The sequence below is a fragment of the Ruegeria sp. BA2 genome, from assembly GCF_056539605.1.
Genome location: NZ_JBQFVE010000003.1, coordinates 114,623 through 171,185, shown reverse-complemented (window position 1 = coordinate 171,185; position 56,563 = coordinate 114,623). Strand labels below are relative to the sequence as shown.

General features: G+C 57.9%; 57 protein-coding genes (2 of these 57 cut by a window edge). 17 read left to right on the top strand and 40 right to left on the bottom strand.

Annotation, left to right across the window (positions count from 1 at the left end; translation table 11 throughout):
• From ACR0NN_RS08350 to pdeM, 8 genes are all read left to right on the top strand, one after another.
• Positions 1-397: the end of a type II secretion system F family protein gene (locus tag ACR0NN_RS08350; RefSeq protein ID WP_170685983.1), read on the top strand. Its footprint begins 572 nt before the window's first position; only the last 397 of its 969 coding nucleotides appear in the window; its start codon lies off the left edge, out of view; its stop codon occupies positions 395-397.
• 11 nt (positions 398-408) lie between these two features.
• Positions 409-1,383, top strand: coding sequence for a type II secretion system F family protein (locus ACR0NN_RS08345; protein ID WP_170721162.1), 975 nt, complete (start codon positions 409-411; stop codon positions 1,381-1,383).
• Positions 1,384-1,456: 73 nt separating this feature from the next.
• On the top strand, positions 1,457-1,981 hold the full coding sequence (locus tag ACR0NN_RS08340) for a tetratricopeptide repeat protein (RefSeq protein WP_170721165.1): 525 nt from the start codon (positions 1,457-1,459) through the stop codon (positions 1,979-1,981).
• A 30-nt stretch (positions 1,982-2,011) separates the two neighbouring features.
• A complete protein-coding gene (locus tag ACR0NN_RS08335; protein ID WP_170721171.1) occupies positions 2,012-2,863 on the top strand; it encodes a tetratricopeptide repeat protein in 852 nt (283 codons plus the stop codon).
• Positions 2,864-2,866: 3 nt separating this feature from the next.
• Positions 2,867-3,412 carry a prepilin peptidase gene (locus ACR0NN_RS08330; RefSeq protein WP_170721173.1) on the top strand — a complete coding sequence of 182 codons (546 nt, stop codon included), beginning with the start codon at positions 2,867-2,869 and terminating at the stop codon, positions 3,410-3,412.
• 117 nt (positions 3,413-3,529) lie between these two features.
• Positions 3,530-4,837 carry an ATPase gene (locus ACR0NN_RS08325; protein ID WP_170721175.1) on the top strand — a complete coding sequence of 436 codons (1,308 nt, stop codon included), beginning with the start codon at positions 3,530-3,532 and terminating at the stop codon, positions 4,835-4,837.
• 49 nt (positions 4,838-4,886) lie between these two features.
• Positions 4,887-7,298 carry a ligase-associated DNA damage response DEXH box helicase gene (locus tag ACR0NN_RS08320; protein ID WP_170721179.1) on the top strand — a complete coding sequence of 804 codons (2,412 nt, stop codon included), beginning with the start codon at positions 4,887-4,889 and terminating at the stop codon, positions 7,296-7,298.
• Positions 7,299-7,338: 40 nt separating this feature from the next.
• Positions 7,339-8,001 (top strand): ligase-associated DNA damage response endonuclease PdeM, encoded by a 663-nt coding sequence (gene pdeM / locus ACR0NN_RS08315; protein ID WP_170721184.1) that lies wholly within the window; start codon positions 7,339-7,341, stop codon positions 7,999-8,001.
• Positions 8,002-8,004: 3 nt separating this feature from the next.
• Here pdeM and ACR0NN_RS08310 read toward each other — a convergent pair whose 3' ends face one another.
• From ACR0NN_RS08310 to ruvC, 18 genes are all read right to left on the bottom strand, one after another.
• Positions 8,005-8,742 carry a LytTR family DNA-binding domain-containing protein gene (locus ACR0NN_RS08310; protein WP_170721188.1) on the bottom strand — a complete coding sequence of 246 codons (738 nt, stop codon included), beginning with the start codon at positions 8,740-8,742 and terminating at the stop codon, positions 8,005-8,007.
• A gap of 232 nt (positions 8,743-8,974) precedes the next feature.
• The gene (gene folD / locus ACR0NN_RS08305; protein ID WP_170685992.1) at positions 8,975-9,865 is read right to left on the bottom strand and encodes a bifunctional methylenetetrahydrofolate dehydrogenase/methenyltetrahydrofolate cyclohydrolase FolD; all 891 of its coding nucleotides are present in this window, start codon (positions 9,863-9,865) and stop codon (positions 8,975-8,977) included.
• 49 nt (positions 9,866-9,914) lie between these two features.
• Positions 9,915-10,220: a chorismate mutase gene (locus ACR0NN_RS08300; protein WP_170721190.1), complete on the bottom strand. Its 306-nt coding sequence runs from the start codon at positions 10,218-10,220 to the stop codon at positions 9,915-9,917.
• Positions 10,221-10,277: 57 nt separating this feature from the next.
• Positions 10,278-11,954, bottom strand: coding sequence for a formate--tetrahydrofolate ligase (locus tag ACR0NN_RS08295; protein ID WP_170424307.1), 1,677 nt, complete (start codon positions 11,952-11,954; stop codon positions 10,278-10,280).
• 166 nt (positions 11,955-12,120) lie between these two features.
• Positions 12,121-12,696 (bottom strand): MOSC domain-containing protein, encoded by a 576-nt coding sequence (locus tag ACR0NN_RS08290; protein ID WP_170721197.1) that lies wholly within the window; start codon positions 12,694-12,696, stop codon positions 12,121-12,123.
• Positions 12,697-12,790: 94 nt separating this feature from the next.
• Positions 12,791-14,707: an ATP-dependent zinc metalloprotease FtsH gene (gene ftsH / locus ACR0NN_RS08285; protein ID WP_170685995.1), complete on the bottom strand. Its 1,917-nt coding sequence runs from the start codon at positions 14,705-14,707 to the stop codon at positions 12,791-12,793.
• A 77-nt stretch (positions 14,708-14,784) separates the two neighbouring features.
• Positions 14,785-16,038 (bottom strand): tRNA lysidine(34) synthetase TilS, encoded by a 1,254-nt coding sequence (gene tilS, locus ACR0NN_RS08280; RefSeq protein WP_170721201.1) that lies wholly within the window; start codon positions 16,036-16,038, stop codon positions 14,785-14,787.
• Complete coding sequence (ybgF, locus tag ACR0NN_RS08275) at positions 16,035-16,865, bottom strand: tol-pal system protein YbgF (protein ID WP_170721834.1); 831 nt, start codon at positions 16,863-16,865, stop codon at positions 16,035-16,037. Before ybgF ends, tilS begins: the two co-directional genes overlap by 4 nt.
• Positions 16,866-16,869: 4 nt before the next feature.
• Positions 16,870-17,373, bottom strand: coding sequence for a peptidoglycan-associated lipoprotein Pal (gene pal / locus ACR0NN_RS08270; protein WP_170721204.1), 504 nt, complete (start codon positions 17,371-17,373; stop codon positions 16,870-16,872).
• A gap of 86 nt (positions 17,374-17,459) precedes the next feature.
• Positions 17,460-18,779, bottom strand: coding sequence for a Tol-Pal system beta propeller repeat protein TolB (tolB, locus tag ACR0NN_RS08265; protein ID WP_170721208.1), 1,320 nt, complete (start codon positions 18,777-18,779; stop codon positions 17,460-17,462).
• A complete protein-coding gene (locus tag ACR0NN_RS08260) occupies positions 18,776-19,879 on the bottom strand; it encodes an energy transducer TonB (protein WP_170721211.1) in 1,104 nt (367 codons plus the stop codon). Before ACR0NN_RS08260 ends, tolB begins: the two co-directional genes overlap by 4 nt.
• Before the next feature lie 15 nt (positions 19,880-19,894).
• The gene (gene tolR / locus ACR0NN_RS08255; protein ID WP_170721213.1) at positions 19,895-20,365 is read right to left on the bottom strand and encodes a protein TolR; all 471 of its coding nucleotides are present in this window, start codon (positions 20,363-20,365) and stop codon (positions 19,895-19,897) included.
• A gap of 2 nt (positions 20,366-20,367) precedes the next feature.
• The gene (gene tolQ, locus ACR0NN_RS08250) at positions 20,368-21,063 is read right to left on the bottom strand and encodes a protein TolQ (RefSeq protein ID WP_170721215.1); all 696 of its coding nucleotides are present in this window, start codon (positions 21,061-21,063) and stop codon (positions 20,368-20,370) included.
• A 105-nt stretch (positions 21,064-21,168) separates the two neighbouring features.
• On the bottom strand, positions 21,169-21,552 hold the full coding sequence (ybgC, locus tag ACR0NN_RS08245; RefSeq protein ID WP_170721218.1) for a tol-pal system-associated acyl-CoA thioesterase: 384 nt from the start codon (positions 21,550-21,552) through the stop codon (positions 21,169-21,171).
• Complete coding sequence (locus ACR0NN_RS08240; RefSeq protein WP_170721225.1) at positions 21,549-22,172, bottom strand: hypothetical protein; 624 nt, start codon at positions 22,170-22,172, stop codon at positions 21,549-21,551. The genes ybgC and ACR0NN_RS08240 overlap by 4 nt, the downstream gene beginning before the upstream one ends.
• Before the next feature lie 63 nt (positions 22,173-22,235).
• Positions 22,236-23,255 carry a Holliday junction branch migration DNA helicase RuvB gene (ruvB, locus tag ACR0NN_RS08235; protein ID WP_170686004.1) on the bottom strand — a complete coding sequence of 340 codons (1,020 nt, stop codon included), beginning with the start codon at positions 23,253-23,255 and terminating at the stop codon, positions 22,236-22,238.
• 4 nt (positions 23,256-23,259) lie between these two features.
• Complete coding sequence (gene ruvA, locus ACR0NN_RS08230; RefSeq protein WP_170721229.1) at positions 23,260-23,937, bottom strand: Holliday junction branch migration protein RuvA; 678 nt, start codon at positions 23,935-23,937, stop codon at positions 23,260-23,262.
• Positions 23,934-24,431 carry a crossover junction endodeoxyribonuclease RuvC gene (ruvC, locus tag ACR0NN_RS08225; protein WP_170686006.1) on the bottom strand — a complete coding sequence of 166 codons (498 nt, stop codon included), beginning with the start codon at positions 24,429-24,431 and terminating at the stop codon, positions 23,934-23,936. Before ruvC ends, ruvA begins: the two co-directional genes overlap by 4 nt.
• A gap of 333 nt (positions 24,432-24,764) precedes the next feature.
• Between ruvC and ACR0NN_RS08220 the strand changes: the two genes are divergently transcribed.
• Positions 24,765-24,977, top strand: a complete 213-nt coding sequence (locus ACR0NN_RS08220) for a DUF1127 domain-containing protein (RefSeq protein ID WP_170686007.1) — start codon at positions 24,765-24,767, stop codon at positions 24,975-24,977.
• A 110-nt stretch (positions 24,978-25,087) separates the two neighbouring features.
• Here the strand turns inward: ACR0NN_RS08220 and ACR0NN_RS08215 are convergent, their stop codons facing one another.
• From ACR0NN_RS08215 to ACR0NN_RS08200, 4 genes are all read right to left on the bottom strand, one after another.
• Positions 25,088-25,432, bottom strand: coding sequence for a hypothetical protein (locus tag ACR0NN_RS08215; protein WP_170686008.1), 345 nt, complete (start codon positions 25,430-25,432; stop codon positions 25,088-25,090).
• A gap of 104 nt (positions 25,433-25,536) precedes the next feature.
• Complete coding sequence (locus ACR0NN_RS08210; protein WP_170721233.1) at positions 25,537-26,409, bottom strand: 50S ribosomal protein L11 methyltransferase; 873 nt, start codon at positions 26,407-26,409, stop codon at positions 25,537-25,539.
• A 67-nt stretch (positions 26,410-26,476) separates the two neighbouring features.
• On the bottom strand, positions 26,477-27,709 hold the full coding sequence (locus ACR0NN_RS08205; protein ID WP_170721236.1) for an MFS transporter: 1,233 nt from the start codon (positions 27,707-27,709) through the stop codon (positions 26,477-26,479).
• A gap of 78 nt (positions 27,710-27,787) precedes the next feature.
• The gene (locus ACR0NN_RS08200; protein WP_170721240.1) at positions 27,788-29,983 is read right to left on the bottom strand and encodes a primosomal protein N'; all 2,196 of its coding nucleotides are present in this window, start codon (positions 29,981-29,983) and stop codon (positions 27,788-27,790) included.
• Positions 29,984-30,071: 88 nt separating this feature from the next.
• On the opposite strand from ACR0NN_RS08200, the gene fsa reads away from it, so the two are divergent.
• The 4 genes from fsa (at position 30,072) to ACR0NN_RS08180 (ending at position 33,313) form a co-directional block, all read left to right on the top strand.
• Positions 30,072-30,725 (top strand): fructose-6-phosphate aldolase, encoded by a 654-nt coding sequence (fsa, locus tag ACR0NN_RS08195; RefSeq protein WP_170686012.1) that lies wholly within the window; start codon positions 30,072-30,074, stop codon positions 30,723-30,725.
• 195 nt (positions 30,726-30,920) lie between these two features.
• A complete protein-coding gene (locus tag ACR0NN_RS08190) occupies positions 30,921-31,628 on the top strand; it encodes a DUF484 family protein (protein WP_170686013.1) in 708 nt (235 codons plus the stop codon).
• Positions 31,625-32,545 (top strand): tyrosine recombinase XerC, encoded by a 921-nt coding sequence (locus tag ACR0NN_RS08185; RefSeq protein ID WP_170721243.1) that lies wholly within the window; start codon positions 31,625-31,627, stop codon positions 32,543-32,545. Before ACR0NN_RS08190 ends, ACR0NN_RS08185 begins: the two co-directional genes overlap by 4 nt.
• Before the next feature lie 54 nt (positions 32,546-32,599).
• Positions 32,600-33,313, top strand: a complete 714-nt coding sequence (locus tag ACR0NN_RS08180) for a CDP-alcohol phosphatidyltransferase family protein (protein WP_170686015.1) — start codon at positions 32,600-32,602, stop codon at positions 33,311-33,313.
• Here ACR0NN_RS08180 and ACR0NN_RS08175 read toward each other — a convergent pair.
• The 10 genes from ACR0NN_RS08175 to ACR0NN_RS08130 all read right to left on the bottom strand — a co-directional run bounded on the left by ACR0NN_RS08175 (position 33,298) and on the right by ACR0NN_RS08130 (position 45,807).
• Complete coding sequence (locus ACR0NN_RS08175) at positions 33,298-33,765, bottom strand: hypothetical protein (RefSeq protein WP_170721246.1); 468 nt, start codon at positions 33,763-33,765, stop codon at positions 33,298-33,300. The two genes, ACR0NN_RS08180 and ACR0NN_RS08175, sit on opposite strands and share 16 nt — an antisense overlap.
• 76 nt (positions 33,766-33,841) lie before the next feature.
• Positions 33,842-34,300, bottom strand: coding sequence for a methylated-DNA--[protein]-cysteine S-methyltransferase (locus tag ACR0NN_RS08170; RefSeq protein WP_170721251.1), 459 nt, complete (start codon positions 34,298-34,300; stop codon positions 33,842-33,844).
• 129 nt (positions 34,301-34,429) lie between these two features.
• On the bottom strand, positions 34,430-37,339 hold the full coding sequence (gene ileS, locus ACR0NN_RS08165; RefSeq protein WP_170721254.1) for an isoleucine--tRNA ligase: 2,910 nt from the start codon (positions 37,337-37,339) through the stop codon (positions 34,430-34,432).
• Between the two features lie 164 nt (positions 37,340-37,503).
• The gene (locus tag ACR0NN_RS08160; RefSeq protein WP_170721257.1) at positions 37,504-40,212 is read right to left on the bottom strand and encodes a DUF2339 domain-containing protein; all 2,709 of its coding nucleotides are present in this window, start codon (positions 40,210-40,212) and stop codon (positions 37,504-37,506) included.
• Between the two features lie 74 nt (positions 40,213-40,286).
• A complete protein-coding gene (locus tag ACR0NN_RS08155) occupies positions 40,287-40,793 on the bottom strand; it encodes a DUF2269 domain-containing protein (RefSeq protein ID WP_170721261.1) in 507 nt (168 codons plus the stop codon).
• Entirely contained in the window at positions 40,793-42,133 is a 1,341-nt protein-coding gene (locus ACR0NN_RS08150; RefSeq protein WP_480684387.1) for an SDR family oxidoreductase, read from the bottom strand. Before ACR0NN_RS08150 ends, ACR0NN_RS08155 begins: the two co-directional genes overlap by 1 nt.
• 59 nt (positions 42,134-42,192) lie before the next feature.
• Positions 42,193-42,903, bottom strand: a complete 711-nt coding sequence (locus ACR0NN_RS08145; protein WP_170721269.1) for a VIT1/CCC1 transporter family protein — start codon at positions 42,901-42,903, stop codon at positions 42,193-42,195.
• A 54-nt stretch (positions 42,904-42,957) separates the two neighbouring features.
• Positions 42,958-43,947: a YcjF family protein gene (locus ACR0NN_RS08140; protein WP_170721273.1), complete on the bottom strand. Its 990-nt coding sequence runs from the start codon at positions 43,945-43,947 to the stop codon at positions 42,958-42,960.
• Positions 43,940-44,389 carry an N-acetyltransferase family protein gene (locus tag ACR0NN_RS08135; RefSeq protein ID WP_480684548.1) on the bottom strand — a complete coding sequence of 150 codons (450 nt, stop codon included), beginning with the start codon at positions 44,387-44,389 and terminating at the stop codon, positions 43,940-43,942. Before ACR0NN_RS08135 ends, ACR0NN_RS08140 begins: the two co-directional genes overlap by 8 nt.
• A gap of 2 nt (positions 44,390-44,391) precedes the next feature.
• A complete protein-coding gene (locus tag ACR0NN_RS08130) occupies positions 44,392-45,807 on the bottom strand; it encodes a YcjX family GTP-binding protein (protein ID WP_170721285.1) in 1,416 nt (471 codons plus the stop codon).
• Between the two features lie 108 nt (positions 45,808-45,915).
• Here ACR0NN_RS08130 and truA point away from each other — a divergent pair, with 108 nt between their 5' ends.
• Positions 45,916-46,683 (top strand): tRNA pseudouridine(38-40) synthase TruA, encoded by a 768-nt coding sequence (gene truA / locus ACR0NN_RS08125; RefSeq protein ID WP_170721287.1) that lies wholly within the window; start codon positions 45,916-45,918, stop codon positions 46,681-46,683.
• Positions 46,684-46,685: 2 nt separating this feature from the next.
• Here truA and ACR0NN_RS08120 read toward each other — a convergent pair whose 3' ends face one another.
• From ACR0NN_RS08120 to ACR0NN_RS08100, 5 genes are all read right to left on the bottom strand, one after another.
• Positions 46,686-47,630: a HoxN/HupN/NixA family nickel/cobalt transporter gene (locus tag ACR0NN_RS08120; RefSeq protein WP_170721292.1), complete on the bottom strand. Its 945-nt coding sequence runs from the start codon at positions 47,628-47,630 to the stop codon at positions 46,686-46,688.
• Positions 47,615-48,262: a DUF1007 family protein gene (locus ACR0NN_RS08115; RefSeq protein ID WP_170721295.1), complete on the bottom strand. Its 648-nt coding sequence runs from the start codon at positions 48,260-48,262 to the stop codon at positions 47,615-47,617. The genes ACR0NN_RS08120 and ACR0NN_RS08115 overlap by 16 nt, the downstream gene beginning before the upstream one ends.
• 70 nt (positions 48,263-48,332) lie before the next feature.
• A complete protein-coding gene (locus tag ACR0NN_RS08110; RefSeq protein ID WP_170721299.1) occupies positions 48,333-49,133 on the bottom strand; it encodes a thioesterase family protein in 801 nt (266 codons plus the stop codon).
• A gap of 3 nt (positions 49,134-49,136) precedes the next feature.
• Positions 49,137-50,372, bottom strand: a complete 1,236-nt coding sequence (locus tag ACR0NN_RS08105) for an acyl-CoA dehydrogenase family protein (RefSeq protein ID WP_170721302.1) — start codon at positions 50,370-50,372, stop codon at positions 49,137-49,139.
• Positions 50,373-50,572: 200 nt separating this feature from the next.
• On the bottom strand, positions 50,573-50,929 hold the full coding sequence (locus tag ACR0NN_RS08100; protein ID WP_170721304.1) for a hypothetical protein: 357 nt from the start codon (positions 50,927-50,929) through the stop codon (positions 50,573-50,575).
• Positions 50,930-51,105: 176 nt separating this feature from the next.
• Here ACR0NN_RS08100 and ACR0NN_RS08095 point away from each other — a divergent pair, with 176 nt between their 5' ends.
• The 3 genes from ACR0NN_RS08095 to ACR0NN_RS08085 all read left to right on the top strand — a co-directional run bounded on the left by ACR0NN_RS08095 (position 51,106) and on the right by ACR0NN_RS08085 (position 53,409).
• The gene (locus ACR0NN_RS08095; RefSeq protein ID WP_170721307.1) at positions 51,106-51,939 is read left to right on the top strand and encodes a bifunctional allantoicase/(S)-ureidoglycine aminohydrolase; all 834 of its coding nucleotides are present in this window, start codon (positions 51,106-51,108) and stop codon (positions 51,937-51,939) included.
• A 102-nt stretch (positions 51,940-52,041) separates the two neighbouring features.
• Positions 52,042-52,365, top strand: coding sequence for a hypothetical protein (locus ACR0NN_RS08090; protein ID WP_170721312.1), 324 nt, complete (start codon positions 52,042-52,044; stop codon positions 52,363-52,365).
• Between the two features lie 54 nt (positions 52,366-52,419).
• Positions 52,420-53,409 carry a glyceraldehyde 3-phosphate dehydrogenase NAD-binding domain-containing protein gene (locus tag ACR0NN_RS08085; RefSeq protein ID WP_170721315.1) on the top strand — a complete coding sequence of 330 codons (990 nt, stop codon included), beginning with the start codon at positions 52,420-52,422 and terminating at the stop codon, positions 53,407-53,409.
• Between the two features lie 38 nt (positions 53,410-53,447).
• On the opposite strand, the gene ACR0NN_RS08080 is transcribed toward ACR0NN_RS08085, so the two are convergent.
• From ACR0NN_RS08080 to puuE, 3 genes are all read right to left on the bottom strand, one after another.
• A complete protein-coding gene (locus ACR0NN_RS08080) occupies positions 53,448-54,875 on the bottom strand; it encodes a nucleobase:cation symporter-2 family protein (RefSeq protein ID WP_170721318.1) in 1,428 nt (475 codons plus the stop codon).
• Between the two features lie 67 nt (positions 54,876-54,942).
• Entirely contained in the window at positions 54,943-55,428 is a 486-nt protein-coding gene (locus ACR0NN_RS08075) for an ureidoglycolate lyase (RefSeq protein WP_170721324.1), read from the bottom strand.
• Positions 55,425-56,563 carry the 3' portion of an allantoinase PuuE gene (gene puuE, locus ACR0NN_RS08070; protein WP_170721327.1) on the bottom strand. 280 nt of this gene lie beyond the right edge of the window, so only the last 1,139 of its 1,419 coding nucleotides appear in the window; its start codon lies off the right edge, out of view; it ends in the stop codon at positions 55,425-55,427. The genes ACR0NN_RS08075 and puuE overlap by 4 nt, the downstream gene beginning before the upstream one ends.

Sequence of the window (56,563 nt, the reverse complement as noted above, 5' to 3'; positions counted from 1 at the left end):
GGATGAGTCTGCCTATGGTCGCGATGTAGGCGAAGCGCTCAAGGATATGGCCGAGCGTTTGGATATGCAGGATTTGCGGTTCCTCGCTGTCGCAGTTTCGATTCAGCAGCAATCAGGTGGTAATCTGGCCGATATTCTGGCCGGTCTTGCAAAGGTGATCCGCGCTCGGTTCCGCCTGTTCCGCCGCGTGAATGCAATTACCGCCGAAGCTAAATGGTCAGGGAAGTTTCTGTCGGGCTTTCCGGTCGCGTGTCTATTGTTCATCTTGGTCAAAGATCCGAACTACTATGACGCCGTGATCGACGACCCGCTTTTCATCCCAGCATGTTTCTTTGTCGGCATCACGCTGACGCTGAACCTGATCGTCATGCGTATCCTGACTGATATTAAGGTTTAAGAGGCCCAACGATGGAATTATTGAACCAGATCAACGAGCTGCTGAAGCAGAACCTTGGCGAGTTCGGTCCGCTGATCGTCGTCGGCGTCTTGGGATTGTTCATGATCTTGGTAACAGTGCCTTTAATGCTGAACCAGCCGGAAGATCCGCTTAAGAAACTGCAACGGTCTAATTCTGCGCCGAAGACTAGCAAGAAAGAAAAGAAAGAACGCCTCAGAACTGCCAGCCGAAACGAGCAACTTGAGAAGTTTGCCAACTTCCTGGAGCCAAAGGACGAAGAAGAATACTCAGCCGTTCAGCTTAAACTTCGGCAAGCCGGCTATCAGTCGAAGGATGCTGTTCGCTTCTTCCACTTTGCACAGTTCGCGCTAGGGATAGTCGGGATCTTGGTTGGAGTCTCGCTGGTTACCGTCTTCGCAGGGGATCAGGAGTTTGATACGACCCAATTGCTTATCCGAGTTCTTGGACCGGGTGTCCTTGGATATTTTATACCCAAGTACTGGATCACTAAACGCGTCGAAGAGCGCAAGGAGGCAATTGTTAACGGCTTTCCTGACACGCTCGATCTGATGCTGGTCTGCGTTGAGGCTGGTCAGTCATTGGATCAGGCCATCGTTCGGGTCGCATCCGAAATGAAGGCATCTTATCCGGACATCGCGCTTGAGTTCGAAGTTGTCGCTTACGAAATGAAGGCCGGTAAGGAAAAGGATACAGTTCTGCGCGACTTCGCGACGCGATGCGGTGTACAGGATGTAAGTGCATTCGTAACAGTGATGATCCAATCGGCAACTTTCGGGACATCTATCGCTGAAGCCTTGCGGGTTTACGCTGATGAAATGCGGGACAAACGCGTGATGCGCGCAGAAGAGGCCGCGAATAAGTTGCCAACGAAAATGACGCTTGCAACAATGATGCTGACCGTCCCTCCTCTGCTGGTCATTCTCGTTGGACCTTCGGCAAAGGCTATCATGGAGTTTGGTGGATGAAGAAAAGAACCCTCTTCTGCGCAGGAGTGCCAAACTGACTTTCTGGCCTTTTCGCAGGTTTTTTCAGGCCGCCATGGTTATCGCCACGGTGGCTTCTTGCACTGAAACTGCCGCGACGGACGATCCGTTTGCGCCGGGCGTCGACCCAGATGGGCCAGCTGTAGACGAAGTTGCTGTCGGAAACCGGTTGATGGCAGCAGGTGAATATGAGCTCGCGCTTGAATCCTTTACGCGTGCGGCGTTGCAACAAGGCATGACACCGGAAGTTCTGACATCGCTTGGAACGGCCAATCTGGGTCTAAGCCGGATTGGCCAGGCCGAACCCCTACTTCGCCGTGCGGTCGAGGATGACCCCGACTGGCCCGTCGCCTGGAATAATCTGGGCGTGTTCCTTGTCGAAACAGGTGAATATGCCGAAGCAGCCCAAGTGTTCCGCAGAGCCTACGCATTGGACAATGGCGAAAGTGACGCAATCCGTGACAATCTGCGGTTAGCACTCGCAAAAATAGAAAATCCTGTTAATAATACTCCACAAGAACAAGAATTTGAGCTGGAGCAGCGCGGCGACGGAGAATTCGTTCTGCGCAAAACCCGGTAATAGAGGCAGAGCAGTAAAAGGACGCAAAAAATGCGCCAACCCTTCTTGATTCCGACGATGGTTGCGTGCGGGCTGGTTTTGGTGGCCTGCGCAAAAGAAACCGAAGAGGAAAAGGTCGAACGCACATTTCAGGAAGTGAACGTCATCGACGAGACCAACCTGAATGATGTGATGCTGAACGCGGCCGATCCCAATGAAGCCGTGACCTATTTCCAGGGCGCAGCCGCCAAGAACCCAGATCGTATTGATTTGCAACGGGGTCTGGCAATCACTCTGACCCGCGCCAAGCGCAGCACCGAAGCTGCCGCTGCGTGGAAACGCGTGCTCAGCATGAAGGGCGCCAATAACGCCGATCGTGTCGAATATGCGGATGCTCAGATACGTGGTGGAAACTGGGACGGTGCAAAGGAGACGCTGGATCGGATCCCACCGACCTACGAGACCTTTAAGCGTTATCGGCTTGAGGCGCTGGTGGCGGATTCTCGGAAGGACTGGAAACGCTCTGACCACTACTACGAAACCGCTGTTGGCCTAACGACGCGCCCGGCGGGTGTTATGAACAACTGGGGTTATTCCAAGCTGACCCGCGGTCAGTATGCAGAAGCCGAGCGTTTGTTTACCGAAGCGATCCAGCAGGACAACTCGCTGTTTACTGCCAAGAACAATCTGGTTTTGGCGCGCAGCGCGCAAGGTAACTATAGCGTCCCGGTTGTGCCAATGACACAGACCGAACGAGCGCGGCTGCTGAATACGATGGCCATTTCGGCGGTGAAACAAGGTGATATCAACCTGGCCAAGAATCTCTATCGTGAAGCGATTGCCACGCATCCCCAGCATTATGACGAGGCGGTCCGATCACTTCGGGCGCTTGAGGACGCCTGATCCATGACCATACCAGCGGCCGCAGCAGCCTGGTTTCTGCCCTTTGTTCTGCCGATCTGTTTCTACGTTGCCTATACGGATATGCGTGAGATGCGGATCAAGAACCATGCGGTCGTGGCGCTGGCCGTGGTTTTCATAGTCGTCGGCCTCATCGCCCTGCCACCATGGTATGGCCCGTGGGTTCCAGGCAATTTGGGCCCGTTAAGCCTGTCTATACCGGTCTACGGGTGGCAATTATTTCACATGGTCGTCGTTCTGATCATCGGTATCGTACTGAATGCTGCCGGCGTGATGGGGGCCGGTGACGCCAAATTCTGCGCCGCCGCCGCCGCATTTGTATGGGTCGGAGACCTGATGCTGGTCTTAGTGATACTGACCGCAACTCTACTGGGGGCGTTTTCTGCTCATCGGCTCGCGAAATATACCCGGTTGCGCCAGATCGCCCCGCATTGGGAAAGCTGGGATCGCGGAAAACAATTCCCGATGGGTCTGACGTTGGCGGGCAGCCTCGCTGTCTATTTGATTCTGGGCATAATCCACGGGTCGTAAACAATCATCAGCGCGCCTCGCCTGCGCCTTTGTCCTGCCACAAATCCGCGCCAAATTCTGAAAAATGCGGTCCTTTACGGGCCTTTGGCGTGATTTTTGTATGGACGAGCCCCGCTCATGAATATGCAGACCTCCTCTGTGATTGCCCCCCCTGCCCCTAAGGGATTGGGCGAAATGCAACTTCCGCTGGTGATGATGCGGGACATTCTGCTGAAAACGATTTTTCGCAAAAACGTGGACACCGTCAGCGAAATCGCCGAGGCCGTCTGCCTGCCAGGTTCCGTCACGCAAGAGATTGTGGACATCGCCCGCGAACAGAAACTGCTGGAAGCAACCGGAACGTTGAACGCCAATTCTGGCAATGAAATGGGCTATCAGTTAACAGATGCCGGCAAAGCCCGCGCGCTGGACGCGCTAAGCCAGTCTGAGTACTTTGGCGCAATGCCGGTGCCGCTGGATGTGTATCGCGAGCAGGTCAAGCGACAGTCGATCCGGAACATTCAGGTTACCCGCGATCAGCTGACAGGCGCGATGGGGCATCTGGTTTTGCCCGACAGTCTTCTGGACCATCTGGGCCCTGCGGTCAGTGCGGGCCGGTCGATCCTGATGTATGGCCCTCCGGGCAACGGTAAATCCTCGATCTCGAACGGGATACGCGATGCGCTAGGCGATAATGTCTATGTTCCGCGTGCCATAGAATATGCCGGTCAGGTGATCACAGTTTACGACCCGATCGTACATACGGCGATCGAGCAGGAGGCTGATGACCCCAACAGCCTGCGCCGCCGCAAGCGGTTCGACACGCGCTATGTGCAATGCGAGCGCCCCACCGTGGTAACCGGCGGTGAACTGTCGCTCAGCATGCTCGATCTTGTGTACAACCCAACGGCGCGGACCTATCAGGCCCCGCTGCAGTTGAAATCAACCGGTGGCATCTTCATCGTGGACGACCTTGGGCGTCAGGCCGAACCCCCTCAGGCCCTGATTAACCGCTGGATTGTTCCTCTAGAAGAGAGCAAGGATATCCTTGGTCTGCAATCGGGTGAAAAGTTCGAAGTGCCCTTCGATACCCTGGTCATTTTCTCGACCAACTTCCACCCGAATGAGATCTTTGACCAAGCGGCCCTGCGCCGGATCTTCTTCAAGATCAAGATTGACGGGCCGAACCAGGAGAACTTCCTGAAGATCTTTGCCATGGTGGCACGCAAACGTGGCATGCCGCTGGACGAGGCCGCGCTGGTACATCTGTTGAAGGTCAAATACCCGACGATCAACAATATCTATGCGAACTATCAGCCGATCTTCCTGATCGACCAGATGATATCGATCTGCGAGTTTGAGGGCATCCCCTATCAGATGAGCCCCGATCTTATCGATCGCGCATGGGCCAACATGTTCGTTAAGGAAGAAAAGATCATTCACTGATCTAAGGGCCATGGTTTCCATGGCCTTGGGGCTGCGCTAGATTTGCTGGATGGCGCAGATTCCCCATGCAATTCAGAACTGGTTTTCAGACAAAGGCTGGTCGATCCACCCGCATCAGCACGAGATGTTTGAGCGGGCTGCCGATCCGGCGACGTTGCTGATTGCGCCTACCGGTGGTGGTAAAACCATGGCCGGGTTTCTGCCTTCGCTAGCCGAATTGGCAGAAGGTCAGCATGAAGGCTTGCACACGCTCTATGTATCGCCGCTCAAGGCATTGGCGGCGGATATCAGACGTAATTTGCGGGTTCCGGTGGAAGAGATCGGCTTGCCCATTCGGATTGAAGACCGCACCGGCGATACATCGGCCACGCAAAAGAAACGCCAGCGTGCCGACCCGCCCCATATTCTGCTGACAACACCTGAAAGCCTTGCGCTTCTGACCTCGTACGAGGATGCGCCCCGTATGTTTGAAGACGTTCAGCGTATCATCGTTGATGAAATCCACGCGTTGGCAGAAAGCAAACGAGGGGATCAGTTGATGCTGGCGCTGGCACGGTTACAAACCCTCTGCCCCAATCTACGCCGGGTTGGCCTTTCGGCCACCGTCGAAGACCCCGAAGGCATCGCGCGCTTTCTGGCCCGCCACCCTGATCCTTGCCAGATTATTCAGGCCGATCCCGGCCCAGACCCCGATATCTCAATGCTGCAAACGCAAGAGATGCCGCCGTGGTCGGGTGGTGGCGCGGCATATGCAATCTCTGCAGTCATGGAACAGATCAGGCGGCACAAGACAACACTGATTTTTCACAACACCCGAGCGCAGGCCGAGATTTTCTTTCACAACCTCTGGCTCGCCAATGATGACGCCCTGCCCATTGGCATCCACCACGGTAGTCTGGATCGGCAGCAACGCGAGCGGGTCGAGGCGGCGATGGTTCGGGGGGACCTGCGCGCGATTGTCTGCACGGGCAGCCTCGATCTGGGAATCGATTGGGGCGATGTGGACCTCGTGATCCAGATCGGCGCCCCGAAAAACGTCAAACGGTTGGTGCAGCGGATCGGACGCGCCAATCACCGCTACAACGCCCCCTCAAAGGCCATTCTCGTGCCTGCCAATCGGTTCGAAGTGGTTGAATGCGTGGCCGCGCTTGAGGCCGTGCAAGAGCATGATCTGGATGGCGATCCGCGCGGGTCCGGTCCTCGGGACGTTTTGTGCCAGCACATTCTGATCGCCGCCGCTGCCGGGTCATTTGAGGCCGATGCGCTATACGCGGAGCTTGCGGCAGCCGGACCCTACGCGAAACTTACGCGCCCTGACTTCGACGCCTGTTTGGAGTTCTGCGCCACCGGTGGATACGCCCTACGTGCCTATGACCGGTGGCAGAGGTTGCAGCAGCGACCTGATGGGAAGTGGCAATTGCGTGATCCGAGGGCGGCACAGCGCATCCGTATGAATTTGGGTACGATTCAGGACACCGACACGCTTAAGGTTCGGCTCAAACGCAGTCGCGGCGGCAAGCCCTTGGGCGAAGTAGAAGAGGCGTTTGCGGCCTCACTGACCCCCGGTGATACGTTTCTAATCGGCGGTCAGATCGTCCGCTATGAAGGCCTGCGAGAGATGGTGGTTGAGGTAAGCCGCCGAGCTGACCGCAAACCCAAGATCGCTACTTTTTCGGGCACCAAATTCGCAACTTCGACGCAGCTAAGTGACCGGATATTACGGATGTTCGCGCAGCCGGATTGGCCTCAGCTGCCCCGTCACACAGCCGAATGGCTTTGCCTGCAGCGCGAGATGTCGTGCTTGCCGCAAAGCGACCGGTTGCTGATCGAAAGCTTTCCTGACAGAGGGCGCGAGCATCTCTGCGTCTACGGGTTCGCCGGGCGTAATGCGCAACAGACGCTTGGGCTTTTGCTCACCAAACGTATGGAAGAGACCGGTCTTGCCCCGTTGGGTTTTGTGGCCACCGACTACGCAACCCTGATCTGGGGATTGGATGCAGTTACCGATCCGCGCCCGCTGTTTCAACTGGACGCTCTTCGCGAGGGATTAGAGACTTGGCTTGCAGGCAATGCCGTGATGAAACGCACCTTTCGCGCTTCGGCCACAATTGCCGGCCTGATCGAGCGCAATACAGGCGGGCAGCGCAAGAACGGTCGGCAGGCCACATTTTCCTCTGACATCCTTTATGACACGTTGCTGAAATACGATCCCGACCATCTTCTGATGCAAATTACCCGCGAAGAGGCCATGCGCGGATTGGTCGATTTCAGACGGATCGAAGCCATGATTGCCCGAATCGGTGATCGGATTGATCTTCTGCGATTGGACCGTGTTTCACCCTTGGCGGCCCCACTATTCCTGGAAGTTGGCAAAGTTCCTGTCAAAGGCGAGGCCGAAGAACGCCTACTGGCCGAGGAAAGCGTCAGGTTGCTACAGGCGGCGGGATTGCAACCGGCATAAACCTCTTGCACGACACGCGAAATCGTTCAAAGAACGGATCATGAACAAGATCACCTTTTCATTTTATGGCCAGCAACTGACCGCATTGGGCACGGGCGCGTTATGGTGGCCGGATCAGGGCTTGCTTTGTGTTTCAGATCTGCATCTGGGTAAATCCGAACGGATTGCCAGAAGGGGTGGGCCAACTCTGCCACCCTATGATAGCCACGAAACGCTCACCCGCTTGGCAAGTGATCTGGCCCATACAGGCGCCGCGACGGTGATATGTTTAGGGGACAGCTTTGATGATATCGATGCGTCAAATGCGTTGTCGGCTGAGGACAAACTGCAGATCACGATGCTGCAAGCCGGTCGCCGTTGGATCTGGATTGAAGGAAACCATGACCCCGGCCCCGTTGAGATGGGCGGGACACATCTGTCCGAATGGGGCTGCCATGGCCTGAGCTTTCGTCATATTGCGCAGGCAGATGGGGCAGGAGAGGTTTCGGGTCACTATCACCCCAAAGTAAGGCTCGTCGCCCGGGGAAGATCAATCTCACGCGCTGCGTTCCTGTTTGATCAGGCCAGGCTGATCCTTCCGGCGTACGGAGCCTATACCGGAGGATTGCGCAGTTCAGACCAAACCCTGACCGATATCATGGCACCGGACGCGCGCGCGATTTTGACCGGAGCGCAGCCGCAACTCATTCCTATGCCACGTTAAGGTCTAGAAAAGCCCGTCATCTACAAGCTGCTGCTTGTATTTTCTGCTGACCGGAATCCGATCTCCGTTCTTGAGGTTAAGAAAAGACTTCCCCTCTTCTTTGCCGGCCCCAACGATCGCCGAGTCCACGACCCAGTGCGATCGGTGTGTGCAATGACCGGGCACAGGCTCCATCTCATCAATTGCATCGGTAAAGCGCGAACGGATGGTGAATGTGCCCTCTGAGGTGACCACATCAACACTGTGATCGCGAACAGCCAGTCGGTAAATCGTTCCTTGGAAATTGGCTGGTAAACGGTTGTAGATACGCGGCCTTTGCGCTTCTTCGGAATCAGCGGGCTCGTTTCGTTGATGCACCAGCAACAACCCGGTAGCAAACAGAACGCCGTACGGTGCTACTTTGAGCAAGCCAGGCGCGGACAAGCCATTCAGAGTGAATACGATCCAGGTCAAAAACCACAAAGACGGTGCAAACAGCGTCAGGATCAGGATGGTAAAGGCAACATCCCGCACCAGCACACCGGAAACGCAAAACCGTTCACGAACCAATTTCCCAGCCGACCACGTCGCCGCGAGCGCGAGCAGCAAGACACCTGTCCAAAATAGCAATCTTTGAGAGAATGGCAGCGTCATGTCCCGAAACGGGGCAAAGGAATATGCCAGAAGTGGAATGAAAACGACACCCGCCACCACCCTTTGTAGGCTAAGAAACGAGATGATCGGACTCAGATTGGATATCATACCGGCTAACGTACCTCCCCAAACGTAAAACCAACAATCCCCAGATCGGAAGGTATTCTAAACCCAAAATTATCTAGAACTGAAGGCTTACCATTGGTTGACGCCGGGTCAAGAATAGATAGCGCTGTATAAATTTCTCTTTCTTTTGAAGCAAGTACGCCGGAGAGCCTTTTGCACTCTCCGGCTGCCACAATAGTCTGTGCTTATACCCAATAATGTCTGCGTGAAGTGGTTATGCAGTCAGCCCTTCGGGCTCTGGCAGACCATTTGCGCGGCACGCCGCAGTGAGCGTATTTGCAAGAAGGCAGGCAATCGTCATTGGACCGACGCCGCCAGGAACCGGGGTGATCGCACCGGCGCGTTCAGAGGCAGAAGCATAATCAACATCGCCGACCAGTTTGTTCTTACCGTCGCGTTCAATCCGGTTGATGCCCACGTCAATCACGGTCGCGCCTTCTTTGATCCAGTCGCCCGGAACCATCTCGGGGCGGCCAACGGCGGCTACAACGATATCGGCACGGCGGACCACATCGGGCAGATCCTTGGTGCGACTATGCGCGATGGTGACGGTGCAGCTGTCACCCAGCAGCAACTGCGCCATCGGCTTACCCACGATGTTCGACCGACCAATCACAACCGCATCCATGCCGGACAGCGAACCATGGTGATCGCGCAGCATCATCAGGCAGCCCAGCGGAGTGCAGGGCACCATCGATTTTTGGCCAGTCCCCAACAAACCCACGTTCGAAATGTGGAAGCCGTCTACGTCCTTGGCGGGATCAATCGAATTGATCACAAGATCTTCGTTCAGGTGCTTGGGCAGAGGGAGTTGAACCAGAATGCCGTGCACCGCAGGATCATTGTTCAGCTTATCGATCAGCGCCAACAGATCCTCTTCGGACGTATCCGCATCCAGCTTGTGTTCATACGAGTTCATGCCGACTTCGACGGTCATTTTGCCTTTCGAGCGGACATAGACCTGGCTTGCCGGATCTTCACCGACCAGTACCACAGCCAAACCCGGAGTGATCCCGTTCTCTTCTTTCAGCTTTGCAACCTGGTCGGCCACCTGCGCCCGCACTTTGGCGGCAAAGGCCTTCCCGTCGATAACCTGCGCTACCATTCTATGATCCCTTCTTTCAAAGCCAAAAGGGCGCAAATGCGCCCGATTATCAGTCGTGGCCGAGCACACGTTCCTCACGTGCAATCGACCAGTCAATCAGAATACGCCACAACCGCTCGGCCAATTCCGGGTCCATCCCTGCCTCAGTCGATCCGGCGCGTACTTTTTGCACCACCTCTTCGACCCGATCCGGGATGCGGGCAGGCAGGCCCTCGCTTGGTTTCAACTCGGACGCGCGGTCGATATAACCTGCGCGCGTCACCAGCATCTCGATCAGTTGGCGATCCAACTTGTCGATCTGAACCCGCAATTCCTGCATCGATTGGCAGTCTTGTGGAGGTGTCAGAGTGGGCATGTTCTTCTCCTCATGGCCCGGGGGTTCCCCGGACCACGAGATGTCTTATTCGGCGGCCTAGAACAAGCCCTCGATCTCACCTGCGTCGTTAAGGCAGATAGTTTCAGCCGCAGGTTTGCGCGGCAGGCCTGGCATCGTCATGATCTCACCGCAGACAACCACGATGAAACCCGCACCAGCGGACAGGCGAACCTCGCGCACAGGGACCGAGTGGCCAGTGGGGGCGCCGCGCAGGGTCGGGTCAGTCGAGAACGAGTACTGCGTTTTCGCCATGCAGACCGGCAGATTTCCATAGCCCGCTTCTTCCCACTCGCGCAGTTGGTTGCGGATCTTATTGTCGGCCAGCACCTCATCGGCGCGGTAGATGCGCTTGGCGATGGTTTCGATCTTCTCGAACAGCGGCATTTCATCCGGATAGATCGGCGAGAAGTTCGCAGCGCCATTTTCGACAATTTCGACCACTTTTTCGGCCAGAGGCGCAGAGCCATCCGAACCCAGTTCCCAGTGACGTGACAGGATCGCTTCGACACCGTGTTCGGCACAGTAGCTCTTGACTGCGTCTACTTCGTCATCAGTGTCGGTGACGAAGTGGTTGATCGCTACGACAACTGGGACGCCGAACGATTTGACGTTCTCGATGTGACGACCCAGGTTGGCACAACCAGACTTTACAGCGTCGACGTTTTCGGCACCTAGATCTGCCTTGGCGACACCGCCGTTCATTTTCATCGCGCGCACAGTGGCAACCAGTACCACCGCCGATGGCGCGATGCCTGCCTTGCGGCATTTGATGTTCATGAACTTCTCGGCACCCAGATCGGCACCAAAGCCCGCCTCGGTAACGACATAGTCAGCCACTTTCAGCGCGGTCTTTGTCGCGATGACCGAGTTACAGCCATGTGCGATGTTCGCGAAGGGTCCGCCATGGACAAAGGCCGGGTTGTTTTCCAGCGTCTGCACCAGGTTCGGCTGCATCGCGTCTTTCAGCAGAACGGTCATCGCACCTTCAGCTTTGATGTCACGGCAGTAGACCGGGGTCTTGTCGCGGCGGTAGGCCACGATGATGTCGCCCAGACGCTTTTCAAGGTCTTTCAGGTCGTTTGCCAGACACAGAATCGCCATCACTTCCGAGGCCACGGTGATGTCAAAACCAGCTTCACGCGGGAAGCCGTTCGAAACGCCGCCCAGCGACGCAGTGATCTGACGCAGGGCACGGTCGTTCATGTCGACCACACGGCGCCATGCAACGCGGCGGGTATCGATTTCCTGCTCGTTGCCCCAATAGATGTGGTTGTCGATCATCGCCGACAGCAGCGAGTGGGCCGAGGTGATCGCGTGAAAGTCACCGGTGAAGTGCAGGTTCATCTCTTCCATCGGCACAACCTGAGCGTAACCACCGCCCGCAGCGCCGCCCTTCATGCCGAAGTTCGGGCCAAGCGAGGCTTCGCGGATGCAGATCATCGCGTTCTTGCCGATGCGGTTCAGACCGTCGCCCAGACCCACGGTTGTGGTGGTCTTGCCTTCACCCGCAGGGGTCGGGTTGATCGCGGTCACAAGGATCAGCTTGCCGTCTTCGCGATCCTGAACCGAGTTGATGAAGTCCTGGCTGACCTTCGCCTTGTCATGGCCGTAAGGCAGCAAATCATCGCTGGAGATGCCCAGCTTGGCACCAATTTCCTGGATCGGCTTCTTGTTTGCCTCGCGGGCAATCTCAATGTCGGATTTGTAGCTCATTGGGCAGGGTCCCTGATTGAATTCCGTGCAAAACCGACGCTCAGGCGTCGGCGCTGCGCAACATATACTGAGGTACACAAATCAGAAGGCTAAGGATTCCGACATTTTCTTGCCGCGAAACGGCGTTGCGGGAAATCGTAGGGAGCAAATCGGAAATGGATTGAACCTATGGTTGCCAAAGTGGCTGATCCGGCACAAACAATTGCATCTTGTCGCCGCGCTTCAGCGCCCCTGGTCGTTCAACCCACGCCGTAACTCCGCGCCGCCCTTTGGCCGCCGGTTTGAATGCTGCTCCGTATCCCGTGTGATCCGCCTCAATCTCGCGACCGGGAAGAACGCAGGGGGCGTTTTCCATATCCACAGTGATCGTCATGCCATTCTCGGCCTGCAACCGTGACGACGGAGGGATATGAGAGAAATCGGGGATGCCTTTCAAAACGATCGATGCCCCAAGATAAGACGGATCAAGCTCGGCCAGGTTCATCTCGGCTGCGATATCACCCAACTCCGCTGCCGACAGTACCGACAGCTGACGAACATTACGGATTTCGGTGCCCTTGGGATAGAGATTCGCCACCCGAACACAGGACGCCCTATTGAGCCCGTGATGCCGTTCACCCTGCGTACCATCAAAGTTCAGGTCCAGAGCGTCGACAGGCTTGGCCCGCAAAGATTGGCCTGCTGGGACATATCCCAACCACACCACTTCGGCTGAAAATTCAGTTTCACGTAGAAACGGCATGAGGCGCCCCCTTCAATGACAGGTTTGCTGGCATAATGCCCAGCAACGACCTGATGAAAAGAGAAAACCCGGAGGCTGGCTCCGGGTTTTGCTGTTATGCGGTAGGCTCAGGTTCCATCCCACCATCTGGCGGAGATTTCTTGGCCTTGGTCTTTGGAATGGCCGTGACGCTGGGTGCGCTGCCCTCATCCGGGCTGTCGCCTTCGTCATCGCCATCTGTCGGAGACTCGCCGTTCATGACGCGCTTGATCTCGTCACCGGTCAGGGTTTCGTATTCCAGCAAACCTTGCGCGAGGCGCTCCCATTCTTCGTTCTTCTCAGTCAGAATCTGATGCGCGCGTTCATATCCTTGCTGGATCAGGCGCTTCACTTCTTCCTCGATCAGCTCTTTCGTATGGGCCGAGACCGAGAATCCGGCGGTATTGCCCTGATACCCTTCATGGGCCTCGGCATAGTCGATGTTGCCGACCTTATCCGACATTCCCCAGCGCATCACCATAGCCCGCGCCAACTGGCTGGCTTGCATGATATCACCGGCCGGGCCGTTGGACACGTGGTCTTCACCGTATTTGATGACCTCAGCAGCCTTACCCGCCATGGTCATCGCCAGCTTTTGTTCACATTCATCTCGGTGATAATTCAGACGGTCCATCTCGGGTAGCGAGACAACCATACCCAGCGCACCACCGCGCGGAATTATAGTGGCCTTGTAGACCGGATCACACAGCGGCAGTTCCAGACCAACAACGGCATGACCGGCTTCGTGATAGGCGGTCTTTTCCTTCTGGTCCTGGGTCAGCACCATCGAGCGACGCTCAGCCCCCATCATCACTTTGTCCTTGGCATTTTCAAAGTCTTCCATCGTGACAAAACGGCGGCCCACGCGGGCAGCCATCAAAGCGGCCTCGTTCACGAGGTTCGCAAGATCGGCACCAGAGAAGCCCGGAGTACCACGTGCGATAATGCGCAGATCAACATCGGGGCCCAGTGGCGTCTTGCGCGCGTGCACGCCCAGGATCTTCTCGCGCCCTTTGATGTCGGGGTTGCCAACGGTCACGTTCCGGTCAAAGCGGCCCGGACGCAGCAATGCCGGGTCCAGCACGTCTTTACGGTTGGTTGCCGCAAGAATGATCACACCTTCATTGGCCTCGAACCCGTCCATCTCGACCAACAGCTGGTTGAGCGTCTGTTCGCGTTCATCATTACCACCGCCATAACCTGCGCCACGATGGCGACCCACTGCGTCGATCTCGTCGATGAAAACGATACAAGGTGCGTTCTTCTTGGCCTGCTCGAACATGTCGCGGACACGGGACGCACCGACACCCACGAACATTTCAACAAAGTCGGAACCCGAAATTGTAAAGAAAGGCACACCCGCCTCACCCGCAATGGCACGAGCCAGAAGGGTCTTACCCGTACCCGGAGGGCCAACCAACAGCGCACCTTTCGGAATCTTGCCGCCGAGGCGGCTGAATTTCTGAGGGTTGCGCAGGAATTCGACGATCTCTTCCAGCTCTTCCTTTGCTTCGTCGATGCCAGCTACGTCGTCAAACGTCACGCGGCCATGCTTTTCGGTCAGCATCTTGGCCTTGGACTTGCCAAAGCCCATCGCGCCACCTTTGCCGCCACCTTGCATCCGGTTCATGAAATAGACCCAGACACCGATCAAAAGCAGGAAGGGCAACAGCGTGATCAGGAAAGACTGGAAGCCGGACTGCTGTTGTTTCACAGCCTCAACGGGGATGTTCTTGTCGATTAACAGCTTCGTAACCTCGGCGTCGCCGGGTTTGATCGTCGTATAGCTGGCGCCGTTTTGAGTTGTGTAGCGAATCTGCTCACCGTCCAGCGTAACTTTGTTGACCTCACCACTCTCAACGGCGGTCACAAAATCAGAATAGGTTTTTTCATTACCCTGAAGCGACCCGCTGGGTCCGCTAAACAGGTTGAAAAGTGCCAGGATCAGCAGAAACAGAACGACCCAGAAGGCGATGTTGCGAGCGTTGCCCAAGGAAAATCTCCTGAAAGGTTTCGGCAGGTGGGGACCCGCCGGGGTTACCCCTTAAAATAGAGAGGATTGTGGCAGGTTCAATGCGATAAAATTACTGAGGCGAAGTCGGACCTATCCGGCAGCAGTTCGGCACGCCATTCATTCGCAAAACCGGCCAGAGGTGCCGCCACTAGTGTGTCACCGATCCAGACAGCGGGCGTCGACAACAAAGCAGCGCGGGGTTTTCCCAGCAAGCGCCAATCCTCAAGCTGGCGAACCCCGTCTTCGCCCAGCGCTCGGATTTCCGCATCCACAGTATTCGGACCGGTCAATATCCAGCGCCGATCCCATGGTTCAGAAGGGCGTGCCCGCTGTTCGTTCACAGCGTTTAGCTCTCTGCAAATCCAAGTTTTTTTACCTTCCGAGGCCAAAACGCACCCCTTCAGCGTGGTTGTATGACCAGCGGCGATTGCGTCCAGTCCCTGATCCGTTGCCTTGTGACGCGGCGGATAGTCTCCGCCTGCTATCCAAGCAACAGACGCGACCAACAAACGTCGTTGAATCTCCTCGGGCAGAGAATTGAACCCTCCGCGATCGATACACAAATCTCCGTCCAAAACCCGAACACAGCGGTCAGCAGCGTCCCGCGTGTAATGCGCCAGAGCCTCACGCGCTTGTGCCATATTATCAGCAACCCGCGCCAACGACTCGGCGGTGATTCCGATCTGATCCAAGCCGGAAAGGACCTGACGCGCCTTGATACGGTCGAAACGCTGGTCCTGATTCGATGGATCGTCGATCCAAGAGATATTTTGCGACGTCAGGTATTCCCGAAGGCGCGTCCTGGTTGTTGCAAGTAAAGGGCGGAGCAATGCGATACCATTCTCAGAGCGAATTTCTGGCATCGCAGACAGCCCTGAAACGCCCGAGGCACGGGCCAGTCGCATCAAAACCGTTTCAGCCTGATCATCTGCCGTGTGCCCCAGCGCAATTGCCTGCAGCCCCTTCGCCTTGGCCCATTCAACCAGCAGCCGGTATCGCGCCCGCCGCGCCTGATCCTGCAGATTGCCCGCTCCATCCCAATCCCGCCAATTCAACGTTTTATGCGGAATACCCCAGCTTTGCGCCAGCTCAGCGACAGTGGCAGCCTCCGAGGCTGCCTCAGGCCGCAGCCCATGATCAACAGTTGCCGCGAATAGGTTCAGCCGCTCTTCTTGCGCGATGTCCGCCAACAATCGCAACAGCGCGGTCGAATCACTGCCCCCGGAAACCGCCACGCCCAACAGACGCGGCAGTGGGGCGGGCAAACGCGCCCTCAATTCAGCCCGAAGCGTGTCGGCGTCAGCGGTCAAGAACAACCCAGTGTTGCCATTTCCTGCGTCGCCGAAGCCGCCGGGGCCGATGTCGGAAAACGCACCCCGACCTCGCCAAGTGTGATGCAGGCCTGATCAGTCTGCCCCAATTGCCCAAGCGCCGCACCCAATTCAAACAGCGCCTCAGGGGCCAGAGGGCCTTCGGAATCGCCGGTGAAACTCGCCAAGAAAGCGCGCGCCGCTTCGCGGGTATCACCCACCCCTTTCAGCGCCTGCCCCCGCCGCAGATTGGCTTGGCTCGCCAGCGGACTGCCTGGATAAGACTGGTCGAATTGCGCAAACAGGTCGGCAGCGGTCTGGAAATCTCCATCCGCCAAAGCCTGCGAAGCGGCATCAAAATCTGCCTGCTCGCCCACCGCAAGCTCACCCTGATCGGTGACTGTGGGTTGGGTGGGGGTCGGCGTGGGTGCCACAGCGACATCGGTCGATGTCTCACCACCGAGTGTTGTGGTTTCACCCAGCGTGCTCAGATCACCGCCTTCAAGCTCAACCAGGCGAAATTCCAGATCGCCGATGCGGTTGGTGCCATCGGTCACGACATTTTGCACCCGTTGGTTCAACTGCTCGGTCTGGCGCGTCAGGCGTTGTAGCTCGGCCTCAATCGCGTCGACGCGTTCCAGCACGGAACTGCCGGATAGGTTGGGCGCGGGCGAGCCAGTGGTCGAAAACTCGCGCTTGAGACGCTGGATTTCCACATGCAGCACTGTCAGTTCCTGACGGATATCCGCCAACGTCTGCTGATCCTGCGCCTGTGCCACACCAGCGACGGCCACAACCACCGCCAGAACCAAACCTGCAAATCGCATCATCTTACCCCAAGGTTGAACCGGTCAGCACCGTCACCGCGCGGCGGTTTTTGGAATAGCAATCCTCGGTGCTGCAGATTTCGATCGGGCGTTCCTTGCCATAGCTAACAGTGGTCAATCGATTGCCTGCAACACCGCGCGAAATCAGATATTCCCGTGCTGCGTTTGCACGGCGAGCGCCAAGGGCAAGGTTGTATTCACGTGTGCCCTGCTCATCCGCGTGGCCTTCGATATTGGCCATAAAATCCGGGTTGGCCAGCAACCAATCCGCCTGCCCCTGCAGGATCGTTTGCGCCTGCGGGCTAAGGGTGGACTGATCGACCGCGAACAGAACCCGATCGCCAACAGACTGCTGGAAATAGGCCGGTGAGCGCGGATCACTGGGTGAACCCGGAACCAGCGCGCCGCTGCCACCAGCGCCACCGCCTAAAGCCGACGGATCATTATTGGAACAGGCCGCAATCAGGGTCAGCGCCCCGATCGCCGCGACTTTGCTCAACAGTTTCATTTCAAGTGCCTCGTGTTTCGTTGTTTATTGGCGCGTTTCTACCACATTGCGGGATTGTTGTGAACTTTACCCAACGTCCGTTCCGATCAATTCTGCAGCGGCCCCCATGAGGGATCGCTCCCACCATCCGGCGTCCGAACCGGGCGCAGGTTGCGGCCCGAGATATCCACCGAATACAGCGTTGAACGCCCACTCGCCCCCTGCGTTTCGCGGGTGAACATGATGACCCGCCCGTTAGGTGACCATGTGGGGCCTTCATCGAGGAAGGATGCCGTAAGAAGGCGTTCCTCGCTGCCATCTGTTCGCATGACACCGATATGGAAACGGCCTTTGTTTTGCTTGGTAAACGCAATCAGGTCACCACGCGGCGACCAGACCGGAGTACCATAGCGCCCTTGACCAAAGCTGATCCGCGTCGCCTCGCCGCCATTTGCGGGCATGATATACAGCTGCGGGGTGCCGGAACGATCGCTTTCAAACACGATCCGGCTACCATCCGGTGCATAGCTGGGCGCGGTTTCAATTGCTGGCGTATTGGTCAGTCGCACGCTCTGGCCCGATGCCAGGTCCATTTTCCACAGATCGGTGTTACCGCCTTGGGTCAGTGAATAAACGATCGATCGGCCATCGGGTGAAAAGCGCGGCGAAAAGCTCATCGTGCCTTCCTGCGTCGGCAGTTCCTGCCGCTGCACACGACCGACATCCAACAGATAGATCCGCGGCTGGCCGGTTTCATAGCTGGTATAGAGCAGCCGGTCCCCCGAAGGCGAGAACCGAGGGGCCAACACGATGGCGGCACTGTCGGTCAGGTACTGCACATTTGCACCATCATAGTCCATGATCGCCAACCGTTTGCGCCGCTGATCCTTTGGGCCGCTTTCCGACACATAAGCCACGCGGCTGTCAAAATAAGCACCCTCGCCCGTGATCCGGGTATAGACCTGATCGGCCACCTTATGCGCCATCCGACGCCAACCGTCGGTGGTACCTGCAAACTGAAGGCCATTGCCCAGTTCCTGACCCGAGAACACATCCCAAACCCGGAACCGAACTGTTAGCCGCTTGCCCGATACATTGACCGCCCCGGTCACCAATGCCTGCGCATTGATCGCTTTCCAATCGGCGAACTGTACCGGCGCATCAAAACTGCTGACCCGGCTGATGAAGGCATCTGACGAGATTTCGCGGAACAGGCCCGTTCCCGTCAGATCCGACACGACCACCCGCGAGATATCTTGCGCATATTGTGCCGCTGAGGGCCCGTCGGGAACAAAGCTTGGCACTGCGAACGGCATCGGCTCGATGATCCCTTCATCGATTTCCAGGCGCAGTGGGCCACTTTGAGCATAGGCTGATGTCGACAGAAGGGTCAGGCCAACTAAGAGGCTGGTCAGAAGTTTCATCATTTGATCCGCATCCTCTCGGGATTGAATGTAATCTCAATATCCTGCCATTGATCGTATTTGTCAGCAGGCAGGTCGTATCCTCGGGCACCACAGCGCAATATTGCGCGCCGGGCGGCCTCGTAGGCTTGTTTTGCAGAAGCGGCCGAGCCACCAGAACTGTCGAGTAGCTGCAAACTGCCGCCGACAACTTTGCCGTCTCGGGTCAATGAAAATCCGACCACAACAACAGTTTCCAACGCATCCGTTGATAGGGAACCGACGTTCCAACAGCGCGAAACCGCAACGCGCATCGCGTCTTTTTCCCCGCTGGTCAGCGGCGGGCCAGAAGGTTCGGTGCCATTGCCCAACACTTCGGCAAGCGCATCATTGATCGCTTGCTCATTTTGCGCTGGCTCAGTTGGCGCGGGATCTGGCGTTTCAGCCACTTCGGGCACGGGTTGCGGTGCCGGACGGTTCGGGCGCACGCGCGGGCGGGGCGAGGTTCGGGGGGCCGGATCATCAACCTCTTCCGCCTCGGTCACGATCTCTGGTGACGTTTCGACGGGCGCAGTCTGATCCTGCTGTTCCTGCTGAATTTCAGCCCCTTCATCCAAAGAAACAGCAGGTGTCTCGATATCATCCGGCTCGGCCTCGGGCGGCGGTGGAGGAGTTTGTTCGGGCGCGATCTTGTCCGCCGGGCTTGGCTCTGCTTCGGGGCCTGGAGGGACTGGGAGCGCGGCCACTTCAGGCTCAGGCTCTGTTAACGTCGGGGTTTGCTCGATCAGTTCAGGCTCGGGCTGAATTTCGACGGTCTCGGGCTCAAGTTCGGGCTCGGGCTCTGGTTCTGGCTGTGTAACAGCCTCAGGCTCGGGCTGATCTTCCAGTGTGGGCTCCGGCGTCTCAATCTCATCCGGTGCAGATGGTTGCGGCAATTCTGCCGGGTCCGTCGGCAGTTCAGGTGCTTCACGTTGTGCGGTCATCGCCGCAAATTGCTCAGCCGAGATCACCGAGACATCCTGTACAGCCATCGGCAAAGGCTCGGACCGAAAGGTCCCGCCGAACAACGCCCAGCCAATCAGGCTGACATGCGCAATTGCCGAAATCTTGGTGCCGGTATCCACCGCGCAACCTCACTCTCACCCTTCGTCCAGCGTTGGCCCGCCGGTATCGGTCACAAGGCCAACGTTGGAAAACCCGCCCGCATTCAGCGCGCCCATGACCTGCATCACCTGCGCATAGGGAATAGCGCCATCAGCACGCAAGAACACGCGGTCGCTGCTGCGTTCTGCCGCAATCGCTCGTAGTCGGCCAATCAACTCTTCGCGCTGAATATCCGTGGTCTGTATCTGTATCCGGCCATCAGCAGTCAGAGTCACGGTCAGCGGTTCTTCGTTGTCGCCCGGTAAGGCGCTGGCAGCTGTCTTGGGCAGATCGACAGGTACGCCGACAGTCAACAAAGGGGCTGCCACCATGAAGATGATCAGCAAAACCAGCATGACATCCACAAAAGGTGTTACGTTGATCTCGGCCATTGGCTGCGCGCGTCCGCGCCGCCGCCCGCGCCTGCGCCCATTCCCGCCCGAGCTTTGCTGAACCGCAGCCCCCATAGTCAGCTATCCAACTGGCGCGAGAGAATGGTGGCGAACTCATCGGCAAAGGCCTCATACCCGCCCACGATCCGGTCACTATCCGCGCTGAGTTTATTATAGAAAATCACGGCAGGGATCGCCGCCAACAGGCCCAATCCCGTAGCCAGCAAAGCCTCGGCAATACCGGGGGCCACAACAGCAAGATTGGTGTTTTGCTGCTCGGCAATTTCGATAAAGGCATTCATGATGCCCCACACCGTGCCGAACAAGCCAATGAACGGAGCTGTTGAGCCTACCGTGGCCAATATGGGCAAGCCTTTCTGTAGCCCTTCGGCTTCTTTCGCGATCGCAACATCCATCGACCGATCAATCCGCGCCGTCGCCCCCGCGATCAACCCGCCATCGGTGCGATGCGAGCGCCGCCATTCGATCATGCCCGCGGCAAAAATCTTTTCGGAACTGCCATCGGGCTGGGTTCCGATCTGCTCGAACAATTCATCCAACGGGTTCCCAGACCAGAAGTTTTCATCAAACACCTGTGCCTCGCGCCGCGCGGCCCGGTAGTTGATCAGCTTCTGGATGATGATGCCCCAAGACCAGATGGATGCAGCGATCAGCATCAACATCACAAGTTTGACGACAAAAGTCGCGCGGGCATACAGCCCCCACATGGAGAAATCGATCTCCTGCGCCAGCGCCAGCGTTTCAGCTTCCATGAACCTGCTCTTTGTTTTGCCTGTTGGCCATTTGGCCTTGTTTTGCCAAACGCTAACGCAGATGGAGATGAAAAGCCAACAGAACCACCCCGAGGGGCTAATTTGTTACATTAATGCGCGAATCTCTGCCGGAAGGCGCACAGGCTTGCCCTGTTTGTTCATGCAAACGGCAGTCACAACTGCACGGAATATTTCGGTTTCACCCCGTTTGACCAGCTGCGACATGGTCAATCGCGCGCCGGACAATGAAACGACATCCGTTTCTATCGTCAGCTCGTCTTCAAACTTCGCCGCGGACAGATAATCAGCCTCGATCCGCCGCACGACCCAAACAATGCCCGCATCACGCATCGCATTTTGATCGTTACCCAGATTGCGCACCCAGTCAGATCGCGCCCGTTCGATGAACTTCAAATAGTTTGCGTGATACACCACCCCGCCCATGTCGGTATCTTCGTAATACACTCGAACCGGGTAGATATGTTTCATTGCGGTGCTTCCAATCTGGCAAACAGGCGCAACGCATGAGAGGTATCTTGCGCTGCACGCGGCAAGACCGGATCGTAGGCAGCCCGGATCAAAGCGGCAATATCTGGTCGCAGGATCGTTGCGTCACCTGTGATGGCCAGGGGAGACGCATCGCGAAATGCCCCGTCGGACCACAGCAATATCGTCTGCACCACTTGACCCAGCGCCAGAGTGTCCGCCGGTACCTTGGAAAGCTCTTTGTCCATACGAAGAAACACAAAGGCAGCGCGGATCGCGCCGTCTTCCTCGAACCGAAAAATGCGATACTGATTGGCGTCAGCCGTCTCCAACCGCTCGACCAGTGGGGCCAAATCCGGAATCAGGCGGTCCAGATCAGGGACCTCCAGCAGTTCTCGCCAATCTCGAAAGAAGAAGACCATGCAGTTAGCACCCAGTTCCGGGTCTGTTTCAGCCATCTTGTGATTTGCCAGTGTAACAATCGCCTCAAACGCGCCTTTGACGGTCGCTAGCGTTTCATCCTCGACACCGAAGACGATTGGCACGATGGGGCGGCCCCAGCGCGCAAACAAAAACTCTCCGCTATCGCGGGTAAACAGCGCCTCGATCTGATCCGGAGTCACGCCCAGCCCTTCATCTTTTCAAAAATACTCCCGCCGGAGGCATAAAATCTAATGCGTACGTCTTCAACCAAACAGATCGCTCTGGCGCTTTGGCGCAGCCATCCCCAGATGCGTCCACGCCTTCTGCGCCAGCATACGCCCACGCGGTGTTCGTTGGATCAGGCCCTGCTGCAGCAGGTAGGGCTCAATCACCTCTTCCAACGAATCCCGGCTTTCCGACAGTGCTGCCGAAAGCGTTTCGATCCCAACCGGCCCACCCGCATAGTTCTCGGCAATCAGTTTCAAATAGCGCCGATCCGCCCCGTCCAGACCCAGATTATCAACGCCCAGCCGGGTCAACGCCCCATCTGCCAGATCGCGCGTGATCCGCCCGTCCCCTTCGACAATGGCAAAGTCCACGACGCGCCGCAGCAGACGGCCCGCAATCCGCGGGGTGCCGCGTGACCGGCGCGCGATCTCTCGTGCCCCTTCATCATCGGCGGGCGCACCCAACTTGCGCGCGTTTCGCGTGACAATCTCGTGCAGCTCATCGACCGTATAAAATTGCAAACGGGTCGGAATACCAAAACGATCCCGCAGTGGTGTGGTCAGCAGACCCATTCTCGTGGTCGCTCCGACCAGTGTAAACGGCTGCAACTCGATCCGTACTGTCCGCGCGGCTGGGCCTTCCCCGATCACCAGATCCAGCTCGAAATCTTCCATCGCCGGGTACAGCACTTCTTCGACCGCTGGATTCAGACGGTGAATTTCATCGATGAACAGCACATCCCGTGATTCCAGATTAGTCAGGATCGCCGCTAAATCCCCCGCCTTAGCCAGAACCGGCCCCGAGGTCATACGGAAATTCACCCCCAATTCGCGCGCCATGATTTGGGCCAGAGTGGTCTTCCCCAATCCCGGAGGGCCATGGAATAACGTATGGTCCATGGCTTCACCGCGCTGACGGGCAGATTGGATGAAGATGCGCAGATTGGCGCGCGCCTCTGCCTGACCAATGAACTCGTCCAGGCCCTGAGGGCGCAGCGCGCGGTCATTGTCCTCGGCCATTGGCTCGGGCCTCAGAGCGGGATCAGAATCGACCATTCAACTACCCTTTCGGAGCCAGAAGCTTTAACGCCGCGCGGATCAGATCAGCCTCACCCGCGTCAGGCAAATTGGCGGCGGCCTCAGCCACAGCCGAGGCAGCTTCGGACGGGCCATAGCCAAGATTGCCCAACGCTGACAGCGCACCTGCCGAAGCAGCCGCAGCACCCGAGGCTGGCTTTGCCACCCGCTTCGGTGCCGGTGCAGGCTCAGCCGTTTCGACGACTTCCAGCGCGGGGCCATCCATTGCTTCGGTCACGGTGCCGCCCATGGCCATCACGCCCGGGGCTTTGTCCTTGAGGTCCAACACGATCCGCTGTGCCGTCTTCGGCCCAACGCCCTTGGCTGCTTTGACCGCACCCCAGTCGCCTAATGCAATCGCCCGGCTGACTCCATCTGGCCCCAACGCGCTGAGAATTGCCAATGAAACTTTCGCACCCACACCCTGCACCGAGCACAAGAGACGATGCCATTCTTTCTCGACCAAGGACAGAAAACCATACAACTGCATCAGATCTTCGCGCACGACCATATCGGTATAGATCGAAACCCCTTCGCCCACGCCGGGCAGCGCGGCCATGGTCCGGTCCGAGCAATATACCAGATAGCCTACTCCGCGCACATCGATCAGAACGTGATCTGCCGCGCGGTAATCCAACCGTCCGGTAAGTTTGCCGATCATGCGCGCACCTCTTTCATCCGTGATTGTGGGGCAGAACCGTAATAGGAATGACAAATCGCGATTGCCAATGCGTCAGCGGCGTCTGCCCCTTTGGGTGAACATCCGGGCAATTGCAACTTGACCATGTGGAGAACCTGCTCCTTTTCGGCGTGACCAACACCTACCACGGTTTTCTTGACGCGGTTCGGAGCGTACTCCCCAACCGGCAAGCCAGCCTGCGCCAATGTCAACAAGGCCACCCCGCGTGCCTGTCCCAGTTTCAGCGTGCCGGCACCGTCCTTGTTAACAAAGGTTTGTTCAATAGCCGCCTGATCAGGCCGATGTTCGGCAATGACCTCGACGATCTGGTTGTGAAGTGACAGCAATCTCTCGCCCAAATCATCCCCGTCTGATTTGCACAATCCATTGGCGACGTGGCTCAAGCGGCTGCCATGCGATTCGATGACGCCCCATCCCAGAGTTCTAAGCCCCGGATCAATGCCCAGAATTCGCATGCTTTGTCTCGACCTGCTCGGGTTCGTGTGATCTTTTTTCATCGACTAGCACGAAGCATGAACATTTTCCAAGGAATTCGGCCCGCAGTCTAAAACCGACATTCATGTCGCACCCGCTTTGCCAAAGTCTGATTACGACAGAGATCCGCTTGTTTTCGACACATTTATGAGGCGAGATTAACCAACAATTTAAGGGGTTTTAAGCATTTTTGAGCATTGCAAAAATTGCATAGGACAGTTGCAAAATCTGCGCTTGTCGAGCGGAGTTTGCATCTCTAGATGCCGCTCAGATCGCAAGATCAGAGTTTAACACAAACCAGAAGGAAACAGGATATGGCTGCACTGGATACCACCCGCACCACCACTGGCTCATTCGGCCTCGTCGGCCGTATCGGCGCGACATTTGCAGCGGTTGTAAACACCGTTGAGGAATGGAACGACGCCCGCGCTACACGCAACGCGCTGAGCGGTCTGACCGACCGTGAACTGGACGATATCGGCCTGTGCCGTGGCGACATCGACGTAGTCGCCGAAGGCCGTCGCTGAACCTAGCCACCGCTTATATGCCCCTTCCTCCTCCCTTTGGGGCAAACAGAAACACCGCTTGCCAAAAGGCCAGCGGTGTTTTTGTCGTGAGGAGGGTGCAAGATGCCCGGTTAGTACCAAACCTTGTTCAGATGGCTCGATAAAAACGCGGTCACCGGGTCGGCCTGCATGATCCAGGCACCAGCTTGTTCAACAGGCGTTCCCTGGTTCAGGCTTTCAACACGCGTTTCATATGCAGTCGGACCGAGATGGGACAGCAGGAACGCCTTGAATGCAAAGAAACCAACAAAACAAACCAAAAGCACCTTGAGCGAAACGGCTGAACGCATGCGCTGTGGTTTCATCACCACCAGCCCATCCGCGCGCATCGTGGCACGATAGCCCCGGCTCAGTTTCTGGTGCTTTTTGTTCAAACGCGTGATGCGCTGATCGAATTCGAGTTGTTTTCCTGTCATGGCAGCCTCCGAAAACCGCCCCCCGATTGCATTCAGAGACGGTAAAAAGAGAATGCGACATAAACGTGGCGTATATCCACAAAACTCCTGTAAATGGCCTTATTTTAGCCCTGTTTGCTTAAGATTAGGGTCGTCCATTCACCAATCTGATCCCTGCGGACCAGATTGAAGCCATTTTGTAGATAAACCGCAACCACGTCATCCGCCTGCTCATTGAGGATTCCTGACAGAATCGCCTGCCCGCCAGCGCGAAGATTCGCTGAAATCTCGGGCGAAAGCGCAACTAGTGGTCCTTTGAGGATGTTGGCAAATATCAGATCGTAGGGCGCGTGCGCTTTCAAATCCGGATGATCGAATCCCGCCGCTTCAACGCAGTTTACAGCACCAGCCATTCCGTTTGCCTTGAGGTTCGCCTCGGCAACGTCGACTGCAACTTCATCAATATCGCTAGCGATAATATCACCGTCCCAGACCCGCGCGGCAGCCATCGCCAACACGGCGGTTCCACAACCGATATCGGCGACCTTGGTTGCCGAGAACCCTTGGTCCAGAAGAAAGTCCAAGGCCTTGAGGCACCCAAGGGTCGTTCCATGGTGCCCTGTGCCAAAGGCCATTGCGGCCTCAATCAACAACGGAATGCGGCCTTCGGGCAGCTTGTCGGCATCATGGCTGCCATAGACAAAAAAGCGTCCTGCCTCGACGGGGGCCAGTTCGCGGCGCACATGCGCGACCCAGTCTGTATGAGGGAGTTCCGAGACAACAAAGGGCTTGGCCTCAAACGCGGCAGCTAGAACAGCCAACGCGGTTTCGTCCGGAGTTTCGGTGAAATAGCCACCCACCTCCCACAAGCCCGAGCCATCTTCGACCTCGAACACGCCAACGCCAGTGGGTTCAGGATCCAACCGTTCCATCGCCTCGCCAAGACCTTCGGCAGCGGTCTTACCGGTCAGGGTGGTCAGCGCGGTGAATGTGGGCATTTGGGCCTCCTGTCTCAATCTTCCCCAGCGCCTAGGGCGGCGCGACGCCGAGGTCAAGCACGGGCGATCATTCGGCAGGGGCAGGCGCGTATTTCGACAGGATCGTTTCGTTCCCAGGCTCAGGATGGCGTGGGATCAGCAGCGACAAGCCCAGCGATACCATCGCCATCGCTGCGGCCAATCCAAAGACAGCCCCCGGAGACACCACCCACAGCAACCCCAAAAGCGCAGGCAGAAACACTGCAGCGATATGGTTGATGGTGAATGCCACCGCGGCTGTTGGTGCGATGTCCGCAGGGTCCGCGATTTTCTGAAAATAGGTCTTCAAAGCCAGCGCCAGCGCGAACAGGACATGGTCGATCACATAGAGGATCGCCGCCAGCAACACCCCCCACCCGAACCAGTAGATACCGCCATAGGCAGCGAATACGATGGCCAGTCCTGTATACTCAAAGATCAACGTCCGCCGTTCTCCGAACCGAGCCACCGCCTTACCCAGCAAAGGCGCCGCAGCCATGTTGATCATCAGGTTGATCAAGTAGAGGCTGGTCAGCTCATGCACTTCAAACCCAAACTTTTCGACCATCATGAAGCCAGCGAAAACGATGAAAATCTGCCGCCGCGCACCAGCCATGAACTGCAGCGCGTAGTACAGCCAATAGCGCTTGCGTAGGATCAGTTTCTTGGTCTGTGGCGTGGGGGCATCGAACTGGGGATAAGCAAACAAGCAAAACAACGCCAGCAGGGCCGTCACGCCACCCGCAGCCATGAACACCAAGTTATAGGACAGATCAAACCGATCCCATGTCAGCACAATCAGCCCATAGACCACCGCCGTTGCGGCTGAGCCCATGGCCACCAGCCAGCCCAAAATCTGCGGCGCGCGGTCCTTGGGCAGCCACTGCAGTTGCAGCGATTGGTTGACCGTCTCGTAATAGTGAAAGCCGATCGAGCTGAACAGCGTCACGAACAACAACCCGCCAAGGCTGGGGAACCACGCGGTCACCGCCGTTGCAACGCCCAGCATCATCAGCGAGATCATCGCCAGCACCTGCTCTCGGATGAAGATGATCACCGCGATCACACCGACGGCCAGAAACCCAGGGATCTCGCGTACCGTGTGCAGCAAACCGATATCTGCCCCGTCAAAATTTGCGGCTTCGATGACGAAATTGTTCAGCAGCGCACTCCACGCGTTGAATGCGATCGGCATGGTCAGGGCCATCACGAACAAGAGCGTCATCGGGCGGCGCCAGAGCGGAAGACTCTGCGCCTCAGACAGGGGCATGGGTTTCAGCATGTGTTCGCTCTACGCCTATTTAAACCATTTGGCGAGAGGAAAGCGGGACCGCACAGTGGCTCTGCGCTGATGCAGGTCTCAGTAAAAGCTTTGCGGGTCGATATCCACGGTCAGGCGGATATCGCCTTTCAGTTTTAAGGGTGCGATCCAATGGGCAATTGCCTCCTGAATGGGTGCACCCTTGGGGGCTTTGACCAACAGCCGCACGCGGTGGCGCCCTCGAATTCTTGCAATCGGCGCCGGAGCCGGGCCAAAGACCTGAGCACCAACCTGTCGCAACGGTGCATCGTTACGCGCCATGGCGTTGCCTATATCGAACACCGGTCCAACCTCGGGGCCGGACAAAACGATCCCGGCCATACGACCATAAGGTGGCACCCCGGCGGCCTGACGCCCGGCGGCTTCAGCCGTCCAGAACCCCTCTTCGTCCCCTGACAGGATCGCGCGGATCACAGGATGTTCCGGCTGAAAGGTCTGCAGCAGCGCCTGCCCCGGTTTGTCCGCCCGACCAGCGCGCCCAGCCACTTGCCGCATCAACTGAAAGGTTCGTTCCGCCGCGCGCAGATCAGCCCCGTGCAGGCTAAGGTCTGCGTCGATCACACCGACCAGTGTCAGATTTGGAAAGTTGTGCCCTTTGGCCACCAACTGCGTTCCGATTACAATATCCGCGTCGCCCTCGGCAATTTCTTCGATCTTCGCCTTCAAGGCCCGCGCCGAGCCAAACAGGTCGGAACTCAGCATTGCGATCTTGGCCTCGGGAAACGTGCCCTCGGCCTCTTCCGCCAGCCGTTCAATCCCCGGCCCAACCGGGGCCAGCTTACCTTCGACACCGCAGGACGGGCAGGCCTCGGGCATCGGCTTGGTCTCACCACACTGATGGCACATGAGGCGTTTGAGAAAGCGATGTTCCACCATCCGTGCGTCGCAATGGTCACAGGCAATCTGCTCGCCACATGCCCGGCACAATGTCACCGGTGCATAGCCACGGCGGTTGATGAACAATAGCGACTGCTCGCCGTTCTCGATCCGCTGCTCTACTGCCTGTCGCAGAGACGGAGAAATCCACGTCCCCGGCTGCATTGGCTCAGCCCGCATGTCGATGGGCTTCATCTCGGGCAGCACCGCCGCCCCGAAGCGGGCAGTCAAATCCAGGCGCTCATATTTTCCGGCCTCAGCATTCGCCCAGCTTTCCAGCGAAGGAGTCGCGCTGGCCAAGATCACGCGCGCGCCACAGATCGAAGACCGCAGCACCGCCATATCCCGCGCGCTGTAATGCACCCCGTCTTCCTGCTTGTACGAGGTGTCATGTTCTTCATCGACAACGACCAACCCCAGATCACGAAACGGCAGGAACAAGGCTGACCGCGCGCCCACAACCAATTGCGCATCCCCCTGCCCAACCATCCGCCAGACCCGGCGACGCTCGGTCATCGTAGCCCCCGAGTGCCACTCCGCAGGGCGCGCGCCAAAACGCTGTTCAACTCGGGTTAGAAATTCAGCCGTCAGCGCGATTTCTGGCAACAAGACCAAGGCTTGTCGCCCCATCAGCAGGGCTTCGGCCACGGCCTCCAGATAGACCTCGGTTTTGCCCGAGCCTGTCACGCCCTTCAGCAGCGTGGTGCCATAGTCGCCAGACCGCTGCCCTGCTTGCAACTTGGCGACTGCAGCCGCCTGATCTTCGGTCAGCTCATTGCCCGGCAAATCCGGTTCCAAATGAGGATAAGGCAGGTCACGCGGACTGTCCTCTTCCCGAACCGCGCCCTGTTTCACCAAACCTTTCACGACCGAAGACGTCACACCTGCCTGCTCAGACAATTCCTTCAGGGTAAACGCCAGCCCGCCGTAATCCCGCAGCACTTCCAGCACGCGGGTCCGCGCGTCGGTCATTCGATCCGGTTCAGAACCGCCCAAGCGATAGATCTTGCGCATGGACGGCGGGTCGCTCAGCCCCGGCGCGCGGGTTGCCAAACGCAGCATCGCGGGCATCGGCGTCAGCGTGTAATCTGCCACTTTGCCCAGAAACAGCCGCATCTCTTCACGCATTGGCGCTACTTCCAACACACGTATCACCGACCGTGCTTTGGCGAGATCAAAGCCTCCCTGCCCCGGCCCCCAGACCACACCCAAGACTTTGCGCGGCCCCAATGGCACCTCGACAAACGCCCCAAGGAAGCACCCGCCCTCGGGCGCTTTGTAGTCCAACGTCCGGTCCAGCGGTTGCGTCGTCAGCACCGCAACCAGCTCTCCTTCGTCGAAAAATCCGTTAGCGCTCACGGCATATCCTTCGCAGGGGGTTCCAGCAGGGGTCTCTTTGAGGTAAAGCCATCCGCGACCAAGGCCAACCCATCAAAGGACTGCCCTCATGAAATTCTTCGTAGACACTGCCGAGATCGACGCTATCGCAGAGCTGAACGATCTGGGCATGGTGGACGGCGTGACCACCAACCCCTCGCTGATCCTGAAATCGGGTCGCGATATTCTGGAAGTGACAAAAGAGATCTGTGAACTGGTCGACGGCCCCGTATCCGCCGAAGTTGTCGCCACCGAAGCCGACGACATGATCGCCGAAGGCCGCAAGCTGGCCAAGATTGCGCCCAATATCGCCGTCAAGGTACCGCTGACATGGGCGGGTCTTAAAACCTGCAAGACGCTGACCGATGAAGGCCAGATGGTCAACGTGACCCTGTGCTTCTCGACCAATCAGGCGATCCTTGCAGCCAAAGCGGGCGCGACCTTCATCTCGCCCTTCATCGGACGTTTGGACGACATCAACCTCGACGGCATGGACCTGATCGCCGACATCCGTCAGGTTTATGACAATTACGGTTTCGAAACCGAAATTCTGGCCGCCTCGATCCGCACCGTGAACCACGTGACCGATAGCGCGCGTATCGGGGCTGACGTGATTACGGCCCCTCCGGGCGTGATCAAGAAACTGGCGGATCATCCGCTGACCGACAAAGGCTTGGAAACCTTCCTGGCCGACTGGGCAAAGACAGGTCAGAAAATCCTCTGATCTCAAGTGCTGCAGCGCGGTGCCGTCAGGCGCCGCGCCAGGCCCTACGGCCACAGCTGATCTGCGATCAGCCCATAGCGGGCGGGAGCCGCCGCCACAATGCACACGAAATTCGCCTCTTGCGTGCATTTTTCCCAAGGCAAATCCAGTAACCCGTGTTATAAGCCCGCCAAAATAAAAACGACCGGACGGGACATGAGCAGCGATCCTAAACTCAAGGACAATCTCCGCGCGGCTATTCTGGCCGAACCTGACGCCGTGCTGGATGACAAAGACCTGATGCAGGCTTTGGTGGCAGCAAATGAACAGGCGCGGGGTGACAATGTCGTCGATCTGCGCGGCATCGCCATGCAGCGGCTTGAGGCGCGCCTCGACCGCCTTGAAGACACGCACCGCTCGGTTATCGCGGCGGCTTATGAGAATCTGGCAGGCACCAATCAGGTTCATCGTGCCATTCTTCGCCTATTGGAGCCAACCGTGTTCGAGGATTTCCTGCGCGCTCTCGGCAATGATGTAGCCGAAATCCTGCGCGTCGATCACATCACGCTGGTTCTGGAAACCACCGTCATGCGCGACGACCCCGTCGTAAATCAACTCGGGGGTGTTCTAACGGTTGTCGAGCCCGGATTCATCGACGGCTACCTGACATCTGACCGTAACGGCCAACCGCGCGAAGTCACATTGCGCGAGATTCGCCAGACCAATCGGCAGGTATATGGCGAACAGGCTGATCAGCTTAGGTCTGAGGCCTGCTTGAAGCTCGATCTCGGTACCGGCCGCCTTCCCGGTATGATTGTGATGGGGGCAAGCGACCCAAGGCATTTCTCGCCTCAACTCGGCACCGATCTTCTGTCCTTCTTTGCTGGCGTATTCGAACGCTCGATGCGCCACTGGCTGTCGTGAGCTTGATTTCCCCAGCCTGCCGCGATGCTCTGCAGCATTGGCTGGACAGTCTGGGGGCGCTGTCGGGACGCTCCGAAAACACCCTGAACGCTTATCGTGGCGACGTGACAGACTTCCTGTCCTTCATGACCTTGCACCATAGTGAACGTCAGGGTCTGGCCGCGCTGGAACACATCACTGTGTCCGACATGCGGGCCTGGATGGCGGATCAGCGTGCGTCTGACGTCGGCGCGCGGTCACTGGCCCGTAAACTATCGGCGGTCAAAACCTTCTATCGCTGGCTGGCCGAACGCGAGGGTTTTGAACCTACCGCCGTTCTTTCCACCCGGGCACCCAAGTTTACCAAGAAACTGCCTCGCCCATTGGCCGAGGATGCCGCCCGCGCGATGATCGAGACAGTCGAATTGCAATCATCGTCGGATTGGGTTGCCGCACGGGATGTCGCGGTTGTGACGCTTCTTTACGGCTGCGGACTGCGCATATCCGAGGCGCTGTCTTTGACTGGGGCGGATGCTCCGCTGCCAGACACTCTGCGCATTTCAGGAAAGGGTGACAAAGAACGAATCGTACCGGTTCTTCCTGCTGCACGGGCTGCGGTTGATCGCTATCTGCGCCTGTCCCCACATCCGCATTCACCCAAAGCCGCGCTGTTTCGCGGCGTGCGCGGCGGTCCTCTGAACCCCGGGATCATTCAATCTGTGGTCGCCAAGGCGCGAATGCAGCTTGGCCTGCCCGCCACGGCCACGCCACACGCGATGCGCCACAGCTTTGCCACCCATTTGCTATCTGCCGGTGGCGACCTGCGCGCGATACAAGAGCTTTTGGGCCATGCATCGCTTTCGACCACGCAGACTTATACAGCCGTCGACACGGCCCGTTTAATGGAAGTCTACAACCGGACGCACCCAAAAGCCTGAAGCAATGAGCCTTTTTGCTTTGCATCTGCGCCGTGCTTCGGTCATGACACCACCATGACACTCAGATTCAAAGCGCTTTCCGTTCATTTGTTCACTGCTACCGGTGCCGTTTTTGCAATGCTGGCCATGTTGGCAGCAGTCGAAGAAAAATGGAGCCTTATGTATCTCTGGCTCGTCGTTTCGTTCATTGTGGACGGAATCGATGGCCCGCTTGCGCGGCATTATCACGTCAAGGCAAACGCGCCTGAATTTGACGGCGTGCTACTGGATTTGATCATCGACTATCTGACTTACGTGTTCATTCCCGCGTTTGCCCTGTTCAAGTCGGGCCTGATGGACGGATGGACCGGCTGGTTCGCAATCATCGTCATCACCTTTGCCAGCGCGATGTATTTTGCGGATACCCGCATGAAAACCAAGGATAATTCATTCTCAGGCTTTCCGGGCTGCTGGAACATGTTTGTCATCGTGATTTTCGCGCTCGAACCCAATTTCTGGGTCATCCTGCTGCTGGTCACGCTGCTGTCTGTCGCCATGTTCCTGCCCCTAAAGTTCATTCACCCGGTCCGGACCGAGCGCTGGCGCAGCTTGTCCTTGCCGATGGCGTTTGCCTGGACTTTCTTTGCAGGCTGGGCTGCCTGGGTAGATTTCCACCCCGAAAGCTGGGCCCATTGGGGGCTGGTGATCACCAGCCTTTATCTGGTCTCGGCCGGGATTGCGCAGCAGATCATTCCGACGCGTAAGGCCCGCGACTACAAGACTTCCTGAACCTCAAACTCTGTCCCATTATGGGTGAACACATCACCCTTCTGCAGACCAACCATCGCCAGATAAATCGGGCTTTGGGTTGAAATGCCCATATAGGTCTTGCCCTCCACCTCAAATCGGGTGGTTGAGACGCACACAACAAAGCGGCGATTGTTGAATTTGATCACTGCGCCGGGCTGGACGGTATCGGTCAGACTGAAATCGGTGTTCTCGATCACATCTATCTTGGCGTGATGCGCATGAACGGGCGCGTCGAACGCCGCCGCCAGATCGGCGTTTTCGCGCGAGGCGGCGATGTCGTCTTTGTCGTGCCCTTCGCGGTCATCCAGTTGGGCGTCTTTCAAAAACGCATCATAATGCGCCTGAGCAGTCGCCAATTCCTGTTCTTCCAAAGACATCAGATGATCGACGATGGCTTTCTTACGTGCGGCGGGATTTGTCTGGCCGGTCATGCAATTCGGTCCTTCAAATTCACTATTCTATATAGGTTGGGGCCGCGCCCTCCCGATTGCAACAGGTAAGTGCCGTTCAGATCAACAGGCTGGCAGCGCCTTCGTGACGCAGAAGGGCAACTTTGGTTTCAACGCCGCCGCAGCCCGAAAACCCAACCATCTTTCCATCCGCGCCCAGAACCCGGTGACAAGGAATAATGATCGGAATGGGGTTTCCACCGCATCCGCGCCCTACAGCTTGCGCCGAGTATCCAAGCGCGTTGGCCAACTCACCATAGGTGCGCGTGTCACCAAACGGGATCGCATACATCGCATCGCATACGCGACGCTGAAACTCGGACCCGTTAATCCGATAGGGTAGATCGAACTGCTGCAAACGCCCTTCGTCATAGGCGCGCAGCTGCGCCGCCGCCTCTTCCAGAACCGGGGTGGCTTGGCCTTCGTCCTGACCATTCCAGACAAGACGCGTGATGGCGCTGTCGGTCTCTTCGACACCAAGGCAACCAAACTGAGTTTCTACCGCAATCATTGGCATGAGAGAACGGTTGCAGATGTTTCCCCACACCTGCAACCCGAATTCTGACGATCCGTCCCTTCATCTGGCCAAAAATATCCCGGAGCGCGAGGCAGAGCCTTGCAAAACTCCAAATACACGGCGCAAGGATCAGTCCAAAGCGTCGTTACAGCGCCCGCACACACCCGGATGGGCGTGCAGCCCCACATCTGGCAGGATTTTCCAGCACCGCTGGCATTTGTCGCCTTGGGCCTTTTCGAATACCACAGCGACGCCTTCGATCTCCGGCACGCGGAATGCCTCGGCCGGGGCCGGATCACCGGTTACAGCCAGACCCGACGTGATGCACATGTCATCCACATCGAATGTCGCCAGCAGATCGCGGGTTTCCTGATCTTCGACATGCACGATTGGCGCGGCCTCTAGGCTGGAGCCGATCACCTTGTCCTGACGCTGGATTTCCAGCGCGGCGGTCACGGCGCGGCGGACGCGGCGGACTTTGGCCATGCTGGCTTCCAGCTCTTCATTGCGCCAGTCGGCGAGTGTTTTAGGGAAATCCACCAAGTGGACCGAGCTGTCATCGGCCGAAAACCGTTCCAACCAAACCTCTTCCATGGTGAAGACCAGAACCGGCGCCAACCATGTGGTCAGGCGATGGAACAGGATATCCAGAACCGTACGCGAGGCACGGCGGCGCAGGCTGTCGCCATCGCAGTACAGCGCATCCTTGCGGACGTCGAAGTAGAAGGATGACAGATCGACCGTGGCAAAGGTGAACACCGCGCTGAACACGCCTTGGAAGTCGAAGGACGCATACCCCTTACGCACTTGCTCATCCAGTTCCGCGAGACGACTCAGCACCCAGCGTTCGAGACGCGGCATATCTTCAGGCGCGACGCGATCCGCTTCGGTGAAATCTGCCAGCGAGCCCAGCATAAACCGCATGGTGTTACGCAGACGACGATAGCTGTCGGCGGTGCCCTTCAGGATTTCCGGCCCGATCCGCTGGTCGGCGGTATAATCGGTCTGGGCCACCCAAAGACGCAGAATATCGGCACCGTATTGTTTGACGACCTCTTCCGGCACGATGGTGTTGCCCAGCGATTTGGACATCTTGTTGCCCTTGGCATCCAGCGTGAAGCCATGGGTCACCACGTTCCGATAGGGTGCGCGGCCCTTGGTACCACAGGCCTGCAGCATAGAAGAATGGAACCACCCACGGTGCTGGTCGGTGCCTTCCATGTAAACGTCGGCGATGCCATCCTCGGTGCCGTCCTCACGGTCGCGCAGAACAAAGGCGTGGGTCGAGCCTGAGTCGAACCAGACGTCCAAAACGTCGAAGACCTGATCGTAATCATCCGGGTTGGCGATCCCGTCGAGGATCTTTTCCTTGAACCCATCGGTGTACCAGATATCTGCGCCGTCCTTTTCGAACGCTGCCTTGATGCGGGCGTTAAGCTCTTCGTTGCGCAGCAGGTAGTCCGCGTCGGTCGGCAAAGCCCCCTTCTTGGTAAAGCAGGTCAGCGGAACGCCCCAGGCACGCTGGCGAGACAGAACCCAGTCCGGGCGTGCTTCGATCATGGAATATAGACGGTTGCGGCCGGTCTGCGGCGTCCATTTCACCAGTTCATCAATCGAGCGCAGGGCACGTTCACGGATGGTGTCGCCCATCTCGCCCATGCCGTCCTCCAGCTTGCGGTCGACCGAGGCAAACCATTGCGGCGTGTTGCGGTAGATGATCGGCGCTTTCGAGCGCCACGAATGCGGATAGCTGTGCTTGATTTTGCCACGCGCCAGCAGCCCGCCGACTTCGGCCAGCTTGTCGATCACTGCCTTGTTGGCATCCCCTTCGCCGCCTTTACGGGACAGGATGTATTTGCCACCAAAGAACGGCAAATCGGCGCGGAACGAGCCATCGTCCATCACGTTATAAGTGATGACCTGCTCCAACATGCCCAGATCGCGATAAAGCTCGAATTCCTCCATCCCGTGTGACGGCGCGCAGTGGACGAAACCGGTACCTTCGGTATCGGTCACAAACTCAGCGGCGCGGAAATCGCGGATATCGTCCCATTCACCGTTGCCGCCTTCGGCCCCGGCCAGCGGGTGGGTCAGTTGGATCTTGGCCAGATCTTCCTGTGTGACATCGCACAAACGGCGATACATCGAGTCGTCCAGACGTGCGCGCGCAAAGACATCAGCCGCGCGATCGTCGGCCAACAGATAACGCTCACCGATCCGCGCCCAGCATTCCTCGGGGCGGCCCGTCACTTCGTAGAGGCCGTACGAAATGTCGTCGCCATAAACCACGGCCTTGTTCGACGGCATGGTCCACGGCGTCGTGGTCCAGATCACAACATAGGCATTGTCCAGTGTGACATCGCCGGTGTTCACAACCTTGAACTTCACCCAGATGGTGAAGCTTTCCTTGTCGTGATACTCGACTTCGGCCTCGGCCAGCGCGGTTTTCTCGATGGGCGACCACATCACGGGCTTCGAGCCCTGATACAAAGTCCCGTTCATCAGGAACTTCATGAACTCGTCGGCGATCACTGCTTCGGCGTGAAAATCCATAGTGATATAAGGATCGGGCCAGTTGCCTGTGATGCCCAGACGCTTGAACTCTTCACGCTGGATATCGATCCAGCCCTCGGCGAACTTGCGGCATTCCTGGCGGAAGTCGACGATGTTCACCTCATCCTTGTTCTTGCCCTTCTTGCGGTACTGCTCTTCGATCTTCCATTCGATGGGCAGGCCGTGGCAGTCCCAGCCAGGCACATAGCGTGAATCGTAGCCCATCATCTGATGGGATCGTACGATCATGTCCTTGATCGTCTTGTTCAGCGCGTGACCGATATGCAGGTGACCATTGGCGTAGGGGGGACCATCATGCAGCGTGAAGGGCTCACGGCCCTCTTTTTCGCGCAGGCGGTCATAAACGCCGATCTTTTCCCAGCGCTCCAGCCATGCAGGCTCGCGCTTGGGCAGGCCTGCACGCATCGGGAAATCGGTCTTGGGCAGGTTCAGCGTGTCTTTGTAGTCAGGTGTCTCGGCGCACATTTGGGGCGTCCTCAGGATGTTCTGGTCGTTTTTGGATCGAAGCGGTCAGTGCGATAACTCAAGCACCTTTGCCCGGCGTCTCGCGATATCAGAGCGCCGGGGATATAATTCGAATAATGATGGCCAGACGGTCAAACATGGCCGCGCTTATAGGACGCCCACGCCTAATGGTCCAGAGGTTCTGACCCTTGCGACGAATGGCGCAACGTGGCCCAGCGATTGAGCCACGCGAGCCCCGCCAATGCCAGACCCAATGCCAACAGTGAAAAGACCCGGATCAACCCGCCCAAACCGGCGATATCGATCAAAAACACCTTGGCCACGGCCAATCCAATCACGGCCAGCCCTGCCTTGCGCATAAGATCGGATCGACGTGCAAGCGACTGATAAAACAGGCCTGCGCCGACTAGCAGAAGCGCGATTGTATAAGTATACAGTTCGGGTTGAGTGACACCGTTGCCTTCATACATGCCCCCTGCGCCTTGCCAGAGGTGCCGGATCGCCAGCCCCAACCAGACCGCCATCAACACCACAGACACGCCATAGCTGATCTGTTTCAGCAGCACAGGTGACGTCACAACGCGCCAGGCCGAGAAACCAATGGCAAGTGCGGGCAATAGGTAAGCGACGGCGAGCGTGTTCAGTAAAGGCGGGCCCAGCACAGGTTCGGCAAAGGGATTGAGCAGCGGATTGGCATCTGACAACGCCTGCCCCAATCGAACCACGCCATGTGCCGCAAAAAAGGCCGCTAGCGCGTAGCGCAGGTAGTTCAACCTACCGCCGAGCTTGAATCTTTGCACCTGGGCAAAGGCCAGCAGCAGCCAGATCACCGCCAGCAGCCCGAAGCCCCAGTGGCTGTTGGTGGCCCCGCCTTCCCCAAAGCCCTCCAGCCAACGCAGCAACAACAGAGACAGCAGTATGCCCGCCGTCGCCCAGGCTGCACTTTCAAGCAGTAAAGCGGCAATCGGACGATCGAGCGGCTTCAGCAAGACCCAACCCACAACAAAGCCGATGGCTGACACGGCATAGACCAGGATCATTTCGATCAACGGAGCGCTCTCGGCCCAGTCGAGCCCTGGGTCGAGTACCAACCGCACGGTCACAGTCAGAACACCCGCCCAGATGAACCAACTCATCGGCGGCAGCTCAAAGCGCCGGTCAAGCGCTGCAGCCACGACGACCATAACGACAAGCGCCATGGTAAGGGCAGCAGAGCTGAGCACGATTATGCAGGCGAAGCTAAGACAGGACAGCGCCGAGAGAGTTGCCAATGCCGTGCGCATTCGGTTCTCGCCATCGGCACGCGCAAATCGCTCGGCCAGAACCACCATTAGCGCGCCCAAAGCAATGGCGTGCAATGCCCACGTGTAGGCCCCGATCACTTCCGCAGGTTTCCAACCAAGTTCAATTGCGATTGCCAGGGTCGGAGCAAAGATGGCCGCGCCACCTGCCCAGACCATCGCATAACGCCCGGTCTGAAAAGATCGCCACGCGGCAAGCAGCGTAACCAAAGTACCCAAACCTACCAGCAGAGTAACGCTCCATGGATAATCCGCCTCGGCAGTCTCTGCGTATGTTTCAGCAAACTGGTACCAAACGCGCCCTCCGTCCAACCCGTGCACGAGAACAAACCAGATCAACCCAAGGGCAGGCAGCACTGTCAGATCCTGCAAAGCGCGCGCATCTTTGGCCCAAAGGATCAGACCCATGATCAGACCCATGAATAGAACAAAGCCAAGCCAGAACTCACTGTTTGTGTCCGGCCAATGCAGGGACAAAATCACCGAAGTGACGAGTACGGCACCAAAGGCAATACGCGTGGGAAACTCAGGCCACGGCTCTCCTTTACGGCGTCTGAAGATCTCAGTGATCATCGGGCCGGTATGATTTGGCCAGATACGCCGCGCAGGGATTGCGATAGCGATAAATGCCAGCGCCGTGACGCAGGTCAGATACCCGGGCTCGGTTGAAGGTGAGGAGAGGACCAGCAGCAAGGCTGCTCCGTATGCGCCAACGAGTGTCAAAACCGAAATCCAAGCCCAACGTCTGACGGTATCGATGCCCAGCCCTAATACGGCGATGATAAAGAAATACCCGTACAGCCAGCTTGGATCATCCGAAGAGCCACCGACGACAAAGGGGGCAGAGAAGGCTCCGATCAGGCCCACAGCAGCCAAAAGCGGCCCATGGAACCAGCCAAGCACAAGCCCAAACAGCGCGATGATAACCAGCCCGGCCAAGGCGGTCTCGGGGCCGATCAGATCGTAAAGTTGGCGGGCGGCCAGGATCCCTCCGAACAGGGTGACCAGACCAGCGCCCGAAAAGACCGAAGGCAGATACGCGGTTGACGTATCTTCGTCGTCACCGAACCTGCGTCGGATAACTTCGCCCGCGCCGATCAGCAGTGCGCCAAAGGTGAGTGCAGCTATGACACGTGCCGTCGGAGGCAATAAACCGTTCTCGACCCCATATTGAACCAGAAATATCCCGGCCAATGCCAGCGACAGCGCCGAGACCGCATAGAACCAATTCTCGCGCAGCCACGCGCCCAGCGCAGCGAACTTTTCCTCTCGGAATACGATCGTGGCCGGAGGGTCGTTTGCCTCAGCAGGTTGAAGCATCTCTGACGGGTCTGTATCCTTAGGCGAAGCAGCCTTGGCAGCGGCCCAGGGCGCGCGCCTGGGCGGTTCTGTTGTCGGCTCGAGATCAGGTATTTCGGATATCTCAGCGACACCATCAGGCAATTGTCCTGATAGCTGACGCTCCAGCTGTTCCACGCGCTTTCGCAGCCGCGACTGCCCAATCAAAAGCGCGATGATCGATACGGGAATGGCCAGAACGATCAAGCCAACAAGAACAAGCAAGGATTCCAACCGAAACCTCCGGGATATTATGCGCTGAACCTATCGCGGAGCTTGTTGTGATTACAGTACGGAAATCCGCACGATTACCGTATGTTGCCCAGAAAACCTTCCTGGAACAGCGAAATGTCCGGACGTGCAAGCATCAGCCACAGGATCACCAGAACTGCGGCAAAGGCGGGAATGCCACAGGCGAACCAGATGCGGAACAGTCGATAATATTCGGCAGGCAAGGTTGTGCCCGCTTCATCGGCCTGTCGTGCAAAGTCTCTCAGCCTAAGCTGTATCCATACTACGGGCAGCCAGAACAGACCGGTCAGGATGTAAAGCAGCAGCGACAGTGCAATCCAGCCTTCCGTCAGAGACCAGCCCAATCGCCACGCCAACAGCGCACCAGTTATCGGTTGCAATATGACCGCTGTAGCAGTGAACAGCATATCGGCCAGCACAACTATCGCGGCCGTATGTGCAATGACCCGCGTATCCGCAGTTTGGTGCGCCATCATCATGAAAAAGGCGATCCCTGTCCCGGTGCCCAGCAGAACACACGCTCCGACCACGTGAAACCATCGCAAGATCAGGTCCGGGTCCATCAGCGACTCTCTAGGATTGCACGCGCGATCAGTGACAACATCAGTGCTGGCAGTATCTTGACCATCGGGCCTAAAGGATCAAGCCAAAGCTCTGGCACCACTAAAGTTGCGGCGACCAAATAGAAGACGGCAACGCCAGCCTGTGCCAAACAGGCGCGCGCAGCCCAAGGGCGCCAAAGTATTGCGAGGCCCAACACGATGTCGATCAACGACCAAAGCGCCACGCTTGCTTTTGCAAGCCCATGGGTCCAACCCGATTGCACGAGGATTTCGGCCGCTTCGGAAAGGCCTACTAGACCAAACACACCAGATAACAGCCAAAACAGGCTGAGAACCCCGACGACGACAGGCATAAGCAATGTCATCCGTGCTGTCAGCCTGTGCTCACGGGCACAAACCAGCTCTTCGTAGATTTCTTCCAGCCCGGGCAAAGATCGTCCTGAGGCGCGGCGATATGGTTCAGGATTTCCGGTAACCCCCTGTTTCATAACTGTCATCGCCGTACTCCTCAGGGGCGATCGCCACCCAAGGTACCCCAGCAGATCAGCAACAAAGGCAACCGCATTTATCAGCGGCGGCGGCATTGAAATCGTTAATCGCGCACGCGTAAAGCCAAGCCAGCGCCGGGTCGTATACAAGACTTGCGACAGAGAATGCGGTGTATCTTCTACCAGATCATAGCTGCCCGGCGCTAGTTCACCGCGAACGGCGGCAACAATCGCCGCGCAAAGGTCATTCATTCCGACGCATTGAACCGGGGTCTTCGCATACGCGATAGGCTGCACAATCGGAACAGCCGCCAGCATCCGCAGCAGCGCCGTACCGCCATAGTCGCTTTGACCGATGACCAGCCCGGGTTTGAGGCACCATAAGGTCGCGCCGCTCGCGCGCAGCGCGGCATCGCCTTCGGCCTTGGTGCGCATGAAATCCGTCGACGCATCTGGCTCGGCCCCAATCGCCGAGATCTGCACAATCGCAATACCGACATCCGCGCAGGCGTGCCCAAGCGCTGCAATTGCAGTATGGTGAACGGCATGCAGATCATCCTGCCCGCCATCCTGCAAAGCCCCCGCACAGTTCACCACCACATCGATTTGTTCCAGATGCGGTATCCAGTCCTCAGCAGATTTGAAATCGCGCAAATCACCCACGATCAGATCGACATCAGGAAGCGTCCGATCAGCGATCTTCGGGCTGCGCACAAGACCTCTCACCACGATGCCATTTGAGTTCAACGCGCGAACCACGGCAGAACCGATGAAGCCATAGGCACCGGTTACCAATACAGTCGTTTCGCTAAGGGCTTCTGCCACAGGATGACCCGCGTCTGTTTTCGTCACCCTATCGAACCAGTGTTCAAGAACCAGTCCGATTGAACCATCTGCGACAAAGGCGCAGTTCAGGGATGAAAGAGTGACCCCACCCAGAAGGCGATGGCGGCCGCAGCACCTCCGATCAGCAGGGTTTCTCCACCCGACCTCCACCATGGCGCAAGCGACCAGCGGCTTTTCATGGCGCCAATTGCAAAGAATACACCTGCCGTCATCCAGGCCGATACGTTGAACGCATTCTCAAAGGACAGCAGAAATGGCAGCAACGGAATCATCCCGGCGACCAAGAAGGCAATAAACGTCGCCATCGCAGCCTTAATGGGATGCGGATCAACGCTGCCCAGCCCGTATTCGCCTTCGATCATCAAGTCGATCCAGTTGTCATGGTTCGAGGTGATCTCATCCGTTGCCTCATCCAGCACACTGCCCGAAAGGCCCTTTTGTGCAAGGATTTCAAGGACTTCGTTGCGTTCTCCTTCCGGATACAGCCTGATGTGCCGCTCTTCTATGGCGCGGATGCGGTGGATATTATCAAGCTCTGCCTTGGTTCCCGAATAGTTCCCCGCCGCCATCGAAAACCCATCCGCCAGCACATTGGCCAAACCCAGTGCAACGATCACGAAGGGTGACAGCCCCGCCCCAGCCACTCCTGCAACAATGGCAAAGGTCGTCACCGAGCCATCGATGCCGCCATATACGACATCACGCAACACCCCGCGCCCAGGTGGCGCGTTGATCCGTTGGGATATCTCTTGCTGGCTGTGGCCGTGGTCGGTCATTGCTGGCTCCATCCGCTTTATGCGGGACGGCGCCAGCTAAGACATTGCGCCAGATCAAGTCTTGGAAAACAGCCCGCTTAGCGCGCGCTTGATCATGCCTCGGGTCGACGGCTTGTGGCGCTTCGAGAAAGGCAGAGGTCGGCAGACCTCCATCGCGGCGACGCCGACGCGAGCGGTGAGTGCGCCGTTGACCAGCCCTTCGCCAAAGCGACGTGACAATTTGCTAAGGACCGAACCGCCCAGGATCGGCTCCAGCAGGTCATCCCCCACCGCCACTGCGCCGGTTGCGACCAGATGCACGAATACCGCACGGGTCAGACGCCAGCTGCCCAAAAAACCAGCCCGCCCGCCATAGATCTCGGCAATACGTCGGATCATTCGCAATGAGCTTGCCAGCGCGGTCGCGACATCCGCAAGCGCTAAAGGCACCAGAGCAGTGACCGTTGCGACCTGTCTGGCTGCCGCTTCAACCTCGCGGCTGGCGGCGGCATCTAGCGGGGCTAACAGTTCGTCTTCGGCCAGTGTCAGCAAGGTTGCGGCGTCGAATTGTTCGCCAATCCGTTCCTTCAACCGGTCTCGGCCCCAGCGGGTTTCATCGCGCCCGCTGTAGAATGTGATCAGGCGATTGGTAACGGTTCGGGCCTGCGACAGGTCCTCATCCGCCAACGCAGCATCGGCGGCGCGGCGCAGGCCGTCTACGCGCGAAAGACGGCTGATTGCAGCCAACTCGCGCAGCGCGATTGTCAAGACAACCAGCAAAAGCGCTGCGATCAATCCGGTAACAATCCAGCCCAGAACCGGCGCGCGTTCCAGCAGAGAGAAGGCAAAATCCCATGCCCCGACCGAAATCACAGCCCCTACGACCGCAAGAGCCAAACCCCAAAACCAGCGCGACAAAGCCGAAGGTCTCCGCGCTGCAAATCGAACAGCCGCTTGCATCGCTTGCCCCTGCGGAGGCGTGAGATCGGGCACCGGCGGCGCGGTTGAAACATCGGCTGCCGAGGTGTCATCTTCCAGATCAATCAGGACCGGACCTTTAGCCATCGCCCTTCTCCTCGCGTGTCCAGACATATTTGATGTCGGGCAGGTTTTCGTCATTTTCAGAGCCATCGCCGCGCGCGACCTCTACAAACCCGTTGCGTTCGTAGAAGCGGCAGGCCGGGTGGTTGGCCTGAAACGCATACAAGCTGAGCGTAGGGCGCTGCGCTTTCGCATGATCAAGCAGTCGTCGCCCGATCCCCTGCCCTCGGGCCTCCGCTGCCAGATAAAGCGACTGTACCTCGTCGTCGTTCAATGCCAAAAACCCGGCCACCCGCCCCTGCAGTTCGACGACCGTAACCCAGCCCAGATCGATCATGCGGCCACAAAACGCGATGGTTTCAGCCTCGGAATGCAGTTCCGGCATCCAGTCGTTGTCGTGCGCGAACCCGTGCAGAATAGCGCCCGTTGTACCGGCATCGGTACTGCGCGCCGGGCGAAGGATCACGCTCAAAGCCGGTCTCCGATCAGAAACTGCGCGGCCCTGTCCAGCCGAATATGCGGAGGGCCATCGCCGGGGTTCAAGGTCAGATGCGCGGGGGCAAACGCCATGAAGCCGTAATCTTCGCCCAGCCAACCTTCGGCACCGTTGCGCGCTGGGCCTAGCAGGTGGGCAGGGTCTTCTGGTAAATCGCCCGGATAAAATGCAGCCTGTTTGCCGCTGTCCAATAGCGTGCCACGTACACAAGGCAGTTCGGCGCCATTATGGTTGCGCATCTCTTCCGTTGTGGTGCGAAGCGAGGCCAGCGACAGCGCAGCAGTCTCGGCCCCGGCAAAGCTGGCACGATCACGGGCCTCGCGGGTCAGGGCCTCGATGATCGCCGTCAATCGCGAATGCTGCATGTGATGCAGATGATCCGCTTTTGTAGCGGCAAAGAGGATGCGTTCGACCCGTTTGCCCAGTAGCAGCCTGTTGAGCCACGCATTGCGACCGGGACGGAAGGCCGACAGGATATCGGCCATCGCACGGCGCATATCTTCAACCGCTTGCGGGCCTTTGTGGATCGCACCCAGCGCATCGACCAGTACGATCTGTCGGTCGATCCGCGCAAAATGATCGCGGAAGAAAGGTTTGACGACTTGCGATTTATAAGCCTCATAGCGCCGCTCCATCTCGCGGTGCAGTGAACGGCGGCGTGACGCTTCGGACACTGGCAATGGCGCGAAGGTCAGCACGGGGGAGCCGGCGAGATCTCCGGGCAGAAGAAACCGACCCGGCGTGCAGTCATAGAATCCGGCCTCGCGCGCAGCGTTCAGATAGTCGGTGAAACAGCGGGCAAGGTCCTGCGCCTGCGGCTCGTCATGTGGCGCTGTTGGATCGGCTGACCGAGCTTTGGCTAGAAATGCCTCGGCCAGCGGACGGTTGGATATGTGCTCCAGCGTGCCTCGTGACCAGTCGTCATAGGATTTGTCCAGCAGGGCCAAATCCAGCAGCCACTCACCCGGATAGTCAACGATGTCCAAATGCAGCGTGCGTGGGCCTTGTAGTCCTGACAACAGACCTGCGGGCCGGACTTTGAAGGACAGGCGCAGTTCGGACACCGCACGCGTGCTGTCCGGCCAGTGCGGCGTAGGTCCGGTAAGCGCAGACAGGTGGTTTTCGAAATCAAACCGGGGCACGGTATCGTCGGGCTGCGGCTGTAAATAGCTGGCGGTGATCCGCCCTTCCTGCTGCGCCACTAGGCCGGTCATGCGACCGCGATCCAGCAGGTTGGCCACCAGCGACGTGATGAATACGGTTTTGCCTGACCGCGCCAATCCCGTGACGCCCAGCCGGATGACCGGTTCAAAGAAGGTCTCGGATACGCGGTCGCCGACGGATTCGACTCCGCGCACCAGACTGTCTGCCAAGGATGAGATGACCAAGCCGTCGCCCCGCAATTATCGTTTGTGCCAAGATAGGTAGCGGTTGCGGCACATGCCAGAGCTTTCGCCCCTCTTGCCCGTCCGTGCAAGGCGCGATACCAGCGACGCATGCCCAGATACGCACTGAGAGTTGAATACCAAGGGGAACCGTTCGCCGGCTGGCAGCGGCAGAAAGAGCTGCCTTCGGTTCAGGGTGCGATTGAGACTGCGCTGTCGCGGATCGAACCCGGTGAGCATACCATTGCCGCTGCTGGTCGCACGGATGCAGGCGTACACGCGCTTGGGCAAGTGGCCCATTGCGATCTGGCTAAAGAGTGGGACCCGTTCCGCTTATCCGAGGCGCTGAATTACCACCTTAAGCCACAGCCTGTCGCGATCATCAAAGCCGCGCGGGTGGATGATGACTGGCATGCACGGTTCTCGGCACTTGAGCGGCAATATCTGTTCCGCATTCTGATGCGGCGTGCGCCTGCGACCCATGATCGGGGACAGGTCTGGCAAATCAACCATACTCTGGACGTTGCTGCGATGCAGGCCGGGGCGGATATGCTGATCGGACGTCATGATTTCACCACGTTCAGGTCCTCCATCTGTCAGGCGGCCAGCCCGGTCAAAACGCTGGGCGAGCTGCGAGTCGAGCAGATTGAGGGCTTCTCGGGCCCCGAAATCCACTTCCACGTTCGTGCCCGCTCGTTCCTGCACAATCAGGTGCGCAGCTTTGTTGGCACGCTAGAGCGCGTGGGGGCTGGAGCGTGGACACCCGAAGATGTTCGCACAGCGCTTGATGCAGTTGACCGTGCAGCGTGCGGTCCGGTTTGCCCGCCGCAGGGCCTCTATCTTGCGCGGGTTGGATATCCTGAACCGGTGTTTGGCTAATATTACAAAGCCCGCATCAACAGCCCGCTGGCAATCACCGCGATGACGAGACCCGCAATCAGTTCAATCGTCGGGGCCAGCACCGACGCAAAACGGGTGGCCGAGGCTGAGGCCAGCAACCCTCCGCGCAGTCCAAAAGATGTCCAACCGACCAGAGTGGTGACGGTTGCGGTGCCTAGCGCCATGGCGAACGCGCCGGCTATGCCGACCATTGCGATGCCCATTTGCCATGTCAGTATCAGCACAAACAATGCTCCGGTGCAGGGGCGTGCGGCGATGCCCGCGATCAGAATCAACGCCTCGCGCAGGCTACCGACCTTTGCGACCTCTTCGGCAGTCGGGCCATGGCGGTGACCGCAATCCGAACATACCTCGTGTTCGTGGTGATGGTGATCATGGTGGTGGTCGTGCACATGATGCTGGTGGTCGTGCTGGTGCGATGCATGGGACTTGTGACGCCGCGCAAAGCTGCGAATTGAGCGAACGACCAGCCACAGGCCAATTGCCGCAATTGCACCATAGCTGATCGGTGCCATCACCTGTTCGGTCGCACCCACTAGCGACTCGCGCGACATCTGGAACACCAAGACACCCGCGTAAACAAGTACGACCGCAGTGACCGCTTGCCCAAGGCTTGAGAGAACACTGATGGCAGAAAGGCGCCAGAACGCGACGCGGCGGCCCAGGCCGTATCCCCCGATCAGAACCTTGCCATGGCCCGGTCCGATGGCATGAAAAAAGCCGTAGGCAAAACAAACAGTCAACAGGGTCGCAACCGCCTCGGGCTGTTCGGCGCGCGCCGCGCGCAATGCACGGGCGATCTGGTTCTGGAATTCCCGCTGCTCTCCAGCGGCCCAGGCGGCCAAGTGGTCAAAACCACCGCTACCCCAAAACCAGAGCAATACTCCGCAAGCAATTGCGACGGGTACGATCAGGTATTTGGACATGAAAGCCTGATCTCGCTTGCAAATTTCTCACCAACCAGAGGGATGTCGTTCTCCTCAAGATCATAGTCGGCATCAAGCGATTGCAGGAATGCCTGCATCTGGGCCAATTCTGCATCGATATCCGGATCGGTACGCTCGATATTGCACGCCAAGGGCCCCGAAACCGTAACAGGGCGGGTAATCTCATACGCCGTGTAAAAACTCTCATCAAACGCCTTGATAGACAGATCGTTTGCCGGAACCGGGGCCCCTTCGACCGCACGCAGATGAGTGGTGACGATGCGTGCGTCTTCGGTTGTGGCTTTCGGCTCAAGCGGGCCTGATAGTGGGATCACAGTTTCACCCATCCGGATGACCAGATCGCCGTTATACCCTTCGACCCATTGTGCATCGAAACCCGACAGAAATTCCTCTTCCGCTTCGGTCAAAAAGCCATCGCCGTCCTGATCAACGCGATATTCCTCCAACAGTAGCAACGAATAGAACTCATCATAGGCCCATGTCACCTGCACATGAGTCAGGTTGCCCGCCTCGTCGACAACAAACTCTAACCCCGTGTCGATAAAAACATGTGGGTGAGCCAATGCCGGAACCGGCAGGCAGCATGTCAGAGTAAGAGCAAGCCAACGCATGACCAGAAGATAGGGTGCGTATCGGGTATGGGCAATCTGATAACGCAACACAGCGCAGTTTCTCGCCGCTTTAGCCGGGTGGGAACAACACAAGCGTTTGCAATGCGGTTCCCACCGGTCCTTGGGTGTCAAACAGGACCGACTGCGACATACCGATGCCAGAAGGTTGCCAGTGCGAGATCGAGTCAGAGGCCAGCCAATCCGAGACGGGCTCTCGATGAATTTGCACCGTCAGGTCGGTGTTCATAAAGCCCATCTCGGACGTGGGTGCGTTCCAGGATATGCCATTGCCGCAATCGGCGAGCGGGCAGAGTGCCTGAATCGGCGATGGGTCCTCGCCCTCTAACAAGGGTGGCGTTCGCATCCAGACTGTTTTTGGACCAGCCCCCTGATTGCAGCCTTTTGGATAGCCGATCTGGGAATGATGCGCGAAACCGCGCAGGTCATGACGCATTTCACCAATTGGGAATGGGCCGTCCACCATATCCTCGATGTGCGGCGCGGGTAGGTCGACATTGGGCACAGCCCCAAGGTCCTTGCGCACCATATGCATCGTCGTTGCAGTGGCACACAGCGTATCGTCTAGGTCATGCACAGTGACTCGAGTGGTCGCGAGCGTTTTTGTATGCCGTGTGGTTTCCGCCGCAACCCGAAGCCCAGCCAAAGGCAGGGGGCGCAACAGATCGACTGTCAGCCGGGTCAGCATCTTCTCAGGACCAATTTCGGCTTCTGCGGCCCGAACGATCAGGCCGCTGACCGGGCCTGCATGGCAGTGATCGGCAGACCAGGGCCCGCGCGCCGGATCATTGCCGACGAACACACCCTGCGCATTCTGGTGAAAATACGCCTGCCCCAGCACGTCCAATGTCATCGCTCAGACTTTTTCCTGCGTGTATTTCTTCAACTCGGCCCGTGCGACCTGTCGGCGGTGCACGGCGTCTGGTCCATCCGCCAGTCGCAGAGTGCGTACATGTGTCCACGCATTGGCCAATGGCGTATCCTGACTGATGCCTTGCGCACCGAACATCTGTACGGCCTCATCAATCACCTTCAACGCAACCTTGGGGGCGACGACCTTGATCTGGCTGATCCATGGGGCCGCCGCCCGTGCGTCGCCTTGATCCATATACCAAGCCGCCTTCAGGCAGAGCAGACGGGCCATCTCGATCTCCATCCGGCATTCGGCGATAATGTCGTAGTTTGCGCCAAGCTGAGCCAACTTCTTGCCAAACGCCTCGCGCTGCAGGGATCGTTTGCACATCTGCTCTAACGCGGCTTCAGCCTGACCGATCGCGCGCATGCAATGGTGAATGCGACCGGGTCCAAGACGACCCTGAGCAATCTCAAACCCACGCCCTTCGCCAAGCAGAATGTTCGCAGCTGGAACCCGAACATCGATAAAGCGGATATGCATGTGACCATGGGGGGCGTCGTCGTGGCCATAGACCTCCATCGGACGCAATACCTCGATCCCCGGAGCATTGGCTGGCACGACGATCATGGATTGACGCTGGTGTTTGGGCAGGTCTTCTCCGCCGGTTTTGACCATCACGATATAGACCTCGCAGCGTGGATCACCCGCGCCCGAAGACCACCATTTCTCGCCGTTCAGTACGTAGTCACTCCCATCCCGCACACAGGACATAGAGATATTGGTGGCATCGGATGAGGCCACATCGGGTTCGGTCATCAAGTATGCAGACCGAATTTGCCCATCAAGCAACGGCTTCAACCATTGCTCTTTCATCGCATCAGAGCCGTAGCGTTCAAAGACCTCCATGTTGCCAGTATCGGGGGCCGAGCAGTTGAACACCTCGGCCCCTAACGGGGTTTTGCCCATCTCCTCGGCAAAATAGGCGTATTCAACTGTGCTGAGACCGAAGCCCCTTTCGCTGTCCGTCAGCCAGAAGTTCCAAAGGCCAGCCGCCTTAGCCTTATCTTTGAGCCCTTCGAGGATTTCGCTCTGGCGTTCGGTATATTGCCAGCGATCACCTATGCTGATCTCGGCCTGGTATTCCTCTTCCAGCGGCATGACCTCATCACGGATCATATCCGCAACACGCTGTAGCAGAGCGCGGTTTTCCTCGCGCAATCCGAATGTCATGGTCATGCCAAACCCTCTTTCTGGCACCAAATCGTGCCTTCGCCTGTATCCGAGGATGGCTTAGCAGCTATGACGCTGTCCAGTTGAGTGACGGAACGTCACTCCGGCAAATTTCAACGACGCTGGTCTCTTGATGTTGCTGAACGCCTGAGTACCCGTTCGTCAGATTTGGCAGAACAAACAAACGCTGCTCAGCGCGCAGATTCCTACGGTGCCAGAATCCAATTGCCGTCCGCGGTTCTGCAGCGCCGCGTTCGGATGTCACGCGCTTGTTCAGCGCCTTCAGGCTGCACAACGTGCTGGAGAATCACGCAATTGTCCTGAATGCTCTGCACACGGATCGTCCCTTTTGAACCGGTGTCCTGATTAAGCCACGCCCGTTCCTGCCCTATGGATGGGGACCCGGATGACAACAACGCGTTGGATGTAGCGTTCACAACTTCGAAATCAGCAGGGCTCAGCCCCATTTCCGCGATGATTCGAGAAAGCGGTTTGGCCTGTGCAAACCCATTGGTTCCAAGGAATAAGGTGGCAGCTAGCGCCGTGCAGACAAAGGCTTTCATAATGGGGCCTCACGGATTTGAATGAATTTCACGCCCATAAATATACCTCTATGCGTGTGCGGCCAAGCCCAACGTGGCCACCTTCAAATTATCCCGAACAAACCTATCGCAATGCAGGTGCTAGGTCCGCCTGCCAGTTCACCTCATATTGGCCTCAGACGAACCAGAGGCATTTGATGACACATCCGAAATACTATGCACCATCGGGCGGACACCCGGGCCAAGAGCAGTTGCTGACAGACCGCGCCATGTTCACCGATGCCTATGCGGTGATCCCGAAAGGCACAATGCGCGACATCGTCACCAGCTTTCTGCCCTTTTGGGAAGGCACGCGCCTGTGGGTATTGTCACGACCTCTGAGCGGGTTTGCCGAAACCTTTTCGCAATACATCATGGAAGTGCAACCCGGCGGCGGCAGCGACACGCCAGAAACCGATCCCAACGCAGAAGGTGTGATTTTTGTCGTCGAAGGTACGGTGAGCCTGACTTTGAACGAAACAGCTCATATTCTGGAAACCGGCGGATACGCCTATATCCCACCGGGCAGCGACTGGACGCTGCACAATCAGGGCGATGCCGTCGCCCGTTTCCATTGGGTCCGCAAGGCGTATCAGTCCGTGACCGGCCTGCCCGCCCCAGATCCAATCATCACCAACGAGCGCGATGTGACTCCCGTCGAGATGCCCGGCACCGAAGGACGTTGGTCTACCACTCGCTTCATCGATCCGCAGGACCTGCGCCACGATATGCACGTCAATATTGTCAATTTCGAACCCGGTGGCGTGATCCCATTTCTGGAGACACACGTGATGGAGCACGGTCTCTACGTGCTGGAAGGGAAGGCAGTGTATCGGCTTAACCAAGATTGGGTCGAGGTCGAGGCAGGTGATTATATGTGGCTGCGCGCCTTCTGCCCGCAGGCCTGTTACGCGGGCGGGCCGGGGCGGTTTCGCTATCTGCTCTACAAAGATGTGAACCGGCATATGCCATTGTCCTTGCCCGCGCGTTAACGGATGATCTCTGCTTGGCCGAGGCAAGTTTTCACATAGGGGTTCACAGAATCGCTGGAATCTGATGAAATCACATGAGTTTTCAGCACTGGAGATTGTTCGATGTTACTGCGCGGTACGATGATTGCACTGGTTGCCACACTTGGCCTTTCGGCGTTCAACGCCGCCCCGGTCGCCGCCAAGGAAGAAACCAAATCCGTTTTCGTCATGAGCCGCACATGGGCGGTGACGCAGGTCTCGGACGCGCCGGTGGTTTATCGGGCCACGCGGGACAACAACAATCTGAACCCTTTTGGCCCGCCACCCCGTTTGCGCACCATCCAGGCCATGGCTGCGATTCAGAAAGCCACCGGGTGTCGGGCGATCTATTCCAGCATGTATCAGAACATCTCGGGCCAGTTCTTTTCACAGGTCAGCTGTAACTGAAATTGGTACAATACTTTGATTGAGATCGCCTGATCTGCCTGCCATAGCTAGCGCATGAAACTCGCGATCAACGGATTCGGCCGCATCGGCCGCACTATTCTGCGCCAGATATTAAGCCTGCCGCAGCATTCGCATATCGAGCTGGTGCTGATCAATGATATCGCGCCGCTTGAAACCTGTGCTTATCTGTTCAAATACGACAGCACGTTCGGTCCTTATCAGGGCGTGGTCACGACCGAAGACGAGGCGCTGAATATTGATGGCCGGACGATCCAGATGTCTCACAGCGCTGATCTGGCGCAGGTGGATTTGGCCGGTGTTGATGTCATGCTGGATTGCACCGGTATCGCGCGTACATCCGATGTGGCCTGCCGGGGGCTAAGCGCAGGTGCCGGCAAAATCCTGATCTCTGGGCCGTCACCCGCAGCAGAACTGACGGTGGTTCTGGGGGCAAACGAAGATCAATTGGGCAATGCCCAGATCGTTTCAAATGCATCTTGCACGACCAATGGTCTGGCCCCGCTGGTCAAGCTGATCGATGAAATTGGCGGTCTGGTCTCGGGCCATATGACCACGATCCATTGTTACACCAACAGCCAGCCGATGGTTGACGCACCGCGCGGCGATCTGGCCCGCTCGCGGGCTGGGGCGTTGTCGATGGTGCCCACAACCTCTAGCGCCACGCATTTGATTGATGTCGTCTTACCAGAATTGGCCGGTCGTATGTCAGGGGCTGCAGTGCGTGTTCCAACGGCCAGTGTCTCAGCCGTTGATCTGGTCGCCACGCTTGAACGTGGCATGAGTGCGGAAGAGTTCGACCAAGCGCTCCGCAATGCCGTTGAAGCCTCTGTCGTGTTGGGTTGGACCGATCTACCGCTGGTCTCGTCCGACCTGCGATCACGTCCCGAGTCATTGGTTCTGGCTGGGCCCGAGACTCGCATGATCGGTGAAAACCAGATCCGGGTCTTTGGCTGGTATGACAATGAATGGGGGTTCTCGGCCCGTATGCTGGACGTTGCGCGCCTGATGGCCCAAGCGGAGTGACCGCAGCGCTAGTACGCGCCGCGGTATTGTCCAACTGATCAGTCGTGGGGCAGGCTTCCAGCGCCGTGACCAGCCATGCCACCTGAAACCTCTTCGGTTGATTCTTCAGCCAGTTCTTCTGGCAGGATCAGATTCAGCACGATTGCGATTAATGCCGCTGGCAGCAGGCCGCTTGTCATCAGGATGCGAAGCGTATCCGGTAGGTGTTGAACTGCGCCGGGCTCCAGCTGCAGACCAAGACCGATCGACAAAGAGATCGCGAAGATCACCATGTTACGACGGTTCCAATCCACGTCCGACAGCATCGAGATACCGGCCGCGACCACCATGCCGAACATAACGATAACACCGCCACCCAACACTTCGATAGGCACGGTTCGGATAATGGCCCCGACCTTGGGCACGAGGCCGCACAGGATCAGGAAAATGGCGCCGCAGGTCACGACATGGCGGCTCATCACGCCTGTCATCGCAATCAGCCCGACATTCTGGCTGAATGAAGTGTTGGGAAAACCGCCGAACACACCGGCAACAGCGGTTCCGAAACCGTCGGCATAGGTCGCGCCAGCAATTTCCTTGTCGGTTGCTTCGCGGCCCGCCCCGCCCTTGGTGATGCCGGACACGTCTCCGACGGTCTCGATGGCCGAAACGAATGACATCAGGCAAAAGCCGATTACGGCGGCGAGAGAGAACTCAAACCCATATTTAAACGGCACGGGCAGAGCAAAGGCAGAGGCACGTGACCAGCTTGTGCCAATGGCCTCGAACGTCACCATGCCAACCATCAGAGCATAAACGTAGCCGATGGCCAATCCGACCAGTACGGCAGACACCGACAGCATGCCGCGCGCAAAGAACTTGAGGCCCAATGTCACAACAACCACAACCAATGCTGCCGACCAGTTGAGCAACGATCCATACTCGGGAGTTCCAATCGCAGGCACGCCACCAGCGGCATATTGTATGCCGACCTTGACCAACGCCAACCCGATCATGGTCACGACAAGCCCGGTCACCAGCGGTGGCAGCGCAAAGCGTATCTTGCCGATGAAGAGGCCAAGAAAGGCGTGAAACAAACCGCCAACCAAGACACCGCAAAATAGTGCCGCCAAGGCATCCACGCCTTTTCCGGCGACCAGCGGGATCATGATGGGTAGGAACGCAAAGCTCGTCCCCTGTACAATCGGCAGACCCGCCCCAACCGGACCCAGTGTGACGGTCTGCAGCAATGTCGCCAGCCCCGCGAACAGCATGGACATCTGGATCAGATAAAGCAGTTCGGGAAAATCCGGGGAGTTCGACCCAAATCCAAACCCGGCAGCCCCCGCCACGATGATGGCTGGGGTGACGTTCGAGACGAACATCGCCAAAACGTGCTGAATGCCCAGCGGTATCGCCTTGTGCAAGGCGGGGGTGTAGTTCGGGTCCCGAAGCTGTTCGGGCGTCCCTATCGAAGTTTCAGCCATGATCTCAATGTCCTCCCTAAGATCCGATGGGGTTCTTACCGCTTCTCCGGCGGTTTCGGTTCTGGTTTCAGCGATCGACCACCTCGTACGGTGAGCTGAACCAGTGTTCCTCCAAGTTCGGGCCGTCTCCGATCCGATCAACCACGGCGAACAAGCCGGGCGCATGCAGAGGTGTCAGAACCCCGTGCCATGTACCCCGGTGATAGTTCACCGCCTGTCCCGGCTCTGTAATGAACGCGCGAGGACGACCCGGTTGCCCCTCCTCATCCGGGGCGACGATCACGAGAAAGGGCTGGTGAGTCATCGGAATGAACGCCTGGCTGCCGTCAGGATGACGTTCAACCATCTCTAGCTGATAAGGCAGTTCGCGGGGGTTGGCGTTGAACAGGCTGATACCCGCGCGGGCGTCACCGAAGTCCAGCTTCGCCCGATCATGATACCGCCCGCACTGACCCTGATTGATGATCTTGTCGGGCTCGCCCGAGATATCGATCAGATCACCAAACGGCGCAAAGCCTTCGGCCGAGATCGGTTCAGCGACAATCCGTGTCATGAGGGCAGCACATCGCGCAAGCGGAACTCGGCAATCCGTTCGACCTGTCGACAGGCCTCGGCGAATTCGGTGTCGCGATCCTGATCGATGCGTCGCTGGAACGCACTCAGGATCGAGGCTTTGTTGTGGTCCCGCACTGCAATGATGAACGGGAAACCGAATTTATCAGTGTAGCGCTGGTTCAATTCGGTGAAGGTAGACCGTTCCTCGTCCGTCAGCGCATCCAGACCTGCCGAGGCTTGCTCAGACGTGCTTTCCAGTGTCAGTCGCTTGGCCTGCGCCAGTTTACCCGCGAGATCAGGGTGGGCGGTCAGAACACCCAGCCGTTCTTTTGCTGAGGCGGACCGGAACATGCGTGACAGAGCATTGTGCAATCCACCCGCCGTGTCATGCGCCGCGCCCAATTCCAGATCATAGGCACGCTCGGCGATCCACGCGGAGTGCTCAAAGATACCACCGTAAGCGGAAACAAATTCATCGCGGCCCATCTGCGAAGGTTTTGGATACGCAACCGATGGGTGCGTTTCAGCCCAATGTTCTGCTATCTGCAACCGCGTCGCGAACCACACGTCCGAGAACCCGCGCGCGTAATCCAGAAACCGTTTCAGCGCCATGACGCGTCCCGGTCGCCCGATCAGGCGACAGTGCAAACCGATCGACAGCATCTTGGGCGCGCCAGCTTCGCCTTCCGCATAAAGCGCGTCGAAACTGTCTTTCAGATAGGAATAGAACTGGTCTCCGGCATTGAACCCCTGCGGCGTTGCAAAGCGCATATCGTTGCAATCCAACGTGTAGGGAACAATTAGCTGATCACGGCCACCGGTTTGCATCCAGTATGGAAGATCGTCTGCATAAGTGTCGGCAACATAGGCAAAGCCGCCTTCCTCGGCGACCAGACGCACGGTGTTGTCTGAACAGCGCCCAGTATACCAACCGCGCGGGCGCGCCCCGACAACTTCGGTATGCAGGCGGATCGCCTCGGCGATCTGGGCGCGCTCTTCCTCCTCGGGCATGTCCTTATGCTCGACCCATTTCAGGCCATGGCTGGCAATCTCCCACCCGGCAGATTTCATCGCGGCGACCTGATCCGGCGAGCGCGCCAAAGCTGTCGCCACGCCATAAACAGTGATCGGGA

What these genes read in the sequence shown, in the direction of transcription:
- ruvB (WP_170686004.1), bottom strand. Translation starts at nt 23,255, where the DNA reads ATGGTCGATTCTGATCCCGCTCTGAGGCCCGAGCCAATGGCCGAGGAC.
- ACR0NN_RS08115 (WP_170721295.1), bottom strand. Translation starts at nt 48,262, where the DNA reads ATGCGTTGGCTTGCTCTTACTCTGACATGCTGCCTGCCGGTTCCGGCA.
- ACR0NN_RS08320 (WP_170721179.1), top strand. Translation starts at nt 4,887, where the DNA reads ATGGCGCAGATTCCCCATGCAATTCAGAACTGGTTTTCAGACAAAGGC.
- ACR0NN_RS08085 (WP_170721315.1), top strand. Translation starts at nt 52,420, where the DNA reads ATGAAACTCGCGATCAACGGATTCGGCCGCATCGGCCGCACTATTCTG.
- ACR0NN_RS08340 (WP_170721165.1), top strand. Translation starts at nt 1,457, where the DNA reads ATGGTTATCGCCACGGTGGCTTCTTGCACTGAAACTGCCGCGACGGAC.
- tolQ (WP_170721215.1), bottom strand. Translation starts at nt 21,063, where the DNA reads ATGGAAGCTGAAACGCTGGCGCTGGCGCAGGAGATCGATTTCTCCATG.
- pal (WP_170721204.1), bottom strand. Translation starts at nt 17,373, where the DNA reads ATGAAACTGTTGAGCAAAGTCGCGGCGATCGGGGCGCTGACCCTGATT.
- ACR0NN_RS08290 (WP_170721197.1), bottom strand. Translation starts at nt 12,696, where the DNA reads ATGCCGTTTCTACGTGAAACTGAATTTTCAGCCGAAGTGGTGTGGTTG.
- ruvA (WP_170721229.1), bottom strand. Translation starts at nt 23,937, where the DNA reads ATGATCGGCAAACTTACCGGACGGTTGGATTACCGCGCGGCAGATCAC.
- ACR0NN_RS08295 (WP_170424307.1), bottom strand. Translation starts at nt 11,954, where the DNA reads ATGAGCTACAAATCCGACATTGAGATTGCCCGCGAGGCAAACAAGAAG.
- ACR0NN_RS08155 (WP_170721261.1), bottom strand. Translation starts at nt 40,793, where the DNA reads ATGGACCCGGACCTGATCTTGCGATGGTTTCACGTGGTCGGAGCGTGT.
- ACR0NN_RS08330 (WP_170721173.1), top strand. Translation starts at nt 2,867, where the DNA reads ATGACCATACCAGCGGCCGCAGCAGCCTGGTTTCTGCCCTTTGTTCTG.
- ACR0NN_RS08190 (WP_170686013.1), top strand. Translation starts at nt 30,921, where the DNA reads ATGAGCAGCGATCCTAAACTCAAGGACAATCTCCGCGCGGCTATTCTG.
- ACR0NN_RS08075 (WP_170721324.1), bottom strand. Translation starts at nt 55,428, where the DNA reads ATGACACGGATTGTCGCTGAACCGATCTCGGCCGAAGGCTTTGCGCCG.
- ruvC (WP_170686006.1), bottom strand. Translation starts at nt 24,431, where the DNA reads ATGCGAATTCTGGGCATTGATCCGGGGCTTAGAACTCTGGGATGGGGC.
- ACR0NN_RS08140 (WP_170721273.1), bottom strand. Translation starts at nt 43,947, where the DNA reads ATGGCTAAAGGTCCGGTCCTGATTGATCTGGAAGATGACACCTCGGCA.
- ACR0NN_RS08105 (WP_170721302.1), bottom strand. Translation starts at nt 50,372, where the DNA reads ATGACCATGACATTCGGATTGCGCGAGGAAAACCGCGCTCTGCTACAG.
- ACR0NN_RS08180 (WP_170686015.1), top strand. Translation starts at nt 32,600, where the DNA reads ATGACACTCAGATTCAAAGCGCTTTCCGTTCATTTGTTCACTGCTACC.
- truA (WP_170721287.1), top strand. Translation starts at nt 45,916, where the DNA reads ATGCCCAGATACGCACTGAGAGTTGAATACCAAGGGGAACCGTTCGCC.
- tolB (WP_170721208.1), bottom strand. Translation starts at nt 18,779, where the DNA reads ATGATGAAACTTCTGACCAGCCTCTTAGTTGGCCTGACCCTTCTGTCG.
- ACR0NN_RS08210 (WP_170721233.1), bottom strand. Translation starts at nt 26,409, where the DNA reads ATGCCCACATTCACCGCGCTGACCACCCTGACCGGTAAGACCGCTGCC.
- ACR0NN_RS08310 (WP_170721188.1), bottom strand. Translation starts at nt 8,742, where the DNA reads ATGATATCCAATCTGAGTCCGATCATCTCGTTTCTTAGCCTACAAAGG.
- ACR0NN_RS08100 (WP_170721304.1), bottom strand. Translation starts at nt 50,929, where the DNA reads ATGAAAGCCTTTGTCTGCACGGCGCTAGCTGCCACCTTATTCCTTGGA.
- ACR0NN_RS08170 (WP_170721251.1), bottom strand. Translation starts at nt 34,300, where the DNA reads ATGCCAATGATTGCGGTAGAAACTCAGTTTGGTTGCCTTGGTGTCGAA.
- ileS (WP_170721254.1), bottom strand. Translation starts at nt 37,339, where the DNA reads ATGTGCGCCGAGACACCTGACTACAAAGACACGCTGAACCTGCCCAAG.
- tolR (WP_170721213.1), bottom strand. Translation starts at nt 20,365, where the DNA reads ATGGGGGCTGCGGTTCAGCAAAGCTCGGGCGGGAATGGGCGCAGGCGC.
- ACR0NN_RS08335 (WP_170721171.1), top strand. Translation starts at nt 2,012, where the DNA reads ATGCGCCAACCCTTCTTGATTCCGACGATGGTTGCGTGCGGGCTGGTT.
- ACR0NN_RS08080 (WP_170721318.1), bottom strand. Translation starts at nt 54,875, where the DNA reads ATGGCTGAAACTTCGATAGGGACGCCCGAACAGCTTCGGGACCCGAAC.
- ACR0NN_RS08110 (WP_170721299.1), bottom strand. Translation starts at nt 49,133, where the DNA reads ATGACATTGGACGTGCTGGGGCAGGCGTATTTTCACCAGAATGCGCAG.
- ACR0NN_RS08095 (WP_170721307.1), top strand. Translation starts at nt 51,106, where the DNA reads ATGACACATCCGAAATACTATGCACCATCGGGCGGACACCCGGGCCAA.
- folD (WP_170685992.1), bottom strand. Translation starts at nt 9,865, where the DNA reads ATGGTAGCGCAGGTTATCGACGGGAAGGCCTTTGCCGCCAAAGTGCGG.
- ACR0NN_RS08215 (WP_170686008.1), bottom strand. Translation starts at nt 25,432, where the DNA reads ATGACAGGAAAACAACTCGAATTCGATCAGCGCATCACGCGTTTGAAC.
- ACR0NN_RS08300 (WP_170721190.1), bottom strand. Translation starts at nt 10,220, where the DNA reads ATGCCCACTCTGACACCTCCACAAGACTGCCAATCGATGCAGGAATTG.
- ACR0NN_RS08325 (WP_170721175.1), top strand. Translation starts at nt 3,530, where the DNA reads ATGAATATGCAGACCTCCTCTGTGATTGCCCCCCCTGCCCCTAAGGGA.
- ACR0NN_RS08345 (WP_170721162.1), top strand. Translation starts at nt 409, where the DNA reads ATGGAATTATTGAACCAGATCAACGAGCTGCTGAAGCAGAACCTTGGC.
- fsa (WP_170686012.1), top strand. Translation starts at nt 30,072, where the DNA reads ATGAAATTCTTCGTAGACACTGCCGAGATCGACGCTATCGCAGAGCTG.
- ACR0NN_RS08090 (WP_170721312.1), top strand. Translation starts at nt 52,042, where the DNA reads ATGTTACTGCGCGGTACGATGATTGCACTGGTTGCCACACTTGGCCTT.
- pdeM (WP_170721184.1), top strand. Translation starts at nt 7,339, where the DNA reads ATGAACAAGATCACCTTTTCATTTTATGGCCAGCAACTGACCGCATTG.
- ybgF (WP_170721834.1), bottom strand. Translation starts at nt 16,865, where the DNA reads ATGCGATTTGCAGGTTTGGTTCTGGCGGTGGTTGTGGCCGTCGCTGGT.
- ACR0NN_RS08120 (WP_170721292.1), bottom strand. Translation starts at nt 47,630, where the DNA reads ATGTCCAAATACCTGATCGTACCCGTCGCAATTGCTTGCGGAGTATTG.
- ACR0NN_RS08175 (WP_170721246.1), bottom strand. Translation starts at nt 33,765, where the DNA reads ATGACCGGCCAGACAAATCCCGCCGCACGTAAGAAAGCCATCGTCGAT.
- ACR0NN_RS08220 (WP_170686007.1), top strand. Translation starts at nt 24,765, where the DNA reads ATGGCTGCACTGGATACCACCCGCACCACCACTGGCTCATTCGGCCTC.
- ybgC (WP_170721218.1), bottom strand. Translation starts at nt 21,552, where the DNA reads ATGAAACATATCTACCCGGTTCGAGTGTATTACGAAGATACCGACATG.
- ACR0NN_RS08145 (WP_170721269.1), bottom strand. Translation starts at nt 42,903, where the DNA reads ATGACCGACCACGGCCACAGCCAGCAAGAGATATCCCAACGGATCAAC.
- ACR0NN_RS08205 (WP_170721236.1), bottom strand. Translation starts at nt 27,709, where the DNA reads ATGCTGAAACCCATGCCCCTGTCTGAGGCGCAGAGTCTTCCGCTCTGG.